We start from the raw sequence: 57,671 nt of genomic DNA, 5'->3' as shown, positions 1-57,671 counted from the left end.
TCAATAAATGATAAAAAGTTAAGGTGTCTATCTTTAAACTTTAAACTGCCCCAATCGACCAAATAGACATCGAAACCAGCATTTTGGAAATATTTAATAAGAGAACGATAAGGGTATAAATCATAAATCGCCATATTGATTGCGAGTGGGGCAACGAATACCAAAGGCTGTTTAAATTTTTTTTGTGTTGCTGCGTAATAGCGAATACGGGTTTGATTGAATTCGCCTATGACTTCATAGGGCGTACTTTGTGACAGAACCAATGTTTTTGGATGAAATAGTCGGGCAGAAAGGTGCTTGATTTGACTTTGTTCAGAGACAAGGGACTTTAAGCGTTTCATCTTGCTTTACCAACTATTTACTAAAGTTGAATAAAGTCTAAGCGATAATTTTAAGGTTTACCTTGACCTTAAATACCTTAGACACTCAAAATGAAGATAGTTTTTAGTACATGACCAGTAAAGGCGAACATTTAATGAACCAGTCTGATGATTTAGAATACCAACTTGATACCTTAGCCATTCGTACCGGACATACTCGTAGTTTTGAAGGTGAACATGGCGAACCGATTTTTTTGACATCATCTTTTGTATATGAAAATGCAGAAGAAGCTGCAGCAAAATTTTCTGGTCAGGTTCAAGGGAATATCTATTCACGTTTTACCAATCCGACTGTATCGATGTTCGAAAAACGCTTAGCAGCTTTAGATGGTGCTGAACGCGCTGTTGCGACAAGTTCTGGAATGGGCGCGATTTTGTCAGTTACTATGGCATATCTCAAAGCGGGTGATCATGTTATTTGCTCAAGAGCAGTTTTTGGTTCAGTTGTTGCCTTGTTTGAAAAATATATTGCCAAGTTTGGTGTAGACATTACATTTGTTGATTTATGTGATTTGGATGCATGGAAAAATGCAGTACGTCCAGAAACTAAACTTTTATTTGTTGAGTCGCCGTCTAATCCTCTAGCCGAGATCGCAGATATTCAAGCGCTTGCAGATATTGCCCATGCGCATGGCGCATTACTGGCGGTTGATAACAGTTTTTGTACTCCTGTTTTACAGCAACCATTAAAGTTTGGCGCAGACCTTGTCATTTACTCGGCAACTAAATATTTAGACGGGCAAGGACGTGCATTAGGTGGGGCTGTTGTTGGTAATCATCAGTTGTTAGAAGAAGTGTTTGGTGTTGTCCGTACGCTTGGACCATCAATGAGTCCATTTAATGCATGGGTTTTCTTAAAAGGTTTAGAAACTTTACGTTTGCGTATGAAGGCACACTGTGAGAGTGCTCAAATTCTTGCAGAATGGTTATCTACTCATGAAAAAGTAGCAAAAGTTTACTACGCTGGTTTACCAGCTCATGAAGGCCATGAACTTGCTGCTAAACAGCAAACTGGTTTTGGTGGAATTGTTTCTTTCGTTGTTAAAGGCGAACGTGAAGGTGCTTGGAAGGTTATTGATAATACTAAGTTTATTTCAATTACTGGTAACCTAGGTGATGTGAAGTCAACAATTACACATCCTGCAACGACTACACATGGCAAACTTTCTGCTGAAGCAAAAGCCGCAGCAGGCATCCAAGAGGGTTTAATCCGTGTATCTGTGGGCTTAGAAGATATTAACGATATTATTCGTGATATCTCACGTGGTCTTGATCTGATCTAATTATCTTCTGTTATTTTGTTCATGAAACCATCTCTTTAATCGAGATGGTTTTTTATATTTAAATGTTACCCAATTTTCAGAATTGCAATAAAAAACCTACATTTTTGTTTAAATGAGAGCTTAGAGCACAGGGTATAAAGACTTTAAATTTAATTAAAAGAAATGTGAGTTTTAAAATGCTTAAGCCTATTGCTATCGTTGTTGTGGTGGGGGTAATCGGGGTAGTTGGATACAAATTGCTGACCAAACCGAATCAGAACCCAGCAAATGAAACAACCTTATTGATTAACAATGCAGAGAAGTCTGTGCAAGAAGCAGATAAATCTATTCAAGAAGCAAATACTTCCTTTAAGAAAGTTCCTCTAAGTGAATACAAAACAATTGATAAAGGGTTACAGGCATCTCGATAGTGATCTAAATTTTTATAAGACTTGAATGTAAATATTTAGGCATTTATGAAGTGTGTCTAGGTTTAACCATGCTATTCATGTAGCTACGTAAAATAGAGCTAGAGATACTGATAGAAAACATTAGTCTATTGTGTCAGAATTACGGATTAATTTGAGTTCAATGCACTAATCTGTATGGATTTTAATCACATGGGTTGGTTCAATGAGATTGAGTTTTTATAAAGTATTACCAGATAACGAATAATACTTTAAAGATTTGATAGAGATACGGAGTAAAGTTATGAATATCAATATGCTCATGCAGCAAGCGCAGCGCATGCAAAAAGATATGGAAACAAATATAAAAAAGGCGAAAGAAGAGCTTGCTCAAACTGAAGTCCAAGCAGAAGCTGGTGGTGGTTTGGTTAAAGTAACCATGAATGGTCGCTATCTTGTAAAACGTATCGAAATTAACCCTGAATTACTTCAAGATGAACCAGATATGATTGAAGACTTGATTGCTGCAGCGGTAAACGATGCTGTACGTCAAGCTGAAGTTATTTCAGAAGAAAAAATGCAAAAAGCAAATTCTGGTATGGGCTTGCCACCTGGCTTAGCGGGCATGTTCTAAGGAAATTCTGTGTTTAGCGATAGATTTGAACAACTCGTTCAAGCTTTACGTATATTGCCTAGCGTTGGTCCGAAGTCGGCTCAACGTATGGCATTACATCTTTTGATGAAAAATCGAGAAGGCGCGTTTGCATTAGCCCATGCTCTACATGAAGCTTCAAGTTATATTCATGAGTGCAGCGTTTGTCATTCTCTAACTGAACATGAAATTTGTGATATTTGCGCCTCAACTGACCGAGAAGATCAACTACTATGTGTAGTTGAATCACCAGCAGATGTCATGGCGATTGAGCAAAGCGGAAGTTTCCGTGGTAAATATCATGTTTTAGGCGGGCATCTTTCACCCTTAGACGGTATTGGCCCAGAAGAAATTGGTATTCCTTATCTGATTCAGCGTTTAAGCCAAGGTTCTATTGAAGAGGTGATTTTGGCAACAAATGCGACTGTAGAAGGACAGGCGACTGCTCATTATTTGGTAGAGGCGACTAAGCATTTACCTATACAAATGACACGTATTGCTCAAGGCGTACCGCAAGGTGGTGAACTTGAGTATGTAGATAGCCATACCTTAAGTCAGGCAGTTCATAACCGCATGAGAATGAAATAAGCATTTCGATGCTTGTTTCATTAATGCTATATAAAATTGAATTAAATTTATTAATTTAACTATAAAAGGCAAATACTATTTTGTCTTTAATTTAAAAAGATCTTTTAAATAAAATATGAAAACACATAAGAATGAAAAAGATCTGATAGATTTTTAAAAACACATATTTGGAGTTAACTTTAAAAGTATAAATAAAAGATCAAAAAATTATCTATTTTCGAAAAATTGTTCAAAAATAGAGTATTCAAAAAGGTTTAAGTGGTAATTTCTTACTTCTATGTTATATATACCAGAGTTCTAAGCACTCTTTGCATTTACTTGAGAAAGCATGTTTCAGTTTATCCAACAGCAAACCGATTTGGTTGATGTTCTTCAAAAAATGGATCAATGTTCAATATATGGACTTGATACAGAATTTATTAAGGTTGACACACTCTGGCCTAAACTTGGAGTATGCCAAGTCAATGTAAATGGCAATGTTTATCTGTTGGATGGTGTTTCATTAGATCTAAGTCAGTTTTGGGACAAAATATTTCTCGCACAGCAGAACATTTTTCACGCATGTGGGGAAGACATCGATTTAATCTATCATTACGCTGATCAAGAAGATCTGCTTAATGTGTTTGATACTCAAGTAGGGCTTTCTTTCTTAGGCCATGGTTTGCAAGTAAGTTACCAAGGTGCTTTAAAGCTTTGCCTCGACATTGACATTGAAAAAGATCAAACAAGATCTGATTGGTTGGCTCGGCCTTTATCACCTCAGCAACTCTGTTATGCCGCAAATGACGTTCTATATATAATGAAGTTAGCGCATCATATTCAAGAACAGCTTAAGCAGAAAGGACTCTATAACTACGTTCTTGAAGATTGTAGAAGTTTAACTAAAGAAATTATTAGTGAAACACCAACAGAGTTACTCTATAGCGATGTCGGTAATTATCGTCATTCGCGCCGTCAATTGATGCAACTACAAAATTTAAGTCAATGGCGTGAATACATTGTTAAAGCGACAAATCAGCCACGCAGTTTTATTCTTAGAAATTCAACCATGATTGATATGGTTGAAAAGAATCCACGTAATAGTTTTCAACTTTCGCAAGTTAAAGATATTCGCCCAAATGTAGTCCGTGAATATGGAAAAACTATTTTAGAATTACTTAAAGATTTACCGAATGAAAGCGAATGGCCAACAAGAATTGCCAAACCTTTTAAAGTAACATCTAAAGAAACTCTACACAAAATGGATATGGTACTTGCCCATGCAATAAGTGAAACTTCTATTCCTAAAGAAGTATTACTTAGAAAGAAATGGCTAAATGCAATTCATCAGCATGTTCTTTCTCAAGGGGATGAACAAGATTTACCTGATTATTTATTGGGTTGGCGTTATGAGCTATTAACTCAACCATTAATTCAGTTATTTCAAGAAGAAAAAGAAAGTCTATCTAGTTAAAATGATGTGATCGTTAAAATTTAAAAGCTCATCTTTGTGATGGGCTTTTTTAATTAAGAGTAGTAAATAATTTAAATTGAGTAGTTTTTATTTATAAATAAAAGATATTCAATGTTAATAGTTAACAAAGTAAATACTTATATTAGTTTCGCTAAATAATGAACTTATTTTAAAAGCTAGTAAAGTGATGAATTGAAGAGGTTTTAATTTGTAAAAGTGATAATGAATTAAATTAACTGATTCAATGAGAAAAATTCAATTGATTAAACATACAGGTCTGTATATTCTTGGATACAAGAAAAACAATTTCAATATAAATAATATATAACTATAAGTTAGTTTCGGTGCAGAAATAAAAAAGCCAACCCAATTGGGTTGGCTTTTTATTTTTAATAAGACAGCTTAGTTAAGATTATCAGTAGCTTATTAAATTTTAAAAATTAAGGTTCATATTTTACTGACTTTCTGTATATGAAGCGGAAAGTTCAGCTACGAGTTTCTCAGCTTTTTGAAAAGCATTTTCTAATGATTTTATATGTCGTTCATCTCCAAATTCTTGATATTCTGAAGCAATTTCATAAATTTTCTCTACGCCTAAATATTTGCTGAGCGTGCGAAGGTGAGGTACAAGATGATTCATGTGATGGCGGATGCCTTCTTTCTCAAAACCAAACTCTCCACTAGAGGTGATAATGATTAAAATTTTTCCAGATAGAAGCGGTTCTAAAGGAAAGTCTCCTCGAGCAAGATCAAAATCAAATGTTTTATTAATCCGAATAATTTGGTCGAACCACGCTTTAAGTTGAGCAGGCATACCATAATTGTACATAGGGGAAGAAATTAAAATGATATCTGAACTCGAAACTTCCGCTATTAACTGATCTGATATAGATAAAACATCACATTGAGCTTGAGTTCTTTTATTTTCAGGTGTGAATACAGCATCAATCCAGTCTTGAGTAATAAATGGTGGCGGATTCATTCCTACATCACGATAGATATACTCATCTATAGCCAGTTGCTTTTTCCATGAGCTGACCAATCGGCTGGCAATATTTTTAGAAATCGAATTATGGTTTGGATTGGGGTTAATCGCAGCTCTTACACTAGCATCTATATGTAATATTTTACTCATCATAAATTCCAAAAAAGTTAAGGTTTAATTTATTTTGAGTTTTAAAAGATAAGTAGACAAACGAGAAAATTACATTTATAGATGAGTTTAGTTCACCTATAAATATAACTTTGGAGAAAGCATGCAAGTCTCTTTGCAAGCACTTAAGGCATTTGAATCAGCTGCTCGATTGGGGAGTTTTAAATTAGCTGCTGAAGAACTTTCGCTAACACCGACTGCAATTTCACATCATATTGCCAATCTTGAAAGTAGGCTAAATGTTGATTTGTTTCATCGACAAGTAAGAAAAATAACACTTACAACCACCGGAGAGAGACTTGCAGGGGCAATTTCTGAAGGGTTTCGTAAAATTGAAGATGCATTAGATGAAATAACAGTAAATGGAGATGTAGTGAGAGTGGCTAGTACATCTTCACTCGCTGCAATGCTGTTAATCCCTTCTATAAATGAATTTTATCAATTGCACCCCGATATCTCAGTTGAATTCTCTACAGGTGAAGCTTTAGAAGGTCACTTATATACATTGCCTATTCGATATGGTGATGTATCTTCAGTACCTTCTAAAGATGTCCTTAAATATGAGTCTTTTAATGTATTTGGTGCATCTAAACTTGCTCTGATTAAAGATACGAGTGAGCCAATAACGTTATTCACCACAGAATGGAAAAATAAAGCATTACCAAGTCCACCATTAGAGACGTGGCTTGAGGTGAATGGATGGGACCAACAGAGGGTGAGAATTAAGAAATTTGATCAGGAAATTTTTGGCATACATGAGGCTTTATCTGCCAATGGATTAGTATTTTGTTCCGCTACACTTACCCGTAGGTTCGTTAAGGCGAATCTTTTACAGGAGTTGAAAACGAAATCTATTCAATCAGAGCTGTGTTACTACATTCCAAATAAGGAAGATTTTAAAAATAGAAATGCTAGAAAATTTATTGAATGGGTAGAAAAGTTATTTAATCAATAAGCTTCTATTTTTGATTGGTTTTAACTACACAACACTAAAACTTATATAGTCTTTTTATGCTATAAACTTAGATAAATTAATAATTAGAGAGATAAATATGCTTAACAACTTTAATGCTGAACAAGCGCGTCAAAATGCTAAAAACTTTAAAATAAACCAAGAAGTTATATTGGAAAAAATTTTAACTGGTACTGAGTCTGAATCTAAGGAAGGGAAGCGAAAAGCAACTTTCTGGTTTCCTGTTGATGCCATAAGCCCTGATCATCTTACACTGGTTGAAGAAGAGCTTAAAAACAGAGGGTTTAATGTCTCAACTGATATTGAGCACTCGGGTACTACTATAACGCTAGAAATAAGCTTCTAATTATTGATACGTTTTAACCAAACCGCCCTTAAAACAAGGGTGGTTTTTTGTTGCATGATTTTTTCGTAATTCAGGGGAAATCAATATAAATTTATTTACAATTAAACTTATATTAATCAGGATATTATTTGACAGGTTCTATCATCTTCTGTAGCTTTACTTTTTGAGTGGAATATGGATATGAACTTCCAAACAATACTTTTATCTTTCAAAAATCAATCTACTGGTACAGATGCATTTAAAGACTTAAAAAATGCTTGTGAACAGTCTCTTAAAGAATCTCAAAATACAAAAGAAAAAGCAGCCGTCTATTTAATCTATGGTTTTGCACGTAGCTACGTGATCTTATATGAAGATGAAGCAGTAACCTCTGAATTTGCCAACACCTCTAAGACTATGCTTATAGGCTATATGGAATGCCTTAATAAAGCTCTGTTAAGCCAAGATGATAGCGCTATTTTGAATGCCTTAAATCAAGTAAGCGATGACTATATAAAAAGCTCTCGAGTTTTCTAAACACCATTCATTCATTTTTGATAAAAATACTTCTTTAGCCCTAGCTAAAGAAGTATTCAACGTTTGTTTTAGTGAGACTTTTTCTTACCGCCACCATCTTGTTTATTGACAGTAGACCAAGCAATTCGTTCAGCTTCTTCTTGAGAATGACCTCTATCTACTTCACTCTCAACAATATGTTTAGCCTGACGTTTTTGCTTTGTGGTGTAAGCTGTTTTATCACCGCGAGGCATAAGTTCATCCTCCATATCTATGATTTAGATATTTATTATTGAAACATATTGAGAATTTAAATCAGTTAAGTAATGTCTGCTAATGTGTAGTAAGTGGTTAGAAGTTTGACTTAAATGTGAATTTAAAAAAGATAATATTTAAGTTTAATGTGATAAATTTCATAGCATTAAAGGGCGAAAGTATTAGAAGTAGATTACAAAAAATACTCAATAACGAACGATTTCTTATTTTTTTCTAAAATTGTTTTTATTTTATTAAAAATGATAATTATATTTATTGTTTTAAATCAAATATTTGTTAATTTACTGTGGTAGCCAGCTTTTATCTGGAACAAAGTTATTATCGACCTTAATCAATGTTGTAGGTTAATATTTCCCGAGAATTAAAAAAACGACTGATGCGTAAACAAACCTGCGTGTGTGAGTCGTTTTTTTTAATGTATGCTGTCCTTAGTTCAAGAGTTGATTTGAAATGCACTGTGATATTTATAGATCGAGCAAAAAAGATGAAATGTACATGTATATTGCTCGTCCAAACTATCCTGACGATGCGGAACAAGCTGATCCGTTTGAAAATATTCCTGAAGCTGTTGTACAAGCGTTTGGTCGTGCAACGTTTGTCATGCATTTAGAATTAGCTCCAACACGTAAATTGGCGCGTGCTAATGTTTTACATGTTTTAGACTCATTACAAACAAAAGGTTTCTTTATTCAGATGCCGCCAGAAGGGTTAATTAACCCAAATGCGGTTGAACCAGAGGGCTTACGTGGTGCGTGAAGATCAAACTGGAATAATGAATCAATTATTCTCTTTTTTGGATGTTGTTCCTGAAGGTGTTATTGCTTTAACAGTTTATGGAATAGGCGCTATTATTGCTTTATGGTGTTGGTGGCGATTAATGCGTCGCCTTCCTACAACTTTTGGTGCAATTAGCTGGCTTATTGTCTTTGCTATTTTAGTTACACCAACAGTGTCTGAAGGGCCGAATGCATCGGTAGCACCAGCTATTTTTGGACTACTATTTGGTGTTTTAACCAAAGATAGCCCTCTAATCTGGTCAAATTTATCTTTAATTCTGTTTGTAGTTGGTCTAGGTTTGGTGATTGGATATTGTTGGTCAAAATATTCAATGAACAAAAGCATGCGTTCCATCTAACCATTGAAATAGAAAAATAAGGTCTTTACATGTCTGCTGATACCCAACATTTTACCGGTACAGATCAATATATCGCGACTGATAGTCTTAAGCTCGCTGTAAAAGCAGCTCGTGCTTTACAAAAGCCTTTACTGATTAAAGGTGAACCTGGTACGGGTAAAACTTTACTTGCTGAGCAAGTAGCACAAAGCTTGGGCTTAAAACTCATTACTTGGCATATTAAATCGACAACCAAAGCACAGCAAGGGTTGTATGAATATGATGCTGTTTCTCGTTTACGAGACAGCCAGTTGGGTGATGATCGTGTTTACGATATTAAGAACTATATTAAACCCGGTAAATTGTGGGAAGCTTTCACGAGTGAAGAACGTTGTGTATTGTTAATTGATGAAATTGACAAAGCCGATATTGAGTTTCCAAATGACTTGTTGCATGAACTTGATAAAATGTCTTTCTATGTCTATGAAACGAGTGAAACCATTACGGCAACACAGCGCCCAATTGTAATTATTACTTCGAATAATGAAAAAGAATTGCCAGATGCTTTCTTACGTCGTTGTTTCTTTCATTACATCGAGTTTCCAGATGAAGCTACAATGCGAGAAATCATTGCGGTTCATTTCCCAAATATCTCTGCAACACTAGTAAACGAAGCTTTACAGGTTTTCTTTAAACTACGTGAAATTCCTAATTTGAAGAAACCACCATCAACCTCTGAGTTAATTGATTGGTTAAGCTTGCTCATGGCAGACGATATGCCAGAAGATGTATTACGCAATCGAGATACATCTAAAGCGATTCCACCTTTATATGGTGCGCTGATCAAAAATGAGCAGGATGTGCAACTCCTCGAACGTTTGGCTTTCATGTCTCGACGTTAAAGGAGGGAATAACCCATGTTTGTGCGGTTATTTTACACCTTACGTAAATACGGTGTTCCAGTTACAACTCGTGAACTTATTGACTTAAACCGTGCAGTAAGTGAAGGTTTAGTTTTTGCCGATCAAGAAGAGTTTTATCAACTTGCTAAAACAATTTTAGTTAAAGATGAGCGCTTTTTTGACAAGTTCGATCGTGCCATGAAAGATTACTTTGATGGTATTGAAAACTTTGATCTGGACGAGTTACTCAAGCAAGTTCATAAGTTGCCAAAAGACTGGTTTGATTTAGAACTTCTAGAAAAGCATTTAACTCCTGAACAACGGGCAGAACTCCAAAAAGCAGGTTCCTTAGAAGAACTGATGAAAATGCTGGAAGAGCGGTTACGCGAACAGCATAAAAAACATCAGGGTGGTAACCGCATGGTGGGTACTGGCGGTACTTCACCTTTTGGGGCCTTTGGAGATCATCCTGAAGGTGTACGAATTGGTGGGCCAGGGCGTAAACGTTCGGCTGTAAAAGTCTGGGAACAGCGTAAATATCAAAATCTGGATGATGACCAAGTTCTTGGTACTCGTCAGATGCAAATTGCTTTACGACGTTTACGCAAATTTGCCCGTCAAGGTGCAGCTGAAGAGTTGGACGTTGACGGTACAATCCGTGAAACAGCTAAGCAAGGTATTCTTGATGTTCAAATGGTACCTGAGCGTCGAAATCGAATAAAAGTGCTGATGTTGTTTGATGTAGGCGGCTCTATGGATGCTCATATTGCTCAATGCGAAAAACTCTTTAGTGCCGCTAAAAGTGAGTTTAAAACACTTGAGTACTTCTATTTTCATAATTGTCTTTATGACTATGTTTGGAAAGATAACTACCGCAGAACAGCAACCCGTATGAATACATGGGACCTGTTTCACACCTATGGACGCGACTATCGTGTAATTGTAGTGGGTGATGCCAGTATGGCACCGTATGAGTTGAAATCGGTGGGTGGCTCGGTTGAATATATGAATGATGAAACAGGCGAGGTTTGGTTACGTCGCCTAAGTCAACATTTTGATAAAACAGCGTGGTTAAACCCTGAAACAGAAGGGTATTGGCATTACACTCAAACTATTGGTTGGATTAAAGAGATTTTTGAAAATCATATGTATCCAATGACACTAAAGGGCATTGAAGATATGACTCGCTACCTTTCTCGATAAGCTTAATAACTTTAATAATTTAAAAAGAGAGATGACATGCAACATCAAATTAACGGTATTGCTTTGCCGAATGAACAAGGATTTTTTGGTGAATATGGCGGACAGTTCATCCCTCCACATTTAAAAGAGGCAATGGATGAAATTAATGTTGCCTATGAAGAAATTCGTCATACCCCTGAGTTTAAAAATGAATTGGCAGATCTCTTTACGAATTATGTAGGCCGTCCAAGTCCTTTATTTCATGCGAAGCGTCTTTCTGAACAGTTAGGCGGTGCACAAATTTATTTAAAGCGTGAAGACTTAAATCATACGGGTGCACATAAAATCAATCACTGTTTAGGTGAAGCTTTACTTGCTAAATATATGGGCAAAAAGAAAGTTATTGCTGAAACAGGTGCTGGTCAGCATGGCGTTGCTTTGGCAACCGCTTGTGCATTAGTGGGGATTCCGTGTGAAATTCACATGGGGCAAGTAGATATTGAAAAAGAGCATCCTAATGTCGTCAAAATGAGAATTTTGGGTGCTCATTTGGTTGCGGTAACTCGTGGTACAGCAACATTAAAAGATGCTGTAGATAGTGCATTTGAAGAATATTTAAAAGACCCAAAAAACTTTATCTATGCGATTGGTTCTGTTGTGGGTCCACATCCATTCCCTAAAATGGTACGTGATTTTCAATCAATTATTGGCAATGAAATTAAAGATCAAACGCATCAGCGATTTGGGAAAAGCCCCGATTATGTTGTGGCATGTGTCGGCGGTGGTTCAAATGCGATAGGCGCATTTACTGCATTTTTAAATGACTCAGACGTAAAACTAGTAGGCGTTGAACCGGCTGGACATGGTTTAGACACCAATATGCATTCGGCAACACTAACTTTAGGCAGGCCAAGTCAAATTCATGGTATGGCGTGTTATGTCCTTGAAAATGAGGAAGGTGAACCTTTACCTGTGCATTCTATTGCTTCAGGATTAGACTATCCAGGCGTTGGCCCCCAACACAGTTTTTTAAAAGATTTAGGTCGTGTTGAATATAGTACCGCCACTGACCAAGAATGCTTAGATGCTTTTATGACACTTTCTCGTGTTGAAGGCATTGTTCCTGCGCTTGAAAGTTCACATGCTGTTGCATGGGCAATTCGTGAGGCTCCCCAATTAGCGAAAGAAACCATGATTGTGGTGAACCTATCGGGGCGTGGGGATAAAGACTCTGATTATGTTGCCGAAAAACTTAAGCTTTAAGCCAAATAAACTCGAAAAGCGGCTCATCATTTAAAGGCCGCTTTTTGTTTTGAACATCTAAATTAAATTTCATTATTTTATAATTAAAACAAAGTATTCTGATTTTAACTTGTGATTGTTTGAGATAGGTGTGTAAAACTCCAGTTCACAGGGCAAAGCGTTGCTTTGCTGTACCTCACTCAGTAGAATAGTCACTTTGCAAAATTTGCCTTTGGAGACGCCTAAGTGGAGCGACCGACGATTAGCCCTGAAAATTTACAGGAAGCGGCTGAAAATTTATCAACAATTCGAGATTTTATTCGTTTTGGGGTATCAGCATTACGTCAACATGATGCACATTTAGGACAAGGTACTGAAGATTATTTTGCAGAAAGCTCTGCATTAGTTTTACAAACCTTATCTCTTGAATGGTCAGCAGACGCAGAAATTCTAGATGCGAAGTTATTACCAAGCGAAAAAGCAGAATTTTTAAGCTTATTGGAACGCCGTATCAATGACCGTATTCCAACATCTTATTTACTAAATCTTGCTTATTTCTTTAATAAGCCATTCTATGTAGATGAACGTGTACTCATTCCACGTTCACCAATTGCAGAATTAATTGAGCAACGTTTTGCACCATATTGTTTAGATGAAAATGGTCAAATGCGCGAAGCTCTCAATAATTTGCCAGAAAATGAAAAACCTAAAACTCCACACCGTATTTTAGATATGTGTACAGGTTCTGGATGTATTGCGGTTGCTTTGGCTTATGCATATCCAGACGCTGAGATAGATGCAACAGACATCTCGAAAGAAGCTCTAGAAGTTGCTTCAATTAATACTGAACACCACAATAAGCAATATCAAGTTGCCTTGCTTGAGTCAGATCTATTCGCCAAGATTCCAGCTGAAAATCAGTATGATTTAATTGTAAGTAATCCGCCGTATGTCGATGCTGAAGATATGGCTGACTTACCAGAAGAATTTTTACATGAGCCTGAACTTGCATTGGCAGCAGGCCAAGATGGTTTAGACTTAGTTCGTAAAATGCTTGCACAAGCGGCAGATTACTTAACTGAAGATGGCCTTATTGTCATTGAAGTGGGTAATTCTGAATGGTCAATGCGTCAGAACTTTAATACGATTGATTTCAACTGGCTTACTTTCCAAAAAGGTGGTTCAGGTATTTTTGCTTTGACTGCTGAACAATGTCGCCGTTATAGAAAACTATTTGAAGAGCAAATATAAGGAGTTGGGCATATGGCAGGGAATACTATTGGACAACTCTTTCGTGTAACTACTTGCGGTGAGTCTCATGGCGTTGGCTTAATGGCCATTGTTGATGGTGTACCACCGGGCCTTGAGTTGTCTGAAGAAGACTTGCAAAAAGATCTTGACCGTCGTAAACCGGGCACTTCTAAATTTGCAACTCAACGTAAAGAGCCTGATCAAGTTAAAATCATTTCAGGTGTTTTTGAAGGTAGAACGACAGGCACGCCAATTGGTTTATTGATTGAGAATACTGATCAGAAATCAAAAGATTATGGCAATATTGCCCAAACTTTTAGACCTGGCCATGCCGACTATACATATACGCAAAAATACGGTTTCCGTGACTATCGTGGCGGTGGCCGTTCAAGTGCTCGTGAAACTGCTATGCGTGTTGCAGCGGGTGCAATTGCTAAAAAATATTTAGCAGAAAAATTTGGTGTCTTGATTCGTGGTCATGTTACCCAAATTGGTAATGAAGTTGCCGAAAAACTGGATTGGAATGAAGTTCCGAATAATCCATTTTTCTGTGGTGATGTAGACGCTGTTTCACGTTTTGAAGCCTTGGTAACTTCTTTGCGTGAACAAGGAACAAGCTGCGGCGCAAAGCTAGAAATTTTAGCTGAAAAAGTCCCTGTAGGCTGGGGTGAACCTGTTTTTGATCGTTTAGATGCTGACATTGCTCATGCGATGATGAGTATTAATGCGGTTAAAGGTGTTGAAATTGGTGATGGTTTTGCAGTTGCTGGACAGTTTGGTCATGAAACACGTGATGAATTGACCAGTAATGGCTTTTTAGCGAATCATGCTGGTGGGATTTTGGGCGGTATCTCAAGTGGTCAGTCCATTCGAGTTGCTATTGCACTAAAACCAACAGCAAGCATTACAACATCAGGTAAAACGATTAATTTAAATCGTGAAGATACAGATGTGTTGACTAAAGGCCGTCATGATCCATGCGTAGGTGTACGTGCGACACCAATTGCAGAAGCAATGTTAGCAATTGTTTTAATGGATCACTTCCTACGTCATCGTGCTCAAAATGCAGATGTTGTTCCGCCATTTGCTCCAATTGAACCATAGTCATAATTTTTGATTATAGTAAATAAAACCCCATATTTAATTTAAATGTGGGGTTTTATTTTTTTATTAAATTTAGTTTTATTAAATTTTAAATTATTCTCTTGTCTTATAATATTTATATAAATATAATATTCTGCGAATTATTTTTTGGTATATTCGTTACTAGATGTTGGTAATTAAATCTTGTTAATTTTTACTGCACCCGATATTTATATTTATCACTGAAAGTTAATTTACTTAAATTGCTTTTATATAAGTTTATTACATATTTAAATTTTTATTACTTTAAACAAAGAATTTTCAAAGTCATCATTGAAATTGGGGAAATATCAATGAATCAGTGCACATATAGAATTGGCTGTATGTCAAAGGATAGGCTATTGCCTAAAAATTTAGAGGCAATGATAAAAGTTATTCATGACTTATCTTTGTCATCCCATCTTTTGGGGAATTGGATATATAGTGAAGATAATCCGGATATACATATTATTGATTTAGATAGTGGTTATACCAATATACTTATTCCTAAAAAAATTAAGATCGTATTAAGTAATAATCCTGAGCTTTTAAAGGGCTATCAGTATGGCTTGAAGAGACCGATAAGATATCAGGAACTTCTAAATATTTTACAAGATATTGAGAAGAATGAATATTTTAAAATAAGTCATCAAGAACGTATAATAAATAACAAGAATATAGTGTCTAAAGATCATTTAGAGACAAAAATTCTTTATAAGCTTGTTTGTTATCCAAACTTTAAAAATATTCATGCAGAGCAGATTGTTAATGTCACTAGAGTTTGTGCTTTATTATCTATTGAGTCAAAAACAGCTCAAGAAATTAAGAGGTTTTTGAATTTATCCATTGATGAAATACAAAAAATTATAGAATTAATAAAAAAAGAAGCCTATCCAAATTATGAAACAATACATGAGAATATTGTTTCGATTTTACCATTTTCGACTGAAACTATTTCTCATATACCGCAAAGAATAGAACAAAATTCATTGTTTTATTTTTTAATTAAATTTTGGAAGAAGCTGAAGGGTGGTCTCTAATGAGGTAGAATTTTTTCTATATTATATTGGCTAGAGCTCGTAATTTTCATTATCTAAAAACAGGATATTGATGTATTGAATGTCGCTAAATTTATTAAGTTTATATAAGTCATTTTTTAACAGATGGTTTAAATTTAAATAAAAGATGTTTTTGTACGTACTGGTTCTAAATTACATTTTAGCTTTGCCAAGGATGGAAAAGCTAATTGTTTATTTCTAGTCACTTTAATTAGCAAAGGAGCTATAAAAGAAGCCAAGAGAGATAATAATGATTCAAAAGTCATTTCAAATCGAAGTCTGACTTTTTAAGTTAAATCTACAATTTGTTCTTCGTTTACAGCAATTTTATATTGATTACGTCCATTAGTTTTTGCTTTATACAAAGCATGGTCAGCACGAGTTACAAAAGCAGAAATTGAATCGTTTAGACGAGGAATTGTGGTTGCAACTCCAACACTAATGGTGACATGTGGTGAAACATCACTACATGGGTGCTCAATTGCAATTTTATTAATGGCATTCATTAAACGTTCAACTTGGATCAAAGCTTGCTGAGCATTTGTCATCGGAAATAATAGTAAAAATTCTTCACCGCCATAACGAGCAACTAAATCACCACTACGGGCAGCAATAGAAGAAATAGCAATTGCGATTTCTTTTAAGCATTCATCACCCTTTAGATGTCCTAAAGTGTCATTGTAAGATTTAAAATAATCAATATCGACCATCATGATGGTAAGGGGAGTTTCATGTCGTAAAGCACGGCGCCATTCGTTATCAAGGGTTTCATCTAGATAGCGTCGATTGGCTAAACCGGTGAGTGCATCTTGCTGGGAAAGTAAAGATAATTGCTGGGCTTGTTGCATGAGTTCAATACGATTCAGCTCAATCATGCAGTTTTGTAAGTAGTTTTCTCGATGTTGGCGGTCAGTTGCATAGGCAAGAGTCATTCCCAAGAAACTACTGAAGGTATAAGTTCGGTTCAAGAAGGTCCAGTCGATCACCCCATTTAAGTAGTGACTTGCCAAAATTCCAACAAGCCCGCCCATCCATCCAGAAAATATAGCGGTATAAAAGCGCATACCTACCGCACCATAGATAATCACAATCGCATACATCATCGCTGCATGAAAAAGAACATTATCTTGGCCATTTTCAATGACGTTAATTAAAATAAAGGTAATTGCCACAGCTAAAGCTGAACCGACTCCTACATAATAATCAAAGTACTGATTTAATTTTTTAATAAATGATAAAATCCAGGCGATAAGAACAATTAAACCCACCCAAGAATAATAGCTAAACCAGGGTAAAACTTGTTCAGTTGGTAAAACTTGATATATACCAAAGCTTAAAAATATATATAATATTAAAATAATAGGCGCTCTATAGCGGAACTCATAGGCAGCACCATTTTGGTATTGAAAACGATAAATCGTTTCAAGCTGCTTTGGAAACCAGACGAAATTTAATCCTCGTGTGGTTAATAAATCTATTTGTTCCTGTCCCAATATATTGGAACCCTGCAACTTCATAATTAATGCTCTCTATATTGGAAGTTGTCATAAAATGAGACTTATTTTTAGTAAAGTTCCATCTAAAAATATTGATTATATAATGTGTGATTTATTCAAAATAATAATACAGTTTTTTTAAAAAAGTAATGATTTTTATCTAAGTTAAATGTGATAAAAATCACGACATTTCAATGATTAGCGTAACAATTATCTAAAGAGTCGTAATCCATCGAAAAAAGTTACAAATGGTCGATTAACGATTGTATCTTTATCATTTTCGGATAGACTTGTAGCGTGAAATACAGATGATTGCTGTCATATAAATAGGAAAATTAGCAATGACTGCTCTAAATCAATATGGAATGCATTTAGAAATTACACCGCATAATGGATGGTCACAGCAGTTCTGGGATGACCTGCTACCAGCGAAAGAACGGGTAAGTAAACATCCGTTTTTTTCGGAAATGGCCAATGGGGGATTGAGCCTAAATAGTTTCCGTTATGCTTTACTTAATTTCTATCCATTAGTCGCACATTTCCCGTCATATATGGCTGGGGCGTTGGGCAAAGCAACAGGTTTTTCTGAACCTGGGGTTACAGAAGCACGAGATTGGTTAATCCAAAATATTAAGGTAGAAGAGCGACACTTAAAATGGTATCGCGATTGGGCTGGAGGTTTTGGTTTAACTGTAGACCAGCTTGATAGCGTGCGGCCACCAGCTGCGATGAATGCGGTGAACCATTTCTTATGGAATATGAGTCATCGCGGTAATTTAGCAGAATGCCTTGCTGCAACAAATCTGGCAATTGAATGGGCAACAGGTGATTGGTCGATTCAGGTCTATAAAGGTATTCATACCTATACTGATCATCCTGAAGTAACGATTGATAAGCGTTCTTTAGCTTGGTTGCGTGCGCATGCTCATTATGATGATCTTCATCCTTATGAAGCCATGGAGCTGATTAAGCGTTTATGTAATGATCGTCCTGACTGGCAGAAAAAAGCATTTCATGCCGCGGAAGAAGGTCTGCGGTATTATGAATTAGCCTTAGACGATTGTTATAAGGTACAGCTTCAAGCCTCTGCTTGATCTTATCTTAAAAAAGGGAGGATATCGTATGGATATTCTCCCTTTTATTTTATTCGAGTAGTTTTAACAGTTTTGTTCGATAAGGCGTTTCTTCGGGTAATAATTCAAGTAAACGTTCAACTGCATCTACGCGGTCTGGCACACGACTGACCACTCGTAATAATTGATCAACATCTTCAATCTGATAAATCACATGACTTAAGCGAGCATCAAAACAGTCTCTCCATGCACACAAAAATGGACTTTCTGATTTAGCTAAAAAACTTCCTCTATAGAGAGTAAGGGTAGTCGATGTGAAGCCTAGGTTTAATGCTTGCTCTGCCATTAAGAAATCACATTGAATTTCACAGTTAAGTCTGTAAGGGCGAGACTGGATTACATCTGGAATTAAGTTTCTGAGTTGAGAAAGTTCTGCTTTTAAGGTTGTGGTACTTACTGGCCGATCGCCATATAAAGCATAGTGAAGTTCTTCAAGGTTAATTCCCTCAGGACAAAGCGTCAGAATGCATAGAATTTCAATCTGACGTTGAGTGAGTGTCAGGCTGTGTTGGTTATATTGAACTTTAGGTGTGCCGAAGGCCTTAATGTATAAAATATTTTTTTGATGAAGCTGAATTGCTTGCTTCACAATATCAGCACATCTCTCAACAGCTAAAAGGCCAAGAGAATTATGTTTTTGGTATTTAGTCGATAAATTCATAATCCCATAAAATTGACCTGTATGTGTATCGGTAATCGGTGCTGCATAACAGACCCAATCTCTTACACTATTCATTTGGTTTTCGTGTGAGTAAACGCAGTTAGCTGAATGAGTATTTAGTGCTAAACCAATTGCATTTTGTCCCACTGCCTGAGTAGACCACTGGCCACCTTCAACAAAGTGGACTTGCTCTGCCGATGAGCGCATTGGGTAACTACTCCATGTCCAAAGTAGCGTGCCATGAGGGTCGGTTACACCAATTGCCATATCGGCATCTTCAGCAATATGCATTAAGTTGCGATGACACTCGTGAATCGAACGACCAAATAATGAATGCTCCCATTCTTCGGTTAGGTCAAATAACGGAGCCGCTTCAAGGTCAAGTGATGGTTTTTTTCCTAAATATTGAGAATGAGATGACTTTTCTGGCCGAAATAAAGACGGCGTAGTATCTATAAAAGGCGATGATAATTGTTCTGACATATCCATATCGAAATTCCTTTATCATTGAAATGGCGTATCCGTAGCCGCTCAACAGTTATAACTTTTTTATTGTACTATTTCCTCGTTATCTCCTTACCTTAAATACTTTTATAAGTCTTGACCATTAGCCTATTGGATAAGTTTTGTTAATTACATGATCTTTAAGATAAGACATCTTTTCGACTAAAAGGTTTTGGTACGTCTTCTCCAAAATATTGTCGATCAGCAAAATAACTGGAACGGACCATCGGTGCACTCCAGATATTTTTAAAACTTAACCGTTTACCATGTCGCGTATATCTTTCAAATTCTTGTAAATTTACAAATCGATGAATAGGTGCATGTGACTTTGAAGGCTGCAAGTACTGTCCAATGGTAATAAGATCCACTTGATAATCTTTTAAGTCGTTTAGTAGGGCAAATACTTCTGCTTCAATTTCTCCTAATCCAACCATTAAACCAGATTTGGTTTTGATATCGGGAAAATATGCTTTAAAGCGTTTTAGTAACTCTAGTGAATGTTGATAGTCTGAGCCTGGACGCATTGCTTTATATAAACGCGGAACAGTTTCGATATTGTGATTAAACACATCTGGAGGAGATAAACTCAAAGTCGAAAGAGCTGTCTCTAAACGACCGCGAAAATCGGGTACCAAAATTTCAATCAACGTTTCTGGGCAGCGTTTTCTGATCTCTTCAATGCACTTTACAAAATGAGCAGCGCCACCATCGTGTAGATCATCGCGGTCTACAGAGGTAATCACTACATATTTTAAATTTAAGTTTGCTACTGTTTCTGCCAAATGTTTAGGTTCATTTTCATCTAAAGGTTTTGGGCGGCCATGCGCTACATCACAGAAAGGGCAACGTCTAGTACAGATATCTCCCATAATCATAAATGTTGCCGTACCTCCGCCAAAACATTCAGGTAAGTTTGGGCATGCCGCTTCTTCGCAAACACTATGCAATTTCTGTTGGCGCAGTAAATTTTTTATGCGCTTGATTTCTTCAAAATCGGTTATTTTTGCTCTAATCCATTCAGGTTTAGTAGGTAACTCTTCTGTAGGTAAAATTTTAATCGGAATGCGGGCGACTTTATCAGCTCCCCGTAATTTAATACCAGTTTCAACTTGTCTTTTAAAATCCATATTAATAATTCCATTTTATTTAAAACTTACTTAAACTCCTGCCTATTTAATTTAAAGACTAATTTAAATTTTCTTAATAAGTCACAATTAATTATAAACACAGGGTGTGGAGAATATTATAAAACAACAAAGGTTGGTTAAAGGTTTGTTTTTCAACTAAATGAAAATTATAAAAAAATTTAAAATTATTTTTGCTGGTTAAGTTTTTGAAATTAATAATTTAATTGGAATTATTTTAATTAAAAACTTTTTAGTCTAATAGATCAATTATTAAATTTGAGTTTAATTATTTATAGCGAATTAGATTTTCGCTTGAAACTTGGTTGATTTTTAAAATCAAGATAATAAAGGAAAAGGATATGCAATTAACGGAAGAGCAATTACTCGCAGCATATAAAAGCATGCGTGATATTCGTGAATTTGAAGATCGACTTCACGAAGAAAATACCAATGGTGATATTCCTGGTTTTATTCACTTATATAGTGGTGAAGAGGCTGTAGCAGTCGGTATTTGTGAAAACCTAACTGACAAAGACTATATCACTTCAACCCATCGTGGCCATGGACACTGTATTGCAAAAGGCTGTGACATTCACGGCATGATGCTGGAAATTTTCGGTAAAGATGATGGGCTGTGCCGAGGAAAAGGCGGTTCTATGCATATTGCCGATTTAGACAAAGGCATGCTTGGCGCCAACGGGATTGTGGGTGGTGGACCTCCTTTGGCAATTGGTGCAGCGTTAACAGCTAAAACCTTAAAGACAGGCGGTATCGGGCTATCTTTTACAGGTGATGGTGGCTCAAACCAAGGCCTTACTTTCGAAGCGATGAACATGGCTGTCGTACTTAAACTTCCTGTGATTTTTGTCTTCGAAAATAACGGTTTTGGTGAAGGTACTGGTCATGATTATGCGGTAGGAAGTAAGGACATTGCTGGTCGTGCAGCAGGTTTTGGTTTGCCGGCAGTTAAAGTCGATGGTACCGATTTTTTTGCTGTATATGAAGCGGCTCAAACTGCCATTGAACGTGCACGCCGTGGCGAAGGTCCAAGTGTTATTGAGACGATTACTAACCGTTTTTATGGACATTTTGAAGGTGACCCAGGGCTCATTCGCTCAAAAGAGGAAGTCGATTTCGTTAAAGAAAATAAAGACCCTTTGAAAATTTTCCGAGAAAAAGTTAAAGGCAAAATTGACGAAGCCAAATTAGACGAGATTGATGCAGTGTCTAAGGCGAACGTTGATGATGCAGTTGCTAAAGCTCGCGCTGCGGCATATCCAAAACCAGAACAACTCCTTACCGACGTCTATGTCTCTTACTAAAGGAATAGTAAAGATGCCAAATAAAAGTTTTCGTAATGCGATTAAAGAAGCCATTGAATCAGAAATGCGCCGCGACCCAACTGTGTTTGTGGTGGGTGAAGATGTACGCGGTGGTCATGGTGGTAAAAATACCGAAGATAATGAGCTTGAAGGCTTCGGTGGTGTGCTTGGTGTAACTAAAGGTTTGTGGACAGAGTTTGGTTCGGAACGTGTTATTGATACACCAATTACCGAGTCTGCAATTATTGGTATGGCCGCTGGTGCTGCTGCGACAGGTTTGAGACCTGTTGCCGATTTAATGTTTATGGATTTCTATGGCGTGTGTCATGACATGCTCTATAACCAAGCCGCTAAATTCCGTTATATGTTCGGTGGCAAAGCAAAAGCGCCAATGGTTGTACGTGGCATGATTGGCGCGGGTTTTTCTGCGGCAGCTCAGCATTCTCAGTCACCATATAACGTATTTGCTGCGGTTCCGGGCTTAAAAGTAGTGGTTCCATCTAGCCCATATGATGTGAAAGGGCTATTAATTCAGGCTATTCGAGATGATGACCCTGTAGTGTTCTGTGAGCACAAAATGCTCTATGACATTAAAGGTGAAGTTCCAGATGATGCTTATACCATTCCTTTTGGTGTAGCAAATTACACCCGAGAAGGTACAGACGTGACCATTATTGCTTTAGGTTTAATGGTACACCGTGCAAATGAAGTGGCAGATAAGCTAGCAAAAGATGGCATTTCGGTTGAAGTGGTAGACCCTCGAACAATTTCTCCTCTTGATGAAGAGGGGATTTTAGAGTCTGTCGCATCGACAGGGCGTGTGGTTATTGTGGATGAATCAGCGGCGCGCTGTGGTTTTGGTCATGATGTTGCGGCATTGATTGCACAAAAAGGTTTCCATTATTTAAAAGCACCTGTTGAACTCGTAACGCCACCACATACGCCTGTTCCATTCTCTCCAGTTTTAGAAAAAGAATGGATTCCAAGTGTAGAGCGTATTGAGCAAGCTGTGCGAAAAACATTGGAGGCTTAGGATGAGCGAAATTAAAACGCTGGAGATCCCAAAATGGGGATTATCCATGGAAGAAGGCACGATTGCCCAATGGTTGATTAAAGAAGGTGATAGCTTTAATAAGGGCGATGAAATTTGTGAAATTGAAACCACAAAAATCGTCAATGTGTTGGAAGCGCCTTTTGCTGGAACACTCCGTAAAATTTTGGCAAAAGACGGGGATACTTTACCGGTAGGTGGTCTTATTGCTGTATGTGCTGATAGTGAAGTTTCTGATGCAGAAATTGAAAAATTTATTAGATCACTGGGTGGTTCAGCAGCTAAAGCCCCTGAAGCTCCTTCGGAACAAACTCAAGCCGAAACATCTACACCTGTTGCTGAAAAAGCGGAACAACCACAGACTGTAGCAACTAGCGCTTCGGTTCCATTAAAAGCTACTAAAGGTGATTACGCTGTACCCGAGTCATTACAAGGCTATCAAGCATCTAATGAGCTTTTTGCAACCCCGCATGCCTTGAAACTTGCTGAAAAGCATAATGTTAATTTGGCAAAAGTGACGGGTTCTGGTCGTGAAGGACGTATTAGTGTTCAAGACATCCAGAAAGCTGTGCAGGCTGCTGGAGGTCAGTGGCCTGATGTTAAACAGCAACATCAAGCTAAAGTAGTTAAATCTACTGCCGATGATAGCCGTGTTTTAGCAACTCCCGTGGCGCGCCGTTTGGCAAAACAATGGGGCATTAACCTCAATGACTGCCGTATTTCAGGTACCCGAGGCCGTGTTTGTAAAGAAGACGTTGAAGCGGTTTACAACCGTGACAACCCAACGACGGGAAGTGAGCAGTCCACTCAGTGTGCTGTTGCTCAACCACAATCGACAATCACCACTGTCGCGATGAATGGTATGCGTAAAGCGATTGCCTCACGCTTGCAAGCGGCAAAACGTAATGCGCCACATTTCCGTCTTGTAGTCGATCTAAACGTAGAAGCTTTGCAAAATTTACGTAAGCAGATTAATGAGACTGTTCCACATGTGAAACTTTCTATTAATGACATGCTCATTAAAGCCGCGGCGGCAGCACTCATTAAAGTACCTGAAGTGAATGTTCAGTTTGATGAAGCCACACAGTCGATTTTGCAATTTTCACAAGCCGATATTTCGGTGGCCGTGGCGATTCCAAACGGTTTAATCACACCAATTGTAAAAGCTGCAAATCAGAAGTCTTTAGCACAGATTTCAGATGACATGCGTGATTTGGCAATCCGTGCCAAGACAGGCAAGTTACAACCTGATGAGTTTCAGGGAGGCAGCTTTAGTATTTCAAATTTAGGAATGTTAGGCATTAAACAGTTCGATGCGATTATTAACCCACCGCAAGGTGCAATTATGGCATTGGGTGCTTCAGAACCACGTGCTGTTGTTGAAAATGGAAATGTTGTGGTTCGTGAGATTGTCACAGCGACACTGTCATGCGATCACCGAGTCATTGACGGTGCAGTTGGGGCGAAATTCTTGGCCAGCTTTAAGCAGTTTGTTGAAAATCCTGCTTTAATTTTGGTTTAGGAGAACCCGCATGTCAGAAGCTCAATTTGATTTAATTGTGATTGGCGCGGGACCGGGTGGGTATGTGGCTGCAATTCGTGCAGCCCAGCTCGGGTTAAAAACCGCAATTGTAGAAGAGCAACATCTAGGTGGGATTTGTCTAAATTGGGGCTGTATTCCAACTAAAGCTTTGCTTGCTGGTGCAGAACTTGCAACTCAGTTTAAAAATGCTGGACAGTTTGGATTTCAGATATCCCAACTCGATTTTGATATTCAAAAACTTGTGCAACATAGCCGACAAGTTTCTGCTCAGTTAGTGCAAGGCATTGATTACTTGCTTAAAAAGAATCATGTGACTGTTTTTAATGGTCGTGCTCAGCTTACGGCTAAAGAAAAACTTGAAGTGATAGATGCTCAAGGTAAAAGTCACGCTTTGAGTGCACCACATATTATTTTGGCAACTGGAGCTAAAGCTCGACATGTTCCCCAACTTCCTGTCGATGGAACATATGTCTGGAGCTATAAAGAAGCGCTTGTGCCAGAGCAGTTACCAAAAAGTTTACTGGTGGTGGGTTCGGGTGCGATTGGTAGTGAGTTTGCCAGCCTCTATCAAGACTTGGGGTGTCAGGTCACACTTATTGATTTAGCTAAGCAGATTCTACCGACCGAAGATGCAGAAGTTGCTCAATTTGTCAGAAAACAGTTTGAACAAAAAGGAATGACTATTCTGACGGACGCAGTAGTTCAAAGCATTCAAATTGAAAATGGACAGGTTCACTGTGTAATTGAAACGGCAAATGATGTCCAGACAATCGTTTTTGACCGTGTGCTTTCAGCAATTGGTGTACAGCCTAATACCGCGGGACTAGGACTGGAACGTTTAGGCGTAGAACTGAATCCACAAGGTTTTGTGGCAATTGATGACTATTGTAAAACCAACGTAGTAGGGCTTTATGCCATTGGTGATGTTGCTGGAGCACCGTGTCTTGCCCATAAAGCAAGCCATGAAGCCATGATATGTGTCGAAAAAATTGCTGGCGTGGCAAACGTGCATTCACTCGACCGTAGCCAGATACCAGGTTGTATTTTCACTCATCCACAAGTAGCTAGCATTGGTCTGACTGAAAGTGCAGCAAAAGCTCAGAACTTACCCGTACGAATCGGCAAGTTTTCTTTAACTGCAAATGGCAAAGCTTTAGCAATTGGAGATGCGTCAGGTTTCGTTAAAACGATCATTCATGCAGAAACGGGCGAGTTACTTGGTGCACATATGGTGGGCCATGAAGTAACAGAACATATTCAAGGCTTTGCCATTGCGAAATATCTAGAAGCAACTGATGAAAGCTTAGCTCAAGTCATTTTCCCACATCCAACATTATCAGAAGCCATGCATGAATCCATTTTGGCTTCAATGCAACGTGCAATTCATATGTAGAAATTCTACATTTACAGGAGTTGAAAATGGTTAAGGGATTAAAAGATAAAGTCGCATTAGTGACAGGGGCAGCTCAAGGCATCGGCCGTGGGATTGCCCTGCGCTTGGCGCAAGAGGGTGTACACATTGCATTAGTCGATATGAAACAAGATGGACTCAATGCTGTGCAACAGGAAATTCAGGCCCTAGGCGTAAATGCCAGTACGTTTATTGCCGATGTCAGTGACCGAGAGCAAGTTTATGCTGCGATTAATCATGCTGAGCAGACGCTTGGTGGCTTTGACATCATGATTAATAATGCTGGAATTGCTCAGGTTCAGGCTATTGCTGATACAACACCAGATGAGTTTCACAAAATCGTTGATATCAATATTGGCGGTGTACTGTGGGGCATACAGGCTGCTGCTGCAAAATTTAAGCAACGCCAACATAAAGGCAAAATCATTAATGCTTGCTCAATTGCAGGCCATGATGGGTTTGCTCTGTTGGGTATTTATTCTGCTACCAAGTTTGCAGTTCGTGCGCTTACCCAAGCCGCTGCAAAAGAATATGCCAGTCACGGTATTACGGTAAACGGCTATTGTCCCGGAATTGTCGGAACTGACATGTGGGTTGAAATCGATAAACGGTTTGCTGAAATTACCGGTGCGGCTATAGGTGAGACCTATAAAAAATATATAGAAGGCATTGCTTTAGGTAGAGCCCAAACACCAGAGGATGTCGCTGCATTAGTTGCTTTTCTGGCAAGTGGGGATTCAGATTACATTACGGGTCAATCGATTTTAACGGACGGCGGAATTGTCTATCGTTAAAACAACATCCTGATTTGAGGGGGATAATAATGAAAGCAGCGCGTTTTTATGACAGAGGCGATATCCGTATTGAGGATATCCCTGAACCAGAAGTCACTCCCGGTACTGTAGGCATTAAGGTTGCTTGGTGTGGAATTTGTGGTACAGATTTGCATGAATTTATGGAAGGGCCAATTTTTATTCCACCGTGTGGACATCCTCACCCTATTTCAGGCGAATCTGCGCCAATCACCATGGGACATGAGTTTTCTGGTGTTGTATATGCAGTCGGTGAAGGTGTTGATGATATTGAAGTCGGTCAACATGTGGTCGTAGAGCCTTATATTGTGGCAGATGATGTACCAACTGGACCGAGCGATAATTATCATCTTTCTAAAAATATGAACTTTATTGGTTTAGGCGGCCGTGGCGGTGGTTTATCGGAAAAAATCGCGGTTAAACGCCGTTGGGTGCATCCGATTTCCAATAAAATTCCATTAGATCAGGCGGCCTTGATTGAACCGTTATCGGTTGGTCATCATGCCTATGTAAGAAGTGGGGCAAAAGCTGGTGATATTGCTCTGGTTGGTGGTGCTGGCCCAATTGGTTTATTGCTTTCAGCAATTTTAAAAGCGAAAGGGCTTACCGTCATCATTACCGAGCTGAGTGCCAAACGTAAAGAAAAAGCCAAAGAGTCGGGAGTTGCAGATTATATTTTAGATCCATCAGAGGTTGATGTGGTTTCTGAGGTCATGAAAATCACCAAGGGTAATGGAGTCGATGTTGCGTTTGAATGTAGTAGCGTGAACAAAGTTTTAGATACTTTGGTTGCGGCTGTGAAACCTACAGGCGTTATTGTTATTGTTTCGATCTGGAGCCATCCAGCATCTATTAATGTCCATAGTGTAGTGATGAAAGAGCTTGATGTACGAGGAACAATTGCCTACGTAAATGACCATCAGGAAACCATTAAGCTGGTTGAAGAAGGTAAAATAAATCTGGAACCATTTATTACCCAGCGTATTCAACTTGATGATTTGATTTCACAAGGTTTTGAAACCTTAATTCATAACAATGAGTCCGCCGTTAAGATTATCGTACAGCCATAAGTAGACATTTAAACCAATAAAAAGAGCGAATCATCGCTCTTTTTTATTAAAGTAAATTGTTATTTTGGGCTTCAATAATAGGAGGTAATGGCTGTCCTAAAGAGCTTAACGACTCCCGTTCAATCAAGCGGACAATAGAATCAAGTGGTAAATCATTTTCTTGCATACCGAAAGGTTCTTCAATTTGGGCACTTAAAGCATCAAATCCCAAAAACATGTAAGCAATTAAGCCGACAATAAGTGGTGTCCAAATACCTAAAGCTGCTTCAAGGCTAAAAGGTAATATAAAACAAAAACAGTAAACGGCACGATGCAAAAGTACTGAATATGAATAGGGTAAAGGCGTACCAGCAATTCGGTCACAACCTGCTTGAATATTGCCTAATTCAACAATATGACGATTAAGCGTGCTATAGATAATGTCACTAATTTCACCATTTCTTAGCGCTTTAACTAAATCTTTTTGAATATTTTCGAGTACAAACTGAGGCGCATTAATATGCTCATTTAAATAATCAAATGAAGAAGTATTTAAATAGGCATGTTCAAGAAGTTTAGTGGGTTCGGCTGTTTGCTGGCGCAAACGATCACGTAATAAATTACTAAAAATTAAGACTTCATGAATTAAACGTTCACGATGTTCATTTGATAGAACATGAGTATCTCTGACAATATGCCTCGCATTTGCAATTAAAGCACCCCATAATTTTCGGCCTTCCCACCAACGGTCATAACACGCATTATTTCTAAAACCAGTGAAAATCGAGAGAATGACACCAAAAATAGTAAAACCAATTGCGGGAACTGTAGGAATTTGAATGACATGATAAAAAGAAAGAAAAACGATCAATGCTGAAATGAGAACAACAATACTTAAAGCGGGTAAAACCTTGGGTAAAATTGTTCCTTTCCATGCAAATAACAGTTTAAACACATTGCTTTTATCACGAACAATCATACAAAGCCTTTGAATTAACAGACACAACCAAGTGCAATATGATACGCCTTAGATCTAATAAATACCTACTTAAAGCTTATGTTTTTGTCTATATCGCCATAGAGTCGTGCGACTAATTCCAAAAATATTGGCAACCATATTGAGGTTGTGATTATATCTTTCTAAAGCTGCTTGCACATTTTCTGGACTAAGCTCTGTATTTGCTTCGGGTAATTTAACGTAATCTTCAGCATTTAATAGCTCATTTGGTAAGTCTTCGACTTCAATTTCGACCTTACCATTTGCCATTGTCAAAGCATAAAGCAACGTGTTTTTAAGCTCACGAACATTCCCCAGCCAATCATAATTAAGTAGAACCTGCATGGCTTTTTGATTGACGTGACGAGGCATTGTGTCGAGTTGAGTTGAGTTTTCTTTTAAAATCTGATCGACAATGAGTGGAATATCGACTTTTCGCTCTCTGAGTGGCGGTATGAAAATTGGAATCACACGTAAACGGTAGAGTAGATCATGGCGGAAACGCCCAGCCCTCGCTTCCTCGCGTAAAGCTTTGTGTGTTGCCGTAATAATTCGGACATTGGCCTGAATCGGTTTTTCACCACCGACCGGAGTAAATTCACCTGTCTCTAGTATCCGTAATAATTTAGCTTGTAGCTCTAATGGAATCTCAGCAATTTCATCTAGAAAAAGGGTTCCGCCCGCGGCACGTTCAAACACGCCTTTATGATCGCGAATTGCTCCAGTAAAAGCGCCTTTAACATGCCCAAATAGTTCGCTTTCTAGAATATTGGCATTTAGAGCAGCGCAGTTAATGGCAACAAAGATCTTATTTTTACGTTGGCTATAATCATGAATAGCCTTTGCCACCAGTTCTTTACCACTACCAGATTCGCCTCGGACGAGTACTGGAAACTCAGTAATTGCCACCCTTTGAATAATTGAAAACATGCGGGCCATTTCTGGTGAACAACTATTAAAAACCTTGGCTAAGTCTTGTAACTGCTCTGTTAATTGCACTTGATCAGCAATATCATCTTCTGTGCCAACTGGCTGTAAAATATGTAGCTTCCCAATAAAATGGTTTTCGCTAATATAAATATCATGCTCTTGATAGATAAATCGCTTTTTAATTTTATGTGTATTAATTTCAAGATATTGATTGTGATGATCTTGAGTAAGCGCTGCCATGCTCTCAACGGAAATGTCATCTGTATTAAATTTATAGTGAATTGCGTGAGTCGTTGTGTCTGCTAAAAACAGACTCGCATTTGGGAATAAAGCTTTTAATTGCTCAAATAAAATAAAAAAATCTTGTTCTGATTCAAAATTTAACTTTGCCATTGTCTGTGTTTCACCATTGTTTCATTGAAACATACTAAAGTTGCATAGAAACATCAAGTAGTGTTTATTTTCCGGACTTAAATTCAATTATTGGCTTAAATATTTGATTTTTATATTTATTATTTAAATTAAAATAATTGGCATCTTATTTGCAAAATATAGGAAAGAAATAAATTATTAGGGTATAAATCATGTTCTTTAAGCAGTTTTTTGAGCAGGAAAGTTCGACTTATACATATATGCTTGGGTGTGAAGAAACACGAGAGGCTGTTTTAATTGACCCAGTTGCATCAGATATAGAGATTTATACAAAAGAATTAGAGCAGCATCAATTTACACTCATCTATACCTTAGATACACATGTCCATGCAGACCATATTACGGCTGCGAATTTGCTGCGTGAACGCTTTCATTGCAAATCAGTTTTACACCGAAATTCAGGTGTAAATTGCGGAGATATTTTAATCACAGATGGTTGCATGCTTAAATTGGGCAACCTCAGTATTGAAGCGCGCTATACACCAGGTCATACCAATGCTTGTACGAGTTATCTGGTTGGAAACATGGTTTTCACTGGGGATGCATTATTAATTGACGGTTGTGGTCGAACTGACTTCCAAGCGGGTAATGCTGGAACACTCTATGACAGTATTCATGAACAACTTTTCAGTTTGCCTGACGATACAATTGTTTATCCGGGCCATGATTATAAAGGACGTTTATCTTCGACTATTGTTAATGAACGTTTGTATAACTCACGTTTAGGCCGAAAACGCTCCCGTGAAGATTTTATTAAATTAATGAATGACTTAAATCTGCCATATCCAAAACAGATCGATAAAGCATTACCAGCTAATCAAGCCTGTGGCTCAACTTCGCAATCTTAGGGTGGCAATATGGAACTCAAACGAATTAATCAAGATTTTTATGTTGCTGGTCAAATCACTGCCGACGATATCGCAAAAATTGCAGATCAGGGAGTAAAAACACTGATATGTAACCGTCCAGATGGAGAAGGTGCAGACCAACCCAATGTGATTGAAATTGAAGAAGCAGCTCAGCGACATGGCCTAAATGTAATTTATCAGCCTGTTACGAGTGGCAAAATTACCGATCAACAAGTTACAGAGTTTAAGCAGTTTTACCACAATACTCAGAAACCCATTTTAGCGTATTGCCGCTCTGGCATGCGTGCCATCAGTTTGTGGGCTTTAGCGGAAGTTGCCCCAAAAGATGCAGCCCTTTTAGTCGAAACAGGTAACAAACTTGGTTTTAACTTGAAAGGCTTAGTGCCACGTATTTTAAAACGTGATCATGAACCAGCTACAATTCCTTGTTATAGCGTTGTGATTGTGGGTGCTGGTGCAGCTGGAATTTCTGTAGCGTCTAGTCTCTTATGCCGTGAACCGAACTTAGATATTGTCATTATTGATCCGGCAGATACGCATTATTATCAACCCGGCTGGACCATGGTAGGGGCTGGAATTTTTAAACCGCAAGTAACAGCACGCTCAATGGCAAGTGTGATTCCATCAAAAGTGAAATGGATGAAAGCAGCAGTTGCTGGATTCGACCCTGAGCACAATCAGGTTATTTTGGAAGGATGCCAACCGATTCAATATAAAGCGTTGGTCGTATGTCCCGGTTTAAAACTGAATTGGCATGGGATTGAAGGTTTAGTCGAAACCCTTGGTAAAAATGGGGTGACGTCTAACTATCGATATGACTTAGCGCCGTATACATGGGAACTGGTACAACAAATAAACGGTGGAAAGGCGATCTTTACCCAACCACCTATGCCGATTAAATGTGCGGGTGCTCCTCAAAAAGCAATGTATCTTTCAGCCGACTACTGGTTAAAGCAAGGCAAAATTAAAGATATTTCTATCCATTTTTATAACACCGGCGGTGTTTTATTTGGTGTGAAAGAATATGTACCTGCACTGATGCAATATGTCGAAAAATATGGTTCTGAACTGCACTTTAACCATCAACTTGTCAAAGTAGATGGGCCTGCGAAGAAGGCTTGGTTTAAGGTAGTGAACGATGAAAATGCAGAACTAGTCGAAACCGATTTTGACATGTTGCATGTTGTTCCACCGCAACAAGCGCCTGATTTTATTCGTGCCAGTACTCTCACAGATGAAGCTGGATGGGTGAGCGTTAACCCGCAAACTTTACAACATACCGAGCATGCCAATATTTTTGCTGTAGGCGACGTGATGAATGCGCCTAATGCCAAGACTGCTGCGGCAGCACGTGCACAAGCTCCAATAGTCGCTGTGAATGTTCTTGCGAAACTAAAAGGTGAGCAGAACTTTTGTGAGTATAACGGTTATGGTTCATGTCCACTGACTGTAGAGCGTGGAAAAATCGTTCTGGCTGAGTTTGGTTATGGCGGAAAATTACTTCCAAGTTTTCCCAAATGGGTGATTGATGGGCAGAAACCATCTCGCTTGGCTTGGTTACTTAAAGAGCGAATTTTGCCACCGATTTATTGGCAAGGCATGCTCAAAGGCCGCGAATGGATGGTCAAACCTGAGCGAGGTTAAACAAAGCAACGCTTTGTACGAGCGCAAGGCGAGAATTTACTCACTCATTTAATAGCAGTTCACTGCAAATGAAAAACATGCAATTTTAGGCTTTTGATATGTTATTACTTGTCGTTGAAGGCATTGTGATTGGCTTTTTACTTGGTCTTACTGGTGCAGGTGGCGGTATTCTTGCTGTACCTGCACTAATGACGAGTCAAGGTTGGAGCGTGGCTCAAGCCGCACCGATTGGTTTGCTTGCTGTTGCGCTGTCTACACTGATTGGAACCATTGAAGGACTATTTAAAAAGATGGTCCGTTATCGCGCTGCAATCTGGATTGCCCTTATTGGCGCACCTATGGCACATATCGGAATTTTAATAGCCAACACGATTTCGCCTATTTGGCTCATGTTAATGTTTAGCTTAGTCATGTTTACAGTGGGTTATAGACTCATCAGTAACCGAGTTTCGGATTTCCACAACCCGCCGTGTCAGGTCAACCCAAGTACTGGGCGTTTCATCTGGAATTTTAAAACGGGAAGCGTTCTTGCGAGCATCGGGATTATTGCTGGGCTTTTAACTGGTATGTTAGGAGTCGGAGGTGGCTTTGTAATTGTGCCAGCTCTTAGAAAAGTCACAAATTTGGATATGCATAGTATTGTTGCAACTTCACTCATGATTATTTTTCTTATTAGTGGAATGAGTATTGTGATGCATATTGCAGAGGGTTTTCACTATCCTGTAGGCATTACCAGTACATTTGCTCTCGCATGTGCTGCTGGAATGTTATTAGGACGTCGAGCCATTCGTTTTATTCCGGCTGCAATTGTACAAAAAGTCTTTGCATTAATGGTGTTTGCTGTCGCAATTTATATGGTAATTAAGATTGTTAATCTCACAAATATCTAAGTGATATAGTATTTTAACTCACCTTTATAAATTCGTAGTTTCCAAAAATGAAATGCTAGAATTATCTTTGGAAATTTGATTTAAACCATTTAAGTTTTTTGAGAAAACGATATGAAGCGAATTAACGTAGCAATTTGTGGTTTTGGACGGATTGGGCAACAAATTGCAGAGCTTCTTTTAACTCGATCTGAATACTATAAACAAAAATATCAAATTGATCCCCGTTTAGTCGGTGTCTGCAACTCATCATCAGGCTTAATCGATCAAAATGGTTTACAAGCTGCCAAATGGTTAGATAAAACACAATATCAAATAGGCCTAACTGAACAAAAGTTTTTAGAACAGGTTCAAGCAGATGTCATTATTGATACTGGCCTAAGTGATTATGTTACCGGTGGGAAAGGCCTATTTTATTTAAATTATGCTTTAACACATAACATGAATGCGATTGCAGTATCTAAAGGAGCTTTAGTTGTAGAAGGCAAAAAATTAATTAACTTGGCTCATCAACACAAGCAAAAATTATTTTTTAGCGGTGCGACAGCTGCGGCCTTACCGACTGTTGATTTGTTTGAATATAACTTAGCTGGCTGTGAGATTTTAGAAATAGAAGGTGTTTTTACTGGAACCACAAATTTTATTTTGAATGATATGTTGCAACATGAATGTGCATTTGCAGAATCTCTTGAAAAAGCTCAAGCAAAAGGTATTGCTGAACCTGACAGTTCTTTCGATGTAGATGGATGGGATACCGCTGCTAAAATTACGATATTAGCCAATACTGTTTTAGGAGCTGATGTAAAAATTCAGGATATTCCAAAACAAGGAATCAGTCATGTCACAGCCGATCATATACGTGATTGGAAAAAAGAAGATCTAATTCCTCGTCTGGTCGGTTTTATTCATATTAAGAATCAGCAAATTCAAACAGGTGTTGAGTTACGTTTAGTCCCAGCAAATCATCCTTTTGCTCATCTGCAAGGTTCCAATAAATGCATTAGAGTGTTAACGCAAGAAATGGGTGAACTTGTTGTAAGTGGAGGAGCATCTGCACCTTTAGCTACAGCAGCAGCGGCTTTAAAAGATTTTGAGCTGATGCTAAAAACGTCCTGCTAGAGGTGAATTATTACTTATAAAAAAAGCAGGCTTTTAGGCCTGCTTCTCACAACTTTTTTGACTATTAAATAGCTTCTTTCCAATTTCAAATTTACTAAACATTAAGTAGTTGCCAAGTAAAATTAAAAGAATTCCAAATAATGCATTTAAGGTCCACTCATATCCTTCAAAGAAGGTAGAAACGGTTAGAGCAACTAACGGGAAGAGTAAAGTGCTATACGCTGCTTTTGAAGCACCAATTCGCCCAACCAGCGAAAAATAAGCAGAGAAACCAATAACTGTACCAAATACAGCCAAGTAAAGTAGCGAACTTAAAAATGGGAAATTCATCGGAGGCATTAAATCTTGGCCAGTAAATAAGGCTAGACTTAACATCACCAAAGATCCATAAGTCATGGCATAACAGTTTGTTGAAAAGATATTTAGACCACGTTTTTGGTGTCTAACACTAATCATATTCCCTAAAGAAAAACCGTATGTACCTATAGCACATAGCCCAATACCCATTAATAACTGCGCATTAAACTGACTATTAATCAAGTCATGCCAAAAGAGTAAAACAATACCACCAAGTCCTAAAAGTGCAGCTAGAGCAAAGTTTGGTGAAGGTTTTTGCTTAAAAAAGATAAAAGCATTAATGGCATTAAAGAAAACAGCCATCGAAAAAATAACGGATTCTAAACCGCTATTTACATATTTAACGGCGGTATAAAAACAAATAAAGTTTAGGCCGAAAACACAAAGGCCTTGCAGCATACAAAACAAGTGATCTTTTAAAGCAATTCGCTGTAATTTTCTTGAAAATAGTAAAACAACCCAAAGTAATAAGGCTGAAATAGCAAAACGCCATAAAATTGCGACGATGGGTGTTGCATAATGGCTCTGAACGGCAATTCCAATCCATGTTGTTCCCCAAATCAACACCACCGCAACATAGAGCAAAATATTCATAAGTTCATCCTCGATTACCAAACTTAAGTATCTAGGAATGCTTAATTTTTCACGTATATATTCTTGTGTTATACATGCAAGATCTTGCGCTTTTTATATAACTGAACTAGCTGAATTTTGCTGAATATGGTTAACTTAAGCTCAATGATATTCGTTTTAATTTTGCATGGCCTATCAAACTTTAGAACAGCTACAGCAATCTAAAGCCAAGCTTCACGAAACTGTGGTGCTTGATGAAAATATGCAACTTGCATTTTGGTCTAATGAGCAAGATCGTGTAAGTGTCTGTAGCGATCACCATACTTTAAGTCTTTATATTCAAGATGGCTATGAAAGCTATCAAAAAACACCTGCGGGCTGGAAAAATGGTGGCGGACCGGGTCGTTTTTGCTTATTGCCTGAACATCAGGAGTCAACTTGGGATATACGAGGCGGGCTTAAGTTCGTTCACTTGTATTATACCGACCAACATTTGCGTGATGTTGCTGAAAAAATATGGGACAAAGAGCCCAATCAAATTGAACTAAACGAAGTTGTCTTTAACGATGACGAAAAGATTCGTGCGTTATATCAGTTTTTCTTGTTAGATTGTGATTGGAATGATTCTTCAAACCATTTACAAATGAGTACCACTGCCAGTTTATTGCTAAATCATTTAATTCGAAGATATAGCAATGTTAAGTGGCAGCAGCCTGTCATTAAAGGTGGACTGGCACCTCATAAACTCAAATATATTCAAGACTGGATTGAAGGGCATTTAGATCGAGCACTCACTTTGTCTGATTTAGCAAATGTTGTGAATTTAAGCGAATACCATTTTGCTCATATGTTTAAACAGTCCATGAATATGGCGCCTCATCAATATGTCATGCAAAGACGCTTAACTAAGGCAAAAGGGTTAATTCAGTCATCTCAACTTTCTTTACAAGATGTTGCCCTAGTATGTGGTTTTAGTTCAGCGAGTCATTTGAGTCATCGCTTTAAACAGTTTTATGGCATGAGTCCTTCACAGTTACGTTAAAAGGCTCATGATTCATTTTTATAAAAGATAAACACCTAAACCAATCAATGCTGATGCAAAAATGACATATAGCACGTTAATGTTAAAGCGGAATAAGGCAATAAATGCAGCAATAGTAATTAAGGCTGCGATAACATCAAAGTGACCAGAAAAACCGTGTGGCCATAGCACGTGATAACTAAAAAATAATGCTAAATTTAAAATGACACCAACCACAGCCGCGGTAATTGCAGTGAGTGGCGCCGTAAACTTAATTTCATTATGTGTAGATTCAATAATGGGTGCACCAGCAAAAATAAATACAAATGAGAACAGGAAAGTAAACCAAGTCACAATGACTGCACCGAGTGCTCCAGCAAAAAATAGATGCTCGGGCCCAAGTAATGAATGATTAACACCTCCTAAAAAACCAACAAAGGCAACCACCATAATCAGTGGTCCGGGTGTAGTTTCACCTAAAGCCAAACCATCAATCATTTGTGTAGGTGAAAGCCATCCAAAATGATTTACAGCCCCTTGATAGACATAAGGTAAAACCGCGTAAGCCCCACCAAAAGTCAGCAATGCAGCTTTAGTAAAAAACCACGCCATTTGAGTATAAGAATGATGCCATCCAAAATATGCGCCTAAAGCTAAAATTGGCAATAACCATAAAACGATTGCCACAAAAATAAGTTTAGCTAACCGCAACCAATGGAATTTAGCATGCTCTGGTGTCGGGGTATCATCATCAATAAATGCCGGACCATAATCCTTTTGACTGGCTTTATGCCCAGCGACTGAGGAAAATAGGTCTGGGTACTTTTTACTGGCTAAATAGCCAGCAATACCAGCTGATAGCACAATAAGCGGGAAAGGAAGCTTTAAGATAAAAATGGCAAGAAACGCAGCAATTGCGACGAACCATAAAAATTTATTTTTAAGTGAGCGGCTACCTATACGGTAAGTTGCATGGAAAACAATTGCGGTGACGGCAGGCTTAATTCCATAGAAAATACCTGCAATAACAGGAACATCTCCAAATTTTATATAAACCCAAGACAGCCCAATTAAAATAAATAAGGAGGGTAATACAAATAGAATACCTGCAACTAATCCTCCAGCAGTTCTATGCATAAGCCAACCAATGTAGGTTGCTAATTGCTGTGCTTCAGGGCCGGGTAACAACATGCAGTAGTTAAGGGCATGTAAAAATCTTTTTTCAGATATCCAGCGCTTTTGTTCAACCAGTTCCTGATGCATCACAGCGATTTGTCCAGCTGGCCCCCCAAAGCTAATAAAGCCGAGCTTGAGCCAAAATAAAAAGGCTTGCCAGAAGGTGACTTGAATAATACTTTCAGGTAAAGGGGACTTTTCGTTTTCCATTTTTTTATCCCATTAAAAAATAATTTATAAAGATCAATAATATCAAACTAACAATCTATAATTAATCGAATTGGTTAGATGCACAATGCAGCTATAAGATACAGAACAAAAATGAATTTCTTATTATTATAAAAAGATATTCTTCTAAAAAAATTATAGAAGAATATCTATGTTTTATTTTTTAATGATCATGTTCTAAATAATCTGGTTTTTTCGGAAGCGCAAGGCTACACAAGAAACAGATCATGAGCATGACAATCACATAAATAAAGAAGGTATTTTCAATTCCAGCAGCTTTAAATTGCAAGGCTACCGATGGTGCAGAACCACCAAAAATAGCATTACCTACCGCATAAGAAAATCCTACCCCGAGTGCGCGTACGTGAGGTGGGAACATCTCAGCTTTTACTAGGCCACTAATAGATGTGTAGAAACTCAAAATCATCATCATAAAAATGAGTAGCAAGGTAATGATGATTGGCGAATCTATATAATTAGGCATTCCAATTGCCATTACTGGATAGATAAAAATCGCAGATAATAAGCTAAATGCCAGCATTGAAGAACGTCGCCCAATACGGTCGGAAATTGAACCAAATACAGGTTGAGCACACATATAGACAAATAGCGCGAAGGTCATAATATAACCAACGGTTTTTCCATCCATCCCTAAATTAGTTAAATAGGTTTTTGAATAAACAGTTTCTACATAAAACGTTAATGAACCCGCAGAGGTATAACCAACCACCAATAAAAAGGTTTTCCAATGTTTTTTAAAGAGTTCTCTTAAGCTACCAGACTCTTCACGTTCACTGTCTTGATGAGAAAGCGTTTCTTCTAAACGACTCCGTGCGAGTAAAGATACAATCGCAGCAATACCACCAATAACAAATGGGATACGCCAACCGCCATTGAGCAATTGGTCCTCACTCAAAAACGTTAATAAAATTACACCGAGTAAGCTGGCGAGTAACTGGCCACCAGAGAGTGTGACGTATTGGAAAGAAGAGTAAAAACCACGTTGACCTTTTAAGCCTAATTCACTCATGTAGGTTGCTACGGCACCATATTCACCACCCACCGATAGACCTTGAAGTAAGCGTACTACCAGTAAAAGGAAAGGGGCAAATAAGCCAACTTGATCATAAGTCGGTAAGGCTGCAAATAGAAAAGAGCTCAAAGCCATTAGGCAAATAGAGACAATCATTGATTTTTTTCGACCGTGTCGGTCTGCAATGCGCCCAAATATCCAGCTACCAATAGGACGCATAAAAAAGCTTGCTGCAAATACACCCCAAACGTAGATCGATTTGGTCGTGCTATCCATGTCTGGTGCAGTCAGAGCTTGAGTAAAGTAAGTAGCAAATACCGCATAGATATAAAAGTCGAACCATTCAACCAAATTACCTGAAGCTGCGCCTACAATCCCTCGTATTCTACTGCTCTTTTCTTCCTTAGTATATGTCATAGATATTCCGTCAGTTAGCAGAAAAAAATAGAAATTTTCAGATGTACTGAACAGGAAATAGAATGAATCTTTAGATATCACTCAATCCTGAGTACTTTCTTAGAATTCCTCTCCATTCATTTTTTATAATTTTAAATTTCCATTCTAGTGATTCTATGATCTTTTGTTCGATTTAAAGAAATTTTTACTGATAATCGAACATTTACTTAATTTAGTGAGTTGATCAATGCACCATAAACTTTATTTAAAATCAAACATCTAATTTATTAACCATATTCGTTATTGTATTCCTCCTTGGTCTAGACCTATTTCTGAGCTTAGTTTTATTTTGACTATTTGGTAATACTTAAAAAGTTATAGTCCTAATTTCAAAGAAAATAAACGAAATTCATATAATGATGACGCTTTATTACACAAAATTTACTTGATCTAAAAATTATATAATTTGTTGTTTCTCTATATTTGTCACTGTATTCTTGCGTGGCTAAAAATAGGCTCAGCAGTTACTTCTAGCGCTTCAAATTATGCACGGTATGGCAGGTAGTTATTCAATGGAAAGACGTTTGTTAAATCTTCACTTCATGACATGCTCTAAAACAGCATTGGCTTCATCTATTGCACTCATAACATCTGTCGTTTATGCAAATGAAGCGGAGGTTTCACAGCTACCAACGATTACCGTGAATGCCACCCAAAACTCTAACGATTTGTATTCCTCAAAAAAAGTTGATTTATCTGGTTTTCAAACTGGCGATGTAAAGAAAGTTCCTGCATCTATTACCACCATTACCTCTGAGCGCATAGCAGATCAACATGCAAAAACGCTAACTGATGTTATTAAAAATGATCCATCGTTGGGAGATGGTTACGCTGCTATTGGCTACTATCCAAACTTTGTAGCACGTGGTTTTGCCCTCGATTTAGGCTCTAGTTATCTCATTAACGGTCATACCATACGCGGCGAGCAAAATGTAGCTTTAGAAAATAAAGAGCAAGTTGAAATCTTAAAGGGTATTTCTGCAATTCAAAGTGGCATGTCGACGCCAGGCGGTGTTGTAAATTATGTGACTAAAAGACCTGCCAATGTTAAAGATATTACTGTAGATGCAAATTCAGAAGGCGGTTATACACTGGCAACGGATGTAGGCGGTTTTTTAAATGATAATTTTGGCTATCGAATAAATTTAGCGCATGAAAGTATTCACCCAAATGTCGATCATGCAAATGGTAAACGAGAGTTTGGTTCAGTTGCTTTAGACTGGAAAATTAATGATCGCTCTAAATTACTGTTTGATATTGAAGCTCAGCATCAAAGCCAACGCTCAGTACCGGGTTATCAACTGCTTGATGGACAAGTGCCAACAAATGTAGATCAAGACCGTTTATTGGGTTATCAGTCTTGGAGTAAACCTGTTGTAAATAACAGTCTAAATGCGAGTTTGAAATATCAATACGCTTTTAACGATCAATGGAATGGCAGCTTAAGTGCATCACAAAGTCGTGTTGTGATTGATGATTATATTGTATTTCCTTATGGAAGTTATTACTCATCAGGTAATGAACTTGCGGTATTCGACAAAGATGGTAACTATGATCTTTATGACTATCGTAGTCCAGATGACACACGTATTACCAACCAGTTTGCTGCTAGGTTAAATGGTCAATTCAATACTGGCAACCTTCAGCATCATGTAACGTTTGAATTGCAAAATACACGTAAAAACCTGAAGCGTTATGATCCGAGCAATCAACTTATTGAGAATGAAATTGGCAATATTTATGTTGATAAACCAGACTTTCAAATGCCAACTGAAAAATTAGGTAATCGTTTTAAAGCCCTGGAAAGCAATCAGACTGCATTTACAATCTCTGACCGAGTTCAATTTAACGATCAATGGTCAACTCTACTCGGTGGAAAACTGATTCACCTTGATGAGCAAGCCTATAAGCCAGATGGGCAGCAAAGCCGAGACACAGATTTAAATAAGTTTTTACCACAATTAGCCCTCATGTATAGCCCAACTGCCACGACTAATCTTTATGCTTCATATGCCAAAGGATTATCTGATGGTGGGGAAGCACCTTGGTATACAAACAATGTCATGTATGGCACTGGTCCCCAGATATTATCACCTAGAAATTCTGAACAATATGAAATTGGTGTTAAGCAACAAATACAAGACTTCTTATTAACAGCAGCTATTTTTGATTTAAAACAAGACAATCAATATACGACTACAAATTCTGCAGGAGAATTAGAATTTATTGAACAAGGTGAACAACACAATCAAGGTATTGAATTAGGTTTAACAGGTGCCTTAACCGATACACTCGATGTAAGCTCTGGTGTTACCTATACCAAATCTCGTCTTGTTGATATTGAGAGTGACAGCTACAAAGGTCATCAAACTCAAAATGTTCCGAAAGTACGAGCTACTGCGCAGTTATCTTATAAAGTACCTTCAGTTGAAGGGTTAAGATTACTCAGTGGTATGCAATACAGCAGCAGTAAATATGCAAACAAAGAGGGAACTGCAAAAGTAGGTGGCTATAGCGTCTTTAATATTGGTGCTGCCTATAAAACAAATTTTGCTGGGCATGACACAACTTTTAGATTCAATATTGATAATTTATTTAATAAGAAATATTGGCGTGATGTAGGGGCATTTATGGGGGATGACTATTTATTCTTAGGTAATCCACGTACAGCTCAGTTCTCTACAACTTTCAGTTTTTAAAGTATAGAACAAATAAAAAAGGAGCTTATAAAAGCTCCTTTTTTATTTTCAGGAATTAAGCCGACATTTTTGGTTTAACCATATTATTAATCGACAAGATATCATCAAGCACTTGTGCTGATAATAAGCCTTCGTTCTGAACGAGTGCTAATACACTTTGTCCAGTTTCGTTTGCAGTTTTAGCAATACGAGTTGTAGTTTCATAACCCAAATATGGGTTAAGTGCAGTCACAATACCAATTGAGTTTTCAACTAAAGCTTTACAGTGTTCAGGGTTCGCCGTAATCGTATCAATACATTTACTTTGGAACATTGCCATCGCGTTACCAAGTAAATCCATAGATTCAAATAGTTTGAATGCAATAAGTGGTTCCATTGCATTTAACTGTAATTGACCAGCTTCAGCAGCTAAAGTTACAGCCAAATCATTTGCAATAATTTGGAAGCAAGCAAGGTTCATCGCTTCAGGAATAACGGGGTTTACTTTACCTGGCATGATCGAACTACCCGGTTGACGTGCTTCTAAGTTAATTTCATTGATACCAGTACGTGGACCACTTGAAAGTAAACGCAAGTCATTGGCAATTTTTGAAAGTTTAGTTGCGGTACGCTTTAATAAACCAGATAAAAGAACAAAGTCACCCATATCTGAAGTTGCTTCGATTAAGTCAGGAGCAGACTTAATTTTCTTACCAGAAATTTTTCCAAGCGCTTGAATCGCAAGTTCACGGTAACTATATTCAGTGGTAATTCCCGTACCAATCGCTGTACCACCAAGGTTCATATAAGCTAAAACATTTGGAATAAGCGTATTAATTTGTTCAAGATCTTTTTGCAGAGTTACTGCAAAAGCACCAAACTCTTGACCTAAAGTCATTGGCACAGCATCTTGTAACTGAGTACGACCCATTTTTAAGATGTGAGCAAACTCTTGAGACTTGTTACGGAAACTTAAGATCAAGTTATTAAAAGGAAGATTTAATTCATCTAAGTTTAATAACAAACCTAAGCGAATCGCAGTAGGGTACACGTCATTTGTTGACTGTGACATGTTAATGTCGTTATTTGGATGTAGATATTGATATTGACCTTTAGAATGTCCCATATATTCTAAAGCAACATTCGCCAATACTTCATTTGCATTCATGTTGGTTGAAGTACCAGCACCGCCTTGCATCATATCAATTGGAAACTGGTCGTGAAAATTACCGCGAATAAGTTGATTACAGCTGTATTCAATCGCTTCAAATTTAGTTTGATCTAAGCTTTTAAGATTATAGTTAGCTTCAGCACAAGCAAGTTTTACCATTGCTAATGCTTTAATTAAATGAGGGAAATTTCCAACTTTGCTTTGTGTTAAGTTAAAGTTTTCTAGAGCACGTAATGTTTGAACTCCGTAATAATCATTATTATTGATTTCTCTATAACCAATAAGATCCTTCTCAATACGGGTGGTAATTTCAGCGTTCATCATTAAACTTCGAATTAGTAGAGTAGATAATTCATATTAGATTTCGAAATGCTTCACTTCTAATGCATTTATCAAGTTAATTATGCATTTTTTGCATATCAAATTTTTTCTTTTCTAGACTTAAAAATAAAAAAACTTTTTTCTTCTCTAATTGAATCAAAATTTTATTTTGTAAATTAATGGTTTACTGTTTAGTTAAATTTAATATATAAAATTGTAAAATGAATTAAATGATCATCTAATTTAAAAAATAACCGCATGCAAAATTTTAGACTTATTAATTTAAGTGAAATATCAACTAAATTAATGAGGTTAATTAAACCGGAAGTGTAGCTTATCTAACAAATTTATATAAAAATGTGATGCATTTCACATAAAAGGCACTATAATACGAAAAAATCTTAGTTTTTAAGTTTATGTTAAAAGTCACAGCTGCATTAATTATTTTGGGTAGTTTTACATACTATGTACTTTTTCATGGTGAAGAGAAGAGCGAGTCTAAAACCTCTCGTCTGCTGAAAGAAGCAGAGCAATCGATTGCTTCTGCTGAAACCTCTGTAAACAAGGCAAATAGTATCGTAGCCATATCTTATAAATAGCCACGATTACTTAGCTTAACTGTTTTATATTATCCATCAAAATATTGTTTTATCTAAGTTTTATTAAATTTTAGGTAAAAGACTGTATGTATAGAGACAAAATTCATGAGAATGAAGTTTATCGCCTATGATCCCAATTCTGGGGAAAAAGTAAGCTTAAAAGAGCATATCCATCACATGGATAAATACACCACTTATATCTTTTTTAGTGATGAAAAAGATAATATGGTATTCAATCCGCAGAAAAAGCAAGTTTTTGAAATTACTCAATATACAGCGAATATGATGGTTGAAATTTCAAGAAAGCTATATTATCTGATTGGTGAATATTAAAAATTTATTTCAGTTCAATTTTGAATAGATACTTTAGTAGAATAGTCAGGTTTATTTAGTTGAACTATACTGCAAATATATCTTCTGATTTGAATGAGTTCATTAGGTCAGAAAGCTTAAATCCTGAAATGATCAAATTAGCAACATTTTAGTTTTACAGTCCGTATTCTTCCCCAAGGTGCGGACTTTTTTTTATTAAAATTAAGACATGATAAAACGATGAGGGTATTTTTGGTTTTTATTAAAGCTTAAATGGTTATTTACTTGATTTATATCAACCTTACTTTTTGATTTAAAATATTTTTTAGAATAAGAATTTTATATTTGTATGAGTTGTTGCGCTAAATGAAAGTCTTTTATTCTCTTACACTCTTTTCTATGTCAGAATTATTAAATACTTACTTTTATCGTTTGGCTTTGCCATTCTTCCATCGCATTTTTGCAGGTACTCCCATGTTTTATATTTTTCATTCATCTATTCAGCTATTTATTCAGCTTCCCAACCAGACAAATTAAGGACATAATTATAAAAAGGGAATGCATAAAATGAATTTAGAAGTACGTTGGGTCGAAGACCTTTTGACATTAGAGCGAGAGCGTTCTATTTCAAAAGCAGCAGAAAAACGATTTATTAGCCAATCTGCTTTTACGCGTAGAATTCAGCAAATAGAAGAGATGATTGGAGCTGAAGTTATTATTAGAAATAATAAAAATAATATTGAATTTACAGACATCGGGCGAATTATGCTAGTGATGTCTAAAAATATTGAGAAGCAGGTGGAAGAGACCGCCAAGCTGATTAAAAATATTAAAAATGAAACCGAATCTACGATTCGTTTCTGTGTGGTTCACTCATTAGCTTCTGGTTTTTTAACAACTTTTTTAAAAAAATTTCCAACGTTTATGCGTGATTTAAAAATCGAAATTGTCGCGACCAATAGTGGTGAAGGCTTATCTCTTTTAAAAGAAGGTGCCTGCGATTTTATGATTTGTTATGCAGATCGCTCAAATATTAACCGTGTTGGTGATGATATTTTAAGCGGGATCAAGATTGCTGAAACTGAGATTGTTCCTGTGTCAGCTACGGAAGTCGACCATACGCCTAAGCATACAATTCAGACTAATTTTTCTTTGCTTGCTTATAGTAAACATGCTTATTTGCGAAAATTGGTAGATCAGCTGATTGAAGGTAAGCTGATTTATAAAACCTTATATGAGACTGACAATGCCACCAATTTGAAAGAACTTGTACTACAAGGTTTAGGGGTTGCATGGATTCCAAAAATCAATGTTGAGGAAGATCTTGCTAACGGAAAACTGGTCATGTTAGATCATCATGAGTATTGTCTTCCTCAAGATATTTATATTTTTAAAAATAATTTAAGTGATAACAAAGCAGTTCAGCAGATCTGGAAAGGTTTTCAAATTCAGCATGATTAAATTTTAAAAATTTATAGCGATATGAGCTGTATTCACTAGATTTATATACAAAGTAACCCAATAAAGAGGCTATGCTTTTGTCTTTATGATGAAAGGCTTTATAAAGCATTGCCCCTGGTCTAGGTTCTTTGTTAATTTAGGCGATACATCAATAATTTAAAAACAGGTTTAGCATTCTTATCTAAGCTATACCTGTTTTCAGTCCTTTTTGAATGGATTATTTGATCCAGACGGAGACAATTTTGTTTGATCTAGATAGTAGATTACTAAATATTTTTTATCATATTTATCGGTTTAAAAGCGTTTCAATGGCTGCCGATGCTATTGGGCTTACACAACCAAGTGTTAGTAATGGACTGAACAAAATCCGTCAGCATTTTAATGATCCACTTTTTATTCGTGTTGGAAATGAAATGATTCCAACCGAATTGGCTAAAGAAATATTTCCGCTCATTAGCGAAGTAATTGATAAAGTTGAAAGCATTAATAACTTTAGTGTGAACTTTGACCCACTTACCTCTGATCAGCTTTTTACAATTGCCATGACAGATGTGTCTCATCTGGTCTTATTACCGCAGCTGACCAACTATTTAAAAGAGAAAGCACCTTTAATTCGTTTGAATATTCGACCGATCACACCAGAAACTAGCTATCAAATGGCAAATGGTGAAATTGACCTTGCAATTGGCTTTTTACCCCAATTAGAAGAAGGCTTTTATCAGCAGAAGTTTTTTAAACAACATTATGTTGTGATTAGCTCTAAGAGCCATCCTCGTTTAGATCCAAATAATTTTACTTTGGATGATTATATGCGTGAATATCATATCGATATTGATGCAGGAATCGGACACTACCATATTAAAAATGAATTGCAGAACAAAGGATTAGATAGAAATATCTTAATCCGCTTACCTAGTTATCTAGGGGTGGGTTTAGTGGTTCAAGAAACAGATGCGATTGCAACAGTGCCGTATTATTTAAGCCAAGTCTTATTGGTCAGAGAAAATTTACAGATTCTACCAGCACCTCTAGACTTTCCAACTTATGACGTTAAACAACATTGGCATATGTCTTGCCATCATAAAAGTAGCCATAAATGGTTCCGCCAAACCTGTTATGAACTTTTTAAAGTCTAAAAAAAGAAGGTGTAAGAAAAACTCTTACACCTTCTGTGCAGTTTAATTTTTAGATTTCAATTGCGACAGCTGTAGCTTCACCACCACCAATACATAACGCGGCAACACCTTTCTTTTTACCTAGTCGTTTTAAAGCATAGATAAGAGAAAGAATAATTCTTGAGCCAGTTGCACCAATTGGATGGCCTAAAGCACAAGCACCGCCATGTACGTTGACTTTTGCTTCATCGATACCTAAATCATGAATTGGTGCCATTGCCACCATTGCAAAAGCTTCATTAATTTCCCAAGCATCTATTTCGTCAACAGACCAGCCAGCACGCTCAAGTACTTTTTGAATTGCACTAATCGGAGCAATGGTAAATTCACTTGGATGTTGTGAATGAGTAGAAGTTGCAACAATTTTCGCCAAAGTATTTAAACCATGGCTTTGAGCATATTCTTCCGTGGTAAGTACTAACGCAGCAGCACCGTCAGAAATTGAGCTTGAGTTTGCAGCTGTAATTGTCCCATCTTTACTAAAAGCTGGGCGTAATGTTGGAATCTTCTCAAGATTAGCTTTTAATGGTTGCTCATCTTGATCAATAACTTCCACACCTTTACGTGTTTTGACTTCAACAGGAACAATCTCTTCTTTGAAGTAACCTTGTGTAATGGCAGTTTGCGCTTTTTTCAGTGAAGAAATTGCAAAGTTATCCATTTGCTCACGTGTAAAGCCTTTGGTATTTGCCATGTCTTGAGCAAAAGAACCCATTAAGCGGCCAGTTTCGGCATCTTCAAGGCCATCTAAAAACATATGGTCCTTAATTTCACCGTGACCCATACGGTAACCACCGCGAGCTTTAGGCAAAATATACGGAGCATTACTCATAGACTCCATGCCACCCGCAACAATAATGTTAGCACTGCCAGCTTTTAAAGTATCCGATGCCATTAATACGGCTTTCATGGCAGAGCCACACAGTTTATTAATGGTGACTGCACCCACATGATCAGGCACACCAGCTTTACGCATCGCCTGACGAGCGGGGCCTTGACCTATGCCTGCACTCAATACGCAACCAAAAATAACTTCATCTACTTGCTCAGGTGCAACACCTGCACGTTGAATAGATTCACGAATTACAGCAGCGCCAAGCTCTGGTGCAGTTAAAGCGGATAGACTACCTTGAAAACCTCCCATTGCAGTACGGCTACCTGAAACTATAACAATTGAATTCATCTTAATATCTCTTATTGGTGTATTTGCTAAATTTGCCTCTAGCTGAAACTAAAGGCGCCAGTAAATTAAAAAGTAGGTGGGGTATAGCTAAGCGTTCTTCCAAAGAACCACAATAAAAATAAAACTAAGGGAAAATGCACAACGAGCTGAGTAACTGTAAAACCAATCACATCTTTTGCTTTTAACTTTAAAATGCCCAACATTGGAAGCATGAAGAATGGATTGATTAAGTTTGGTAAAGCTTCTGCTGCATTATAAATTTGTACAGACCAGCCTAAATGAACTTTCAAATCATTTGCTGCTTGCATGACATATGGCGCTTCGATAATCCATTTTCCACCGCCAGAGGGTACAAAAAAACCAAGGATGGCAGAGTAAATTCCCATCACAATTGCGAAGGTTTCTTTTGAAGCGATTGAAACGAAAAACTCGGCAACATAATGCGACAGCGATAAATCTTGGCTGTTTAAAGCTTGCGTCATAATAAAAGCGATGCTTCCGTAAAGTGGAAACTGAATCAAGATACCTGATACGGCTGGAACTGCCTTTGCAACAGCATTTAAGAAGTTTCGTGGTGTTCCATGCAATGCTAGCCCAAGCATTAAAAACACAAAGTTATAGGTATTTAAACTTGAAATAGCAATGATTGGATTACTTTTTGAAAATTCAAAAAACATCCAGATTAAACCTAAGGCCACCACAATAATCGTTAAAATCGGCGAGTTTTCTAACCAGTCGCCCGGACGGGTAGACTTTTCCTCATGTAGTTTTTCTTCTTCAAACTGAATGTCAAAACTTTCAATCGTTTTAACATTATTACCTTTGGGAGCTGAAAAATATGCAATGGCGATTGAAACAATGACCAAAATAATGGTCATCGCAATTGATTGCCAAAGGAAAATCGTTTCGGTAAATGGAATAACACCAGTAAGACTATAAATTGACTCTGGCAGACTGCTTTTATTTGCCTGAAGCTGTGCTGCCGAAGAGCTGATTCCAAGTGCCCAAGTCGCACCCATACCAATGATTGCTGCCGCAGCTGCTGCGCGGTAATCCATGTTCAGCTCTTTACGCTTCGCTAATGCGATCACTAAAAGTGCTGTAAGAATTGTACTTACTGCCCAGTTGACTAGCGAAATTAACAAGCTGACAGTTGCAACTAAAACAATAGCGCCGCGTCCAGAATTTGGAATACGTGCCATTTTTTGAATCAGAAACTTTACTGGCTTAGAAACAGAAACGACATAACCTACAATAATCAGCATTGTCATTTGCAGGGTAAAGGGAATAAGACTCCAGAAACCATTCCCAAAAGAAGTCGCGACATCGTGAATTGGCGCACCAATACCTAAAGCGGCAACTGACACGATAATGACGCCGAGTAGTGCAAAAATATATGAATCAGGAAACCATTTTTCAGACCAGTCACTAATCCTAAGAGCAAATCTTTCAAAAATTCCTTGCTGTTTTTCCATAACTGAAAAATCCTTCTCGTTCTTATTTATAGACAGCACATCCGGTGCTTAAAAGGGTTAAGACTTAAGCTCACGTTCTAACTTAAGTCTTATATTTCTTACTAAAAATTTAATTTTATGCGACTAAGGTTTTGTAAAACTCAACGCCTGTAACAGCTTGAATCTGTTCAAGCGTGACATCTTTAGCAAGTTCAATCAGCTCTACACCGTGTGGAGTAATGTCCATTACACCTAGGTCAGTAATTACGCGATGAACCACACCTTTACCTGTTAAAGGCAAACTACAGTTTTTCACAATTTTTGGCGTACCATCTTTAGCACAGTGTTCCATAAGCACTACAACTTTTTGAACACCAACAACCAAGTCCATTGCGCCGCCCATACCTTTGACTTTCTTACCTGGAATCATCCAGTTAGCCAAGTCACCATTTTCAGAAACTTCCATTGCACCTAAAATTGCAATATTGACGTGGCCACCACGGATCATGGCAAAAGATTCTGAGCTTGAGAAAAAAGCAGCGCCAGGGCGAGCAGTAACTGTTTGTTTACCAGCATTAATCAAATCAGCATCAACCGTTTCTTCAGTTGGAAACTCGCCAATACCTAATAAACCGTTTTCAGATTGAAGCCAAACATTAATATTTTCAGGAATATAGTTGGCAACTAGAGTAGGTAAGCCAATACCTAAATTGACATAAAAACCGTCTTCAAGTTCTTTTGCAGCACGTTGTGCCATTTCATTACGTGACCAAGCCATTTTATACTGCCTCCGTGCTTAAAGTTTTATGCTCAATGCGTTTTTCAGGTGATGCATTCAGTACAATACGGTTTACGTAAATACCTGCTAAATGAATTTCATCCGGATCCAATTCACCAATTTCAACAACCTGTTCAACTTCTGCGATTGTAATTTTTCCAGCCATCGCACATTCAGGATTAAAATTTTGAGCAGTTTTACGGAATACTAAATTACCCGCTTTGTCTGCTTTATAGGCCTTAACAAGAGCAATATCTGCTGTTAAAGATTCTTCTAAAATGTAGTTTTTGCCATGAAAGGTACGTTCTTCTTTACCTTCAGCAATCAGTGTGCCGACGCCAGTCTGAGTATAAAATGCTGGAATTCCTGCACCGCCAGCACGTAACTTTTCAGCTAAAGTGCCTTGTGGTGTAAGTTCTACATCAAGTTCACCATTTAAATATTGGCGCTCAAACTCTTTGTTTTCACCAACATATGAAGAAATCATTTTTTTGATCTGTTTGGTTTGAAGCAAAATACCTAAACCAAAATCATCTACGCCTGCATTATTCGAAATACAAGTAAGACCAGTCACACCACTTTGCTTAACTGCAACAATCAGTTTTTCAGGAATTCCGCATAAACCAAAACCGCCAACGGCAAGTGTTTGATTATCTGCAATAACGTCTTTCAGTGCTGCCTCTGCATTGGCATAAACTTTATTCATTCTATTGTTATCCTATATCCCTTAGTAATCTTAGTTTTAGCATCTCAATTCGTGTTATAGAAGTTAATTTTTTTAAAGGATTAATGAGTATATTCAATGAATGCTATCAAATTAACAACAAAAAATTAGACTTATAGAATGCTAAAATCTTTAGAAATTAAAATTAAAATATTGAAAGTTATAATAATTAATAAATTTAGCTTATGCTTAGCTCATCCTAAAATGCAGTCTTTAATTTTTTAAAATTTATATTGCACCAAAGCCTCAATAAATTGAGTCGAAATATTTGAAATTTCAAAGTTCTTTTTATAAACAATTCCTACAGTCTTATGAATAGATTCATCCTTTAATTCAATCAATACGTTATGTTCTTTATCAATGTGTTTAGCAAAGTGCCGTGGAATTGCGCTTACTCCAATTCCATAAGCAACAAAACTTGATAGTGATGAAATTTGATGACATTCAACTTTTAAATCGAGCGTTATATTATTTCGTAAACAATTTTGCTCAACTAAATAACGAACAATTGAAGGTTTTTGTAAGGTTACGAATGGATTTGAACAAAGCTCATGCCATGTAATAGAGGAGGATTGAGCAAGTGGGTGAGTCTTAGGTAACAAAGCTAAGAAATCTTCTTCGAACAGCGGTTTGAACTCTAAGCCTTCAGTGAGATCAGGTTCAAAGCAGATACCAAGTTCAAAAATACCATCTTGTACTTTTTCTATGATGGTCTCATTTGGAATATCTTGAATTGAAAAGTTCAGGTTGGGGTGAAGTTCTAAAAATTGATGAATCACCTCAGGTAGAATTGCATGAGTCACAAAGGGCATTGAGGCGATACTTAAGGTTCCACGATTGAGCTTAAAACGTTGTTTGACATCATTTTCCATTTCATCCCAATTGGCGAGTAATTTTTTAGCATAGGGAATGAGGGATTTGCCTTCTTGGGTAAGCTCAACACGACGTGTATTACGGTTAAACAATTTACCGCCTAATTCTTCTTCTAGGCTTTTGATGGTGAGACTTAAAGCAGATTGGCTTAGATGTAGCTCTAAAGATGCATTGGCATAGTTAAGTGTACGCGCAAGAGCTAAAAAAGCTTTTAATTGTTTAAGCGTCATTTCATTCCTTTAGATTGCTCAGCTCACCTAGAAGGGTAATTTATACGAAAATTTATCTAATATGATGTTTTTTGACAAAAAATTATGAAAAAGAAAGTAGAGAACAATATGCAGAACTACTTGAGTAAATTTTCCCAGCAGAATTCATCAGTGTTGTTTGCAAAATATAGAGTCATTCCAACTACATGGAAAAATAAATAACCTAGCCAAATTGCTTGAGGGGCAACTTTTAAGCCTTCTAATAAAATAGTTGTTGAATAAATTGCTACTAAAAAAGTGAATAAGATGATGTATGTAATACTCGCTACAAACTTATATTTTGGTGCTAATTGAGGAACTTTATAACCAATCAAAATTTGCATACTGCAATTTATGATCAGTGCAATTATAGTTACAAGTATTTGTGGTGCATTTAAAAATTCTAAAGAAAGCTGTTCGATAATGAAAATGATTTGCCACAGTACAAACATGCCTAAAGGGTATAATATAAATTTAATCCAGATCATATTTTGTTTTCTTATCAAGATTTTACATTGGTATTCTATTGAATAATCCAGATTAAATAAATACTATTTTATCAAAAATTTAAACCACAGACAGGTAGTTTGTATTATTCTTAACTGTTAAATTTTACTCATAATTAAAATGGATAATTATCATGCAAAAGATAATTGCATTAAGCTTAGTTTTTTTTATTAAGTGGGTGTATAAGCCCAAATACTCAAATGACTAATAATAATTTTAGCGAAGTACAGCCTTCAACACCTTCAGTATCAGGTATATGGACGATTTCAATCGGCCCAAGCATATCAACCATAAAACTTGATTCAGATGGTAATGGAATACTTTGTGATGATACGAGTGGACATGTTGTATTCAAAAAAGTTAAGTATGCAAATAATATGATCTACATTGAAAATGGTATGACTCTAGAAGTGAAGCTTCTGAACAAAGATATACTCGAAGCCAGAATAACTTTAAGTGCCTCTAATTCAAATATGGTCTACAAAGCTGATAATGACTTAAAGGCCGCTTCATTAAAGTGTGTCAAAGAATTATAGATAATGACTTTAAACTCACAATGGTTTTTCATTAGCTTGAGGGAAGTCACATTAGCATAAGAATCCCATCTGATCACTGTTAGTGATCTGTAAGGTGCATTACCATTACCAGTTTTAAAAAAGGTAATTAACTCTTCCAAATAGTTTTTGTAATAAATTGTGGTAGATTATTAACAATTAAGGTTTTGACAATATTTTCGTGTAGCATTTTGGGATTAAAAAAATAAAATCTCAAAGGTAAAATGAAATGAATAAGATAACCCTAGTTTTGCTAGCAGCTCTTCTTTTTTGTATTTTAGCTAACTATGAAAGTTTCAACTTATTAAAATTTCATGAAACTGCCAGTAGTGAAATTAACAAAACTCTTCCTAAAAACTAATCTACCTAATGATGTTTTTTTTATATCTTAAGCTCTTAAATTTTCATTATTAATAATAAAGGATAATTTCATGAGGAAAACTTTAATTGGAGCTTTATTCTTAACGTTTGGAGCCTCTGTAAGTGCAGCATCAAAAATTGAAAAAGAGGAAACAAAAAAATTCTCAACTATGAAGCAGTGTATTGAATGGTTAGATTCTAAATATCCAAATAGAAAATGGCATAAAGATGGAGGTACCTCTTGGAGTTTAGAAAATGATAATTCAAATTTTTTATCTGGGATCACTCATGTGCCTAGTGAAGAAAATAAAAAGCTGATACATCCAATTGCGATTTATTGCAAATTAAAAGAAACAAGAGCAGATGGTGTCTTCTATGAAGGAAAATATATTGTCATAGAGGCTATTTAGTCTCAAAATTTAATTGAAAAATCCACTCAATGAGTGGTTTTTTTATAGCTGAACAAATTCAACAAACTCATTGCCAAGAACAATTCCTATATGATTGTCTTGCTAATCAAGTAGTGATTCAAAGACCTTGAAGAATTATCTTTTTCTTAGCTTCCATCGTATGTGTATAGCTATATGTTATGAGGGCCTAACTTTAGTTTTCTGTGTCAAAATCTTGATAATTTTAAAAACTTGATTATCTAACTTTATCTTTTGATGAACAGTTGCATTGTCGAGCTGATCCCATAACTCAAATGGAAAAAACTCTGAACTATGATCAAATACCCATAACCATTGATAACTATTGTTAAGCGTATTTACATCAAAACGTACATCCTGAACTTTGACAATCTTAAGTTGTTTATGATGTTCGTCTTGAAGAATAATTTCATGGTTCTCCATTAGACATCCACAAATTAAAGACAATTCTTGATTTTACTGAAATTAATATTTTCTAGTTAGTTTGTTAAGTTGATATTAATTTACAAAAGATTTCTGGTTGTTAAAGTTTGTCATTTTCAAAACGATAATAATCTTTACTCTTGAAATACAAGGTTTTAAATAGGTCAGGTTGTAAGCGTGGTGTGTAGCTGTCAGAATGCCCAACTGACATATATCTTCGAGTTATCGCTATGAGTTTAATAGGCTTTATGTATGCAAGTAAAACCAATAGTGAACATAGTCAAGTAAAACAAGATCTAATTGATATCCTCACAGAAGCAGTCAAATTCAACTTTTATAATGATATTACGGGAGTACTTTACTATGGTAATGGGTATTTCTTGCAGTACATAGAAGGTGAGAAAGAACAGGTTGAATCACTGTTTTATAATTCAATTTTGAGAGATTCAAGACATCAGAACTGCGAAATCATCTTTTCGGAACTGTCCGAACAGCGGTTGTTTAAGCATTGGAGTATGAAATTTGCTCCTATAAATACGAAAATAAAAGATTTCTTTTTTCATCATCATGTCGATGAGTTTAACCCGTATTTGCTTAACACTACATCAATTCCATCTTTTATTGAATTGCTTGTCGATCAACCAAATCTTAAAGCTGATCAATATCAAATTTAATCAATGATAGGATCTGAATTAGAGTAGTTTTTTCTACTTAAAAATATAAGCCCTCTAAAGAGGGCTTTTCTTAGTTAAGTGACGATTGGATATAGAGTTAATTAAATAGATGAAGAAAATTTTAATTTTATTACTTACATGTTTATTATTATCAAATGCTGCTTATGCAATTTCTGAAAATGAGGCATTACATACGCACTTTACATATACTCAAAATGAAAAATATTGTACGGAATTAAGACGCTACGCATTTACATTTATGCATGTTAGGCAAGATGATATACCTCTCGATGATCTTCTTGGATATATAGAAGTTGAAAAGAGTTTTTATAATAAGAAAGAAGCGAATCGGATTGCTAAACTTGCATATGAATGGCCAATTCCAGAAACTTATGATGAAAATGAACTACCTCCGATTCTTAAGTTTGGTGACAGTATCGAAAACACATGCTTAGGAAAAGAGACAACAAATGAAGAAGAGTAAACACTTTTTATAATGTTTTGGAAATAATTAAACCGCCTTATAGTGATTTAATATTTATTGTCATTAGACCATTGATTATATAGGCCGATTTTTATTTTTACAGGAATCACTTATGGGCAATGATGAATTTCTTAAAAAAGCAAAATTCTTTCCTCTGATAATCAATGGTAAGCCTTATCCGATCAGTGATACTACAAATTTAACACTAACCAAGTTTTTTACTCTTCACTACTAAAATATCATTAAGTTTAAAGCCACCTTTGGGTGGTTTTTCGTTTTCTGAACTGTTAAATTTTACTCACTATTAAAATGGATAATTTCATGAAAAAGATTATTTTTTTAGGACTAGTTCTGGGTTTAATTGGGTGTTCAACAGCTCCAGTTGGTTCAAATACAGCCAAGCCAGTACCTAATGAGAGAGTATACGATCAGAACTATTTAAAGAAACACACTCCTGAACAAGCAAAAGTTACTTTTTTAAGAGATAAAGGTTTTTTAGGATCTGGCTGTAGTCATGATATGTATGTTAATAACGAGAAAGTATTCTCAATTCGTTCAAATGAAATAGCTACTATTTATCTTGAGCCCAAATATTATATTTTTAGATTAGAAACAGGTGGAGGGATGTGTCCAAATATTGCCACTTCTCAAGAAACGGAAGTCAAACCAGGAGCGGAGATAGAATATCGAATCCTACTTCCATCTGACTTTAATTTAAGACTAACTCGAATGAAATAAAAGCGTAAGAGCCTGCCTCTAAGGCCGTCAAGCAATGTTAAATTTTAATTGAACCCACTCATCATTAAGTGGGTTTTTTCTTACTTACTAATAGATTACTCAGTTCACCGAAAATATTTATTAAATTATTTTAAAAAATATATTATTTAATTGCCTTTATTAAATAATATAGAGGTATTAATTTAATTTACTCAATAATTAATAAGCTTTATAAAACAATAGCATTTTTAAATAATTAAATTTTACCAATTGGATTGAGCAACTATATGTAATTTGTAGGTATTTAAAAATTTAAATAAATTACATTGTTTTTAAATATTTTAGTGATATTTTATTTTTAGGCATATTTACCTATTACCATGCATAGATATTTTGATTTTTATCATTATAGGTTTGGGATAACCTAAATATCTTTTGGTAATTTTAAACCTAATATTTATTCTTTAAGGAGCAAAGAATATATGTGGGAATTATTTGTAATTCTACTTTCGCTTGGGCTGTTAATGTATACAGCTTACAAGGGCTTTTCTGTCATTCTGATGGCACCAATTTGTGCCTTACTTGCAGTTTTACTCATTAACCCAGCCAATGTTTTACCGTTTTATTCGGGTGTTTTTATGCCCAAAATGGTTAACTTTATTAAAGATTACTTTCTTGTATTTTTGCTCGGGGCAATTTTCGGTAAAGTCGTTGAAATGTCAGGAATTGCCGAGTCGATTGCAAGAACTATTGTGAGATGGATTGGGGCAAAAAAAGCGATTTTAACCGTTGTGTTATTAGGTGCAATTTTAACGTATAGCGGTGTCAGCTTATTTGTTGCAGTATTTGCAATTTATCCT

58 protein-coding genes (2 of these 58 cut by a window edge) are annotated in these 57,671 nt (G+C 36.8%); 39 read left to right on the top strand and 19 right to left on the bottom strand.

The annotated features are described in order from the left end of the window. On the bottom strand, positions 1–341 hold the 5' portion of the coding sequence (locus tag FY048_RS05810) for an alpha/beta fold hydrolase (RefSeq protein WP_446090491.1). It extends 745 nt beyond the left edge of the window; only the first 341 of its 1,086 coding nucleotides appear in the window; it begins with the start codon at positions 339–341; its stop codon lies beyond the left edge, outside the window. A 134-nt stretch (positions 342–475) separates the two neighbouring features. On the opposite strand from FY048_RS05810, the gene FY048_RS05805 reads away from it, so the two are divergent. The 5 genes from FY048_RS05805 (at position 476) to FY048_RS05785 (ending at position 4,742) form a co-directional block, all read left to right on the top strand. Next, positions 476–1,663 carry an O-succinylhomoserine sulfhydrylase gene (locus FY048_RS05805; protein ID WP_446090490.1) on the top strand — a complete coding sequence of 396 codons (1,188 nt, stop codon included), beginning with the start codon at positions 476–478 and terminating at the stop codon, positions 1,661–1,663. A 176-nt stretch (positions 1,664–1,839) separates the two neighbouring features. Further along, a complete protein-coding gene (locus FY048_RS05800; protein ID WP_016138223.1) occupies positions 1,840–2,073 on the top strand; it encodes a hypothetical protein in 234 nt (77 codons plus the stop codon). Between the two features lie 280 nt (positions 2,074–2,353). Then, positions 2,354–2,683, top strand: coding sequence for a YbaB/EbfC family nucleoid-associated protein (locus tag FY048_RS05795; protein ID WP_004642711.1), 330 nt, complete (start codon positions 2,354–2,356; stop codon positions 2,681–2,683). Between the two features lie 9 nt (positions 2,684–2,692). Next, positions 2,693–3,289: a recombination mediator RecR gene (gene recR, locus FY048_RS05790; protein ID WP_446090489.1), complete on the top strand. Its 597-nt coding sequence runs from the start codon at positions 2,693–2,695 to the stop codon at positions 3,287–3,289. Positions 3,290–3,617: 328 nt separating this feature from the next. Then, complete coding sequence (locus FY048_RS05785) at positions 3,618–4,742, top strand: ribonuclease D (RefSeq protein ID WP_446090488.1); 1,125 nt, start codon at positions 3,618–3,620, stop codon at positions 4,740–4,742. Between the two features lie 454 nt (positions 4,743–5,196). Here the strand turns inward: FY048_RS05785 and FY048_RS05780 are convergent, their stop codons facing one another. Beyond that, positions 5,197–5,880, bottom strand: a complete 684-nt coding sequence (locus FY048_RS05780) for an FMN-dependent NADH-azoreductase (protein WP_446090487.1) — start codon at positions 5,878–5,880, stop codon at positions 5,197–5,199. A gap of 118 nt (positions 5,881–5,998) precedes the next feature. On the opposite strand from FY048_RS05780, the gene FY048_RS05775 reads away from it, so the two are divergent. The 3 genes from FY048_RS05775 to FY048_RS05765 all read left to right on the top strand — a co-directional run bounded on the left by FY048_RS05775 (position 5,999) and on the right by FY048_RS05765 (position 7,730). Further along, entirely contained in the window at positions 5,999–6,850 is an 852-nt protein-coding gene (locus tag FY048_RS05775) for a LysR family transcriptional regulator (protein ID WP_446090486.1), read from the top strand. A 97-nt stretch (positions 6,851–6,947) separates the two neighbouring features. Then, complete coding sequence (locus FY048_RS05770; RefSeq protein WP_446090485.1) at positions 6,948–7,214, top strand: hypothetical protein; 267 nt, start codon at positions 6,948–6,950, stop codon at positions 7,212–7,214. A 180-nt stretch (positions 7,215–7,394) separates the two neighbouring features. Further along, the gene (locus FY048_RS05765) at positions 7,395–7,730 is read left to right on the top strand and encodes a hypothetical protein (RefSeq protein WP_446090484.1); all 336 of its coding nucleotides are present in this window, start codon (positions 7,395–7,397) and stop codon (positions 7,728–7,730) included. Between the two features lie 68 nt (positions 7,731–7,798). Here the strand turns inward: FY048_RS05765 and FY048_RS05760 are convergent, their stop codons facing one another. After that, positions 7,799–7,963: a hypothetical protein gene (locus FY048_RS05760; RefSeq protein WP_016138216.1), complete on the bottom strand. Its 165-nt coding sequence runs from the start codon at positions 7,961–7,963 to the stop codon at positions 7,799–7,801. A 472-nt stretch (positions 7,964–8,435) separates the two neighbouring features. Between FY048_RS05760 and FY048_RS05755 the strand changes: the two genes are divergently transcribed. The 8 genes from FY048_RS05755 to FY048_RS05720 all read left to right on the top strand — a co-directional run bounded on the left by FY048_RS05755 (position 8,436) and on the right by FY048_RS05720 (position 15,838). Further along, the gene (locus FY048_RS05755; protein WP_016138215.1) at positions 8,436–8,741 is read left to right on the top strand and encodes a YcgL domain-containing protein; all 306 of its coding nucleotides are present in this window, start codon (positions 8,436–8,438) and stop codon (positions 8,739–8,741) included. Then, positions 8,734–9,120, top strand: coding sequence for a hypothetical protein (locus FY048_RS05750; RefSeq protein ID WP_446090483.1), 387 nt, complete (start codon positions 8,734–8,736; stop codon positions 9,118–9,120). Before FY048_RS05755 ends, FY048_RS05750 begins: the two co-directional genes overlap by 8 nt. 29 nt (positions 9,121–9,149) lie before the next feature. After that, on the top strand, positions 9,150–10,001 hold the full coding sequence (locus tag FY048_RS05745) for an AAA family ATPase (protein ID WP_069123222.1): 852 nt from the start codon (positions 9,150–9,152) through the stop codon (positions 9,999–10,001). A gap of 15 nt (positions 10,002–10,016) precedes the next feature. Beyond that, positions 10,017–11,204 carry a vWA domain-containing protein gene (locus tag FY048_RS05740; protein WP_446090482.1) on the top strand — a complete coding sequence of 396 codons (1,188 nt, stop codon included), beginning with the start codon at positions 10,017–10,019 and terminating at the stop codon, positions 11,202–11,204. 36 nt (positions 11,205–11,240) lie between these two features. After that, the gene (trpB, locus tag FY048_RS05735) at positions 11,241–12,446 is read left to right on the top strand and encodes a tryptophan synthase subunit beta (protein WP_446090481.1); all 1,206 of its coding nucleotides are present in this window, start codon (positions 11,241–11,243) and stop codon (positions 12,444–12,446) included. Positions 12,447–12,671: 225 nt separating this feature from the next. Next, on the top strand, positions 12,672–13,676 hold the full coding sequence (gene prmB / locus FY048_RS05730; RefSeq protein ID WP_446090480.1) for a 50S ribosomal protein L3 N(5)-glutamine methyltransferase: 1,005 nt from the start codon (positions 12,672–12,674) through the stop codon (positions 13,674–13,676). Between the two features lie 12 nt (positions 13,677–13,688). Further along, positions 13,689–14,780: a chorismate synthase gene (aroC, locus tag FY048_RS05725; protein ID WP_446090479.1), complete on the top strand. Its 1,092-nt coding sequence runs from the start codon at positions 13,689–13,691 to the stop codon at positions 14,778–14,780. Positions 14,781–15,112: 332 nt separating this feature from the next. After that, positions 15,113–15,838: a hypothetical protein gene (locus FY048_RS05720; protein ID WP_446090478.1), complete on the top strand. Its 726-nt coding sequence runs from the start codon at positions 15,113–15,115 to the stop codon at positions 15,836–15,838. 305 nt (positions 15,839–16,143) lie between these two features. Here FY048_RS05720 and FY048_RS05715 read toward each other — a convergent pair whose 3' ends face one another. Then, on the bottom strand, positions 16,144–17,373 hold the full coding sequence (locus FY048_RS05715; protein ID WP_446090477.1) for a GGDEF domain-containing protein: 1,230 nt from the start codon (positions 17,371–17,373) through the stop codon (positions 16,144–16,146). 320 nt (positions 17,374–17,693) lie between these two features. On the opposite strand from FY048_RS05715, the gene FY048_RS05710 reads away from it, so the two are divergent. Then, complete coding sequence (locus tag FY048_RS05710; protein ID WP_446090476.1) at positions 17,694–18,446, top strand: TenA family transcriptional regulator; 753 nt, start codon at positions 17,694–17,696, stop codon at positions 18,444–18,446. Between the two features lie 49 nt (positions 18,447–18,495). Here FY048_RS05710 and FY048_RS05705 read toward each other — a convergent pair whose 3' ends face one another. Both FY048_RS05705 and lipA read right to left on the bottom strand, forming a co-directional pair. Beyond that, positions 18,496–19,635 (bottom strand): transcriptional regulator, encoded by a 1,140-nt coding sequence (locus tag FY048_RS05705; RefSeq protein WP_446090475.1) that lies wholly within the window; start codon positions 19,633–19,635, stop codon positions 18,496–18,498. 155 nt (positions 19,636–19,790) lie between these two features. Beyond that, on the bottom strand, positions 19,791–20,777 hold the full coding sequence (gene lipA, locus FY048_RS05700; protein WP_446090474.1) for a lipoyl synthase: 987 nt from the start codon (positions 20,775–20,777) through the stop codon (positions 19,791–19,793). Between the two features lie 359 nt (positions 20,778–21,136). Between lipA and FY048_RS05695 the strand changes: the two genes are divergently transcribed. The 6 genes from FY048_RS05695 to FY048_RS05670 are packed head-to-tail and all read left to right on the top strand — an operon-like array spanning position 21,137 to position 27,986. Next, positions 21,137–22,099 (top strand): thiamine pyrophosphate-dependent dehydrogenase E1 component subunit alpha, encoded by a 963-nt coding sequence (locus tag FY048_RS05695; protein ID WP_003651635.1) that lies wholly within the window; start codon positions 21,137–21,139, stop codon positions 22,097–22,099. 13 nt (positions 22,100–22,112) lie between these two features. Then, positions 22,113–23,132 (top strand): alpha-ketoacid dehydrogenase subunit beta, encoded by a 1,020-nt coding sequence (locus tag FY048_RS05690; protein WP_032054979.1) that lies wholly within the window; start codon positions 22,113–22,115, stop codon positions 23,130–23,132. Position 23,133: 1 nt separating this feature from the next. Continuing rightward, positions 23,134–24,672 (top strand): 2-oxo acid dehydrogenase subunit E2, encoded by a 1,539-nt coding sequence (locus FY048_RS05685; protein ID WP_446090473.1) that lies wholly within the window; start codon positions 23,134–23,136, stop codon positions 24,670–24,672. Positions 24,673–24,682: 10 nt separating this feature from the next. Beyond that, positions 24,683–26,086, top strand: a complete 1,404-nt coding sequence (gene lpdA, locus FY048_RS05680; protein WP_446090472.1) for a dihydrolipoyl dehydrogenase — start codon at positions 24,683–24,685, stop codon at positions 26,084–26,086. Positions 26,087–26,112: 26 nt separating this feature from the next. Beyond that, positions 26,113–26,898, top strand: coding sequence for an acetoin reductase (locus FY048_RS05675; RefSeq protein WP_446090471.1), 786 nt, complete (start codon positions 26,113–26,115; stop codon positions 26,896–26,898). 29 nt (positions 26,899–26,927) lie between these two features. After that, positions 26,928–27,986: a 2,3-butanediol dehydrogenase gene (locus FY048_RS05670; RefSeq protein ID WP_446090470.1), complete on the top strand. Its 1,059-nt coding sequence runs from the start codon at positions 26,928–26,930 to the stop codon at positions 27,984–27,986. A gap of 46 nt (positions 27,987–28,032) precedes the next feature. On the opposite strand, the gene FY048_RS05665 is transcribed toward FY048_RS05670, so the two are convergent. Continuing rightward, positions 28,033–28,944, bottom strand: a complete 912-nt coding sequence (locus tag FY048_RS05665) for a bestrophin family protein (RefSeq protein WP_446090469.1) — start codon at positions 28,942–28,944, stop codon at positions 28,033–28,035. Positions 28,945–29,013: 69 nt separating this feature from the next. Beyond that, a complete protein-coding gene (locus FY048_RS05660; protein WP_446090468.1) occupies positions 29,014–30,285 on the bottom strand; it encodes a sigma-54 interaction domain-containing protein in 1,272 nt (423 codons plus the stop codon). A 191-nt stretch (positions 30,286–30,476) separates the two neighbouring features. Between FY048_RS05660 and FY048_RS05655 the strand changes: the two genes are divergently transcribed. The 4 genes from FY048_RS05655 to FY048_RS05640 all read left to right on the top strand — a co-directional run bounded on the left by FY048_RS05655 (position 30,477) and on the right by FY048_RS05640 (position 34,843). Next, positions 30,477–31,172, top strand: a complete 696-nt coding sequence (locus FY048_RS05655; RefSeq protein ID WP_446090467.1) for an MBL fold metallo-hydrolase — start codon at positions 30,477–30,479, stop codon at positions 31,170–31,172. Positions 31,173–31,181: 9 nt separating this feature from the next. Then, entirely contained in the window at positions 31,182–32,837 is a 1,656-nt protein-coding gene (locus FY048_RS05650; RefSeq protein WP_446090466.1) for a TIGR01244 family sulfur transferase, read from the top strand. A 98-nt stretch (positions 32,838–32,935) separates the two neighbouring features. Beyond that, on the top strand, positions 32,936–33,727 hold the full coding sequence (locus FY048_RS05645) for a sulfite exporter TauE/SafE family protein (RefSeq protein ID WP_446090465.1): 792 nt from the start codon (positions 32,936–32,938) through the stop codon (positions 33,725–33,727). A gap of 111 nt (positions 33,728–33,838) precedes the next feature. Continuing rightward, a complete protein-coding gene (locus tag FY048_RS05640) occupies positions 33,839–34,843 on the top strand; it encodes a homoserine dehydrogenase (RefSeq protein ID WP_446090464.1) in 1,005 nt (334 codons plus the stop codon). Between the two features lie 33 nt (positions 34,844–34,876). Here the strand turns inward: FY048_RS05640 and FY048_RS05635 are convergent, their stop codons facing one another. Beyond that, positions 34,877–35,794: a DMT family transporter gene (locus FY048_RS05635; protein ID WP_446090463.1), complete on the bottom strand. Its 918-nt coding sequence runs from the start codon at positions 35,792–35,794 to the stop codon at positions 34,877–34,879. A 166-nt stretch (positions 35,795–35,960) separates the two neighbouring features. Between FY048_RS05635 and FY048_RS05630 the strand changes: the two genes are divergently transcribed. Then, positions 35,961–36,815: a helix-turn-helix domain-containing protein gene (locus FY048_RS05630; protein WP_016138192.1), complete on the top strand. Its 855-nt coding sequence runs from the start codon at positions 35,961–35,963 to the stop codon at positions 36,813–36,815. 18 nt (positions 36,816–36,833) lie between these two features. On the opposite strand, the gene chrA is transcribed toward FY048_RS05630, so the two are convergent. Then, positions 36,834–38,180, bottom strand: a complete 1,347-nt coding sequence (gene chrA / locus FY048_RS05625) for a chromate efflux transporter (protein ID WP_446090462.1) — start codon at positions 38,178–38,180, stop codon at positions 36,834–36,836. A 181-nt stretch (positions 38,181–38,361) separates the two neighbouring features. After that, positions 38,362–39,648 (bottom strand): MFS transporter, encoded by a 1,287-nt coding sequence (locus tag FY048_RS05620; protein WP_446090461.1) that lies wholly within the window; start codon positions 39,646–39,648, stop codon positions 38,362–38,364. Between the two features lie 524 nt (positions 39,649–40,172). Here FY048_RS05620 and FY048_RS05615 point away from each other — a divergent pair. Then, positions 40,173–42,386 (top strand): TonB-dependent siderophore receptor, encoded by a 2,214-nt coding sequence (locus FY048_RS05615; RefSeq protein WP_446090460.1) that lies wholly within the window; start codon positions 40,173–40,175, stop codon positions 42,384–42,386. Between the two features lie 55 nt (positions 42,387–42,441). Here the strand turns inward: FY048_RS05615 and FY048_RS05610 are convergent, their stop codons facing one another. Continuing rightward, entirely contained in the window at positions 42,442–43,860 is a 1,419-nt protein-coding gene (locus FY048_RS05610; protein ID WP_446090459.1) for an aspartate ammonia-lyase, read from the bottom strand. 413 nt (positions 43,861–44,273) lie between these two features. Between FY048_RS05610 and FY048_RS05605 the strand changes: the two genes are divergently transcribed. The 4 genes from FY048_RS05605 to FY048_RS05590 all read left to right on the top strand — a co-directional run bounded on the left by FY048_RS05605 (position 44,274) and on the right by FY048_RS05590 (position 47,365). Then, positions 44,274–44,456, top strand: a complete 183-nt coding sequence (locus FY048_RS05605) for a hypothetical protein (RefSeq protein ID WP_016138181.1) — start codon at positions 44,274–44,276, stop codon at positions 44,454–44,456. 111 nt (positions 44,457–44,567) lie between these two features. Beyond that, positions 44,568–44,789 carry a hypothetical protein gene (locus FY048_RS05600; protein WP_080645707.1) on the top strand — a complete coding sequence of 74 codons (222 nt, stop codon included), beginning with the start codon at positions 44,568–44,570 and terminating at the stop codon, positions 44,787–44,789. Positions 44,790–45,335: 546 nt separating this feature from the next. Next, on the top strand, positions 45,336–46,229 hold the full coding sequence (locus FY048_RS05595) for a LysR substrate-binding domain-containing protein (protein WP_446090458.1): 894 nt from the start codon (positions 45,336–45,338) through the stop codon (positions 46,227–46,229). Positions 46,230–46,471: 242 nt separating this feature from the next. Beyond that, entirely contained in the window at positions 46,472–47,365 is an 894-nt protein-coding gene (locus tag FY048_RS05590; protein ID WP_003651675.1) for a LysR family transcriptional regulator, read from the top strand. 49 nt (positions 47,366–47,414) lie between these two features. On the opposite strand, the gene FY048_RS05585 is transcribed toward FY048_RS05590, so the two are convergent. The 6 genes from FY048_RS05585 to FY048_RS05560 form a co-directional block, all read right to left on the bottom strand. Then, positions 47,415–48,587, bottom strand: coding sequence for a thiolase family protein (locus tag FY048_RS05585; RefSeq protein WP_446090457.1), 1,173 nt, complete (start codon positions 48,585–48,587; stop codon positions 47,415–47,417). A gap of 65 nt (positions 48,588–48,652) precedes the next feature. Then, positions 48,653–50,062: a short-chain fatty acid transporter gene (locus FY048_RS05580; RefSeq protein ID WP_446090456.1), complete on the bottom strand. Its 1,410-nt coding sequence runs from the start codon at positions 50,060–50,062 to the stop codon at positions 48,653–48,655. Positions 50,063–50,177: 115 nt separating this feature from the next. Beyond that, a complete protein-coding gene (locus tag FY048_RS05575; protein ID WP_446090455.1) occupies positions 50,178–50,819 on the bottom strand; it encodes a 3-oxoacid CoA-transferase subunit B in 642 nt (213 codons plus the stop codon). Between the two features lies 1 nt (position 50,820). Beyond that, positions 50,821–51,525, bottom strand: a complete 705-nt coding sequence (locus FY048_RS05570) for a CoA transferase subunit A (RefSeq protein ID WP_446090454.1) — start codon at positions 51,523–51,525, stop codon at positions 50,821–50,823. Positions 51,526–51,764: 239 nt separating this feature from the next. Further along, the gene (locus tag FY048_RS05565) at positions 51,765–52,646 is read right to left on the bottom strand and encodes a LysR family transcriptional regulator (protein WP_005305071.1); all 882 of its coding nucleotides are present in this window, start codon (positions 52,644–52,646) and stop codon (positions 51,765–51,767) included. A gap of 116 nt (positions 52,647–52,762) precedes the next feature. Beyond that, a complete protein-coding gene (locus FY048_RS05560; RefSeq protein ID WP_446090453.1) occupies positions 52,763–53,152 on the bottom strand; it encodes a hypothetical protein in 390 nt (129 codons plus the stop codon). Between the two features lie 201 nt (positions 53,153–53,353). Here FY048_RS05560 and FY048_RS05555 point away from each other — a divergent pair, with 201 nt between their 5' ends. Next, complete coding sequence (locus FY048_RS05555) at positions 53,354–53,707, top strand: J517_1871 family lipoprotein (RefSeq protein ID WP_446090726.1); 354 nt, start codon at positions 53,354–53,356, stop codon at positions 53,705–53,707. A 449-nt stretch (positions 53,708–54,156) separates the two neighbouring features. Next, positions 54,157–54,495 (top strand): hypothetical protein, encoded by a 339-nt coding sequence (locus tag FY048_RS05550; RefSeq protein WP_446090452.1) that lies wholly within the window; start codon positions 54,157–54,159, stop codon positions 54,493–54,495. A gap of 177 nt (positions 54,496–54,672) precedes the next feature. On the opposite strand, the gene FY048_RS05545 is transcribed toward FY048_RS05550, so the two are convergent. Next, positions 54,673–54,936: a hypothetical protein gene (locus FY048_RS05545; protein WP_446090451.1), complete on the bottom strand. Its 264-nt coding sequence runs from the start codon at positions 54,934–54,936 to the stop codon at positions 54,673–54,675. A 230-nt stretch (positions 54,937–55,166) separates the two neighbouring features. Here FY048_RS05545 and FY048_RS05540 point away from each other — a divergent pair, with 230 nt between their 5' ends. The 4 genes from FY048_RS05540 to FY048_RS05525 form a co-directional block, all read left to right on the top strand. Continuing rightward, entirely contained in the window at positions 55,167–55,610 is a 444-nt protein-coding gene (locus FY048_RS05540; protein WP_446090450.1) for a BLUF domain-containing protein, read from the top strand. A gap of 109 nt (positions 55,611–55,719) precedes the next feature. After that, positions 55,720–56,094: a hypothetical protein gene (locus tag FY048_RS05535; protein WP_446090449.1), complete on the top strand. Its 375-nt coding sequence runs from the start codon at positions 55,720–55,722 to the stop codon at positions 56,092–56,094. 321 nt (positions 56,095–56,415) lie between these two features. After that, a complete protein-coding gene (locus FY048_RS05530; protein WP_045432460.1) occupies positions 56,416–56,832 on the top strand; it encodes a hypothetical protein in 417 nt (138 codons plus the stop codon). A 461-nt stretch (positions 56,833–57,293) separates the two neighbouring features. Continuing rightward, positions 57,294–57,671 carry the start of a GntP family permease gene (locus tag FY048_RS05525; RefSeq protein ID WP_446090448.1) on the top strand. It continues 1,044 nt past the right edge of the window, so 378 of the gene's 1,422 nt are visible here — the first part of the coding sequence; it begins with the start codon at positions 57,294–57,296; its stop codon lies off the right edge, out of view.

The sequence above is a fragment of the Acinetobacter sp. 1124_18A genome, assembly GCF_052824995.1.
Note: the sequence above shows the minus strand (reverse complement) of the source record. Positions and strands in the feature narration are given on the sequence as shown.

Bases quoted from the DNA above. Each gene is read 5' to 3' on its own strand.
- FY048_RS05745 (WP_069123222.1), top strand. From the start codon at position 9,150: ATGTCTGCTGATACCCAACATTTTACCGGTACAGATCAATATATCGCG.
- FY048_RS05540 (WP_446090450.1), top strand. From the start codon at position 55,167: ATGAGTTTAATAGGCTTTATGTATGCAAGTAAAACCAATAGTGAACAT.
- FY048_RS05580 (WP_446090456.1), bottom strand. From the start codon at position 50,062: ATGGAAAAACAGCAAGGAATTTTTGAAAGATTTGCTCTTAGGATTAGT.
- FY048_RS05575 (WP_446090455.1), bottom strand. From the start codon at position 50,819: ATGGCTTGGTCACGTAATGAAATGGCACAACGTGCTGCAAAAGAACTT.
- FY048_RS05795 (WP_004642711.1), top strand. From the start codon at position 2,354: ATGAATATCAATATGCTCATGCAGCAAGCGCAGCGCATGCAAAAAGAT.
- FY048_RS05760 (WP_016138216.1), bottom strand. From the start codon at position 7,963: ATGCCTCGCGGTGATAAAACAGCTTACACCACAAAGCAAAAACGTCAG.
- FY048_RS05615 (WP_446090460.1), top strand. From the start codon at position 40,173: ATGCACGGTATGGCAGGTAGTTATTCAATGGAAAGACGTTTGTTAAAT.
- FY048_RS05740 (WP_446090482.1), top strand. From the start codon at position 10,017: ATGTTTGTGCGGTTATTTTACACCTTACGTAAATACGGTGTTCCAGTT.
- FY048_RS05805 (WP_446090490.1), top strand. From the start codon at position 476: ATGAACCAGTCTGATGATTTAGAATACCAACTTGATACCTTAGCCATT.
- FY048_RS05600 (WP_080645707.1), top strand. From the start codon at position 44,568: ATGAAGTTTATCGCCTATGATCCCAATTCTGGGGAAAAAGTAAGCTTA.
- FY048_RS05665 (WP_446090469.1), bottom strand. From the start codon at position 28,944: ATGATTGTTCGTGATAAAAGCAATGTGTTTAAACTGTTATTTGCATGG.
- FY048_RS05755 (WP_016138215.1), top strand. From the start codon at position 8,436: ATGCACTGTGATATTTATAGATCGAGCAAAAAAGATGAAATGTACATG.
- aroC (WP_446090479.1), top strand. From the start codon at position 13,689: ATGGCAGGGAATACTATTGGACAACTCTTTCGTGTAACTACTTGCGGT.
- FY048_RS05670 (WP_446090470.1), top strand. From the start codon at position 26,928: ATGAAAGCAGCGCGTTTTTATGACAGAGGCGATATCCGTATTGAGGAT.
- FY048_RS05550 (WP_446090452.1), top strand. From the start codon at position 54,157: ATGAGGAAAACTTTAATTGGAGCTTTATTCTTAACGTTTGGAGCCTCT.
- FY048_RS05775 (WP_446090486.1), top strand. From the start codon at position 5,999: ATGCAAGTCTCTTTGCAAGCACTTAAGGCATTTGAATCAGCTGCTCGA.
- FY048_RS05785 (WP_446090488.1), top strand. From the start codon at position 3,618: ATGTTTCAGTTTATCCAACAGCAAACCGATTTGGTTGATGTTCTTCAA.
- FY048_RS05675 (WP_446090471.1), top strand. From the start codon at position 26,113: ATGGTTAAGGGATTAAAAGATAAAGTCGCATTAGTGACAGGGGCAGCT.
- FY048_RS05585 (WP_446090457.1), bottom strand. From the start codon at position 48,587: ATGAATTCAATTGTTATAGTTTCAGGTAGCCGTACTGCAATGGGAGGT.
- FY048_RS05535 (WP_446090449.1), top strand. From the start codon at position 55,720: ATGAAGAAAATTTTAATTTTATTACTTACATGTTTATTATTATCAAAT.
- FY048_RS05655 (WP_446090467.1), top strand. From the start codon at position 30,477: ATGTTCTTTAAGCAGTTTTTTGAGCAGGAAAGTTCGACTTATACATAT.
- FY048_RS05640 (WP_446090464.1), top strand. From the start codon at position 33,839: ATGAAGCGAATTAACGTAGCAATTTGTGGTTTTGGACGGATTGGGCAA.
- FY048_RS05565 (WP_005305071.1), bottom strand. From the start codon at position 52,646: ATGACGCTTAAACAATTAAAAGCTTTTTTAGCTCTTGCGCGTACACTT.
- FY048_RS05560 (WP_446090453.1), bottom strand. From the start codon at position 53,152: ATGATCTGGATTAAATTTATATTATACCCTTTAGGCATGTTTGTACTG.
- FY048_RS05610 (WP_446090459.1), bottom strand. From the start codon at position 43,860: ATGATGAACGCTGAAATTACCACCCGTATTGAGAAGGATCTTATTGGT.
- FY048_RS05800 (WP_016138223.1), top strand. From the start codon at position 1,840: ATGCTTAAGCCTATTGCTATCGTTGTTGTGGTGGGGGTAATCGGGGTA.
- FY048_RS05635 (WP_446090463.1), bottom strand. From the start codon at position 35,794: ATGAATATTTTGCTCTATGTTGCGGTGGTGTTGATTTGGGGAACAACA.
- FY048_RS05690 (WP_032054979.1), top strand. From the start codon at position 22,113: ATGCCAAATAAAAGTTTTCGTAATGCGATTAAAGAAGCCATTGAATCA.
- FY048_RS05530 (WP_045432460.1), top strand. From the start codon at position 56,416: ATGAAAAAGATTATTTTTTTAGGACTAGTTCTGGGTTTAATTGGGTGT.
- FY048_RS05710 (WP_446090476.1), top strand. From the start codon at position 17,694: ATGACTGCTCTAAATCAATATGGAATGCATTTAGAAATTACACCGCAT.
- FY048_RS05660 (WP_446090468.1), bottom strand. From the start codon at position 30,285: ATGGCAAAGTTAAATTTTGAATCAGAACAAGATTTTTTTATTTTATTT.
- FY048_RS05715 (WP_446090477.1), bottom strand. From the start codon at position 17,373: ATGAAGTTGCAGGGTTCCAATATATTGGGACAGGAACAAATAGATTTA.
- FY048_RS05630 (WP_016138192.1), top strand. From the start codon at position 35,961: ATGGCCTATCAAACTTTAGAACAGCTACAGCAATCTAAAGCCAAGCTT.
- FY048_RS05545 (WP_446090451.1), bottom strand. From the start codon at position 54,936: ATGGAGAACCATGAAATTATTCTTCAAGACGAACATCATAAACAACTT.
- FY048_RS05650 (WP_446090466.1), top strand. From the start codon at position 31,182: ATGGAACTCAAACGAATTAATCAAGATTTTTATGTTGCTGGTCAAATC.
- lipA (WP_446090474.1), bottom strand. From the start codon at position 20,777: ATGGATTTTAAAAGACAAGTTGAAACTGGTATTAAATTACGGGGAGCT.
- FY048_RS05570 (WP_446090454.1), bottom strand. From the start codon at position 51,525: ATGAATAAAGTTTATGCCAATGCAGAGGCAGCACTGAAAGACGTTATT.
- trpB (WP_446090481.1), top strand. From the start codon at position 11,241: ATGCAACATCAAATTAACGGTATTGCTTTGCCGAATGAACAAGGATTT.
- FY048_RS05595 (WP_446090458.1), top strand. From the start codon at position 45,336: ATGAATTTAGAAGTACGTTGGGTCGAAGACCTTTTGACATTAGAGCGA.
- FY048_RS05705 (WP_446090475.1), bottom strand. From the start codon at position 19,635: ATGGATATGTCAGAACAATTATCATCGCCTTTTATAGATACTACGCCG.
- FY048_RS05695 (WP_003651635.1), top strand. From the start codon at position 21,137: ATGCAATTAACGGAAGAGCAATTACTCGCAGCATATAAAAGCATGCGT.
- FY048_RS05605 (WP_016138181.1), top strand. From the start codon at position 44,274: ATGTTAAAAGTCACAGCTGCATTAATTATTTTGGGTAGTTTTACATAC.
- FY048_RS05770 (WP_446090485.1), top strand. From the start codon at position 6,948: ATGCTTAACAACTTTAATGCTGAACAAGCGCGTCAAAATGCTAAAAAC.
- FY048_RS05645 (WP_446090465.1), top strand. From the start codon at position 32,936: ATGTTATTACTTGTCGTTGAAGGCATTGTGATTGGCTTTTTACTTGGT.
- lpdA (WP_446090472.1), top strand. From the start codon at position 24,683: ATGTCAGAAGCTCAATTTGATTTAATTGTGATTGGCGCGGGACCGGGT.
- FY048_RS05620 (WP_446090461.1), bottom strand. From the start codon at position 39,648: ATGACATATACTAAGGAAGAAAAGAGCAGTAGAATACGAGGGATTGTA.
- FY048_RS05685 (WP_446090473.1), top strand. From the start codon at position 23,134: ATGAGCGAAATTAAAACGCTGGAGATCCCAAAATGGGGATTATCCATG.
- FY048_RS05765 (WP_446090484.1), top strand. From the start codon at position 7,395: ATGAACTTCCAAACAATACTTTTATCTTTCAAAAATCAATCTACTGGT.
- FY048_RS05780 (WP_446090487.1), bottom strand. From the start codon at position 5,880: ATGATGAGTAAAATATTACATATAGATGCTAGTGTAAGAGCTGCGATT.
- chrA (WP_446090462.1), bottom strand. From the start codon at position 38,180: ATGGAAAACGAAAAGTCCCCTTTACCTGAAAGTATTATTCAAGTCACC.
- FY048_RS05720 (WP_446090478.1), top strand. From the start codon at position 15,113: ATGAATCAGTGCACATATAGAATTGGCTGTATGTCAAAGGATAGGCTA.